General features: G+C 71.2%; 49 protein-coding genes and 2 tRNA genes. 35 read left to right on the top strand and 16 right to left on the bottom strand.

Annotated elements, in window-relative coordinates; all coding sequences use genetic code 11:
- The first annotated feature begins 52 nt into the window (after window positions 1-52).
- The 11 genes from BXA10_RS25885 to BXA10_RS25835 all read left to right on the top strand — a co-directional run bounded on the left by BXA10_RS25885 (window position 53) and on the right by BXA10_RS25835 (window position 15,623).
- Window positions 53-1,219: an inositol-3-phosphate synthase gene (locus tag BXA10_RS25885; RefSeq protein WP_076473454.1), complete on the top strand. Its 1,167-nt coding sequence runs from the start codon at window positions 53-55 to the stop codon at window positions 1,217-1,219.
- The gene (locus BXA10_RS25880; RefSeq protein ID WP_076473453.1) at window positions 1,203-2,282 is read left to right on the top strand and encodes an SCO3242 family prenyltransferase; all 1,080 of its coding nucleotides are present in this window, start codon (window positions 1,203-1,205) and stop codon (window positions 2,280-2,282) included. The genes BXA10_RS25885 and BXA10_RS25880 overlap by 17 nt, the downstream gene beginning before the upstream one ends.
- Window positions 2,279-3,310 carry a sugar phosphate isomerase/epimerase family protein gene (locus BXA10_RS25875; RefSeq protein WP_076473452.1) on the top strand — a complete coding sequence of 344 codons (1,032 nt, stop codon included), beginning with the start codon at window positions 2,279-2,281 and terminating at the stop codon, window positions 3,308-3,310. Before BXA10_RS25880 ends, BXA10_RS25875 begins: the two co-directional genes overlap by 4 nt.
- A 229-nt stretch (window positions 3,311-3,539) precedes the next feature.
- Window positions 3,540-4,160, top strand: a complete 621-nt coding sequence (locus BXA10_RS25870) for an EboA domain-containing protein (protein WP_076473451.1) — start codon at window positions 3,540-3,542, stop codon at window positions 4,158-4,160.
- A complete protein-coding gene (locus BXA10_RS25865; RefSeq protein ID WP_076473450.1) occupies window positions 4,160-5,026 on the top strand; it encodes a TatD family hydrolase in 867 nt (288 codons plus the stop codon). The genes BXA10_RS25870 and BXA10_RS25865 overlap by 1 nt, the downstream gene beginning before the upstream one ends.
- Window positions 5,026-6,264 carry a metabolite traffic protein EboE gene (gene eboE, locus BXA10_RS25860; RefSeq protein WP_084753281.1) on the top strand — a complete coding sequence of 413 codons (1,239 nt, stop codon included), beginning with the start codon at window positions 5,026-5,028 and terminating at the stop codon, window positions 6,262-6,264. Before BXA10_RS25865 ends, eboE begins: the two co-directional genes overlap by 1 nt.
- A complete protein-coding gene (locus BXA10_RS25855; RefSeq protein ID WP_076473449.1) occupies window positions 6,261-7,667 on the top strand; it encodes an alkaline phosphatase family protein in 1,407 nt (468 codons plus the stop codon). Before eboE ends, BXA10_RS25855 begins: the two co-directional genes overlap by 4 nt.
- Window positions 7,664-8,731, top strand: coding sequence for a polyprenyl synthetase family protein (locus BXA10_RS25850; RefSeq protein ID WP_076473448.1), 1,068 nt, complete (start codon window positions 7,664-7,666; stop codon window positions 8,729-8,731). The genes BXA10_RS25855 and BXA10_RS25850 overlap by 4 nt, the downstream gene beginning before the upstream one ends.
- Window positions 8,732-9,036: 305 nt before the next feature.
- Window positions 9,037-11,907 carry a ricin-type beta-trefoil lectin domain protein gene (locus BXA10_RS25845; protein WP_076473447.1) on the top strand — a complete coding sequence of 957 codons (2,871 nt, stop codon included), beginning with the start codon at window positions 9,037-9,039 and terminating at the stop codon, window positions 11,905-11,907.
- 75 nt (window positions 11,908-11,982) lie between these two features.
- The gene (locus tag BXA10_RS25840; RefSeq protein ID WP_076473446.1) at window positions 11,983-14,100 is read left to right on the top strand and encodes a ThuA domain-containing protein; all 2,118 of its coding nucleotides are present in this window, start codon (window positions 11,983-11,985) and stop codon (window positions 14,098-14,100) included.
- Window positions 14,101-14,615: 515 nt separating this feature from the next.
- A complete protein-coding gene (locus tag BXA10_RS25835; protein WP_076473445.1) occupies window positions 14,616-15,623 on the top strand; it encodes a sugar phosphate isomerase/epimerase family protein in 1,008 nt (335 codons plus the stop codon).
- A 143-nt stretch (window positions 15,624-15,766) separates the two neighbouring features.
- Here BXA10_RS25835 and BXA10_RS25830 read toward each other — a convergent pair whose 3' ends face one another.
- From BXA10_RS25830 to BXA10_RS25820, 3 genes are all read right to left on the bottom strand, one after another.
- Window positions 15,767-16,837, bottom strand: a complete 1,071-nt coding sequence (locus BXA10_RS25830; protein WP_076473444.1) for a sugar phosphate isomerase/epimerase family protein — start codon at window positions 16,835-16,837, stop codon at window positions 15,767-15,769.
- A gap of 91 nt (window positions 16,838-16,928) precedes the next feature.
- Window positions 16,929-20,258 carry a ThuA domain-containing protein gene (locus BXA10_RS25825; RefSeq protein ID WP_076473443.1) on the bottom strand — a complete coding sequence of 1,110 codons (3,330 nt, stop codon included), beginning with the start codon at window positions 20,256-20,258 and terminating at the stop codon, window positions 16,929-16,931.
- Between the two features lie 275 nt (window positions 20,259-20,533).
- A complete protein-coding gene (locus BXA10_RS25820) occupies window positions 20,534-20,911 on the bottom strand; it encodes a hypothetical protein (protein WP_076473442.1) in 378 nt (125 codons plus the stop codon).
- A 283-nt stretch (window positions 20,912-21,194) separates the two neighbouring features.
- On the opposite strand from BXA10_RS25820, the gene BXA10_RS25815 reads away from it, so the two are divergent.
- From BXA10_RS25815 to BXA10_RS32285, 8 genes are all read left to right on the top strand, one after another.
- Window positions 21,195-21,270: transfer RNA gene (locus BXA10_RS25815), tRNA-Asn, on the top strand.
- Between the two features lie 251 nt (window positions 21,271-21,521).
- Window positions 21,522-23,642, top strand: coding sequence for an MMPL family transporter (locus BXA10_RS25810; RefSeq protein ID WP_076473441.1), 2,121 nt, complete (start codon window positions 21,522-21,524; stop codon window positions 23,640-23,642).
- Window positions 23,635-24,876, top strand: coding sequence for an NAD(P)/FAD-dependent oxidoreductase (locus BXA10_RS25805; protein WP_076473480.1), 1,242 nt, complete (start codon window positions 23,635-23,637; stop codon window positions 24,874-24,876). The genes BXA10_RS25810 and BXA10_RS25805 overlap by 8 nt, the downstream gene beginning before the upstream one ends.
- A gap of 282 nt (window positions 24,877-25,158) precedes the next feature.
- Window positions 25,159-25,232: transfer RNA gene (locus BXA10_RS25800), tRNA-Ile, on the top strand.
- A gap of 212 nt (window positions 25,233-25,444) precedes the next feature.
- A complete protein-coding gene (locus BXA10_RS25795; RefSeq protein ID WP_076473440.1) occupies window positions 25,445-25,744 on the top strand; it encodes a hypothetical protein in 300 nt (99 codons plus the stop codon).
- On the top strand, window positions 25,741-26,271 hold the full coding sequence (locus tag BXA10_RS25790; RefSeq protein ID WP_076473439.1) for a DUF6036 family nucleotidyltransferase: 531 nt from the start codon (window positions 25,741-25,743) through the stop codon (window positions 26,269-26,271). Before BXA10_RS25795 ends, BXA10_RS25790 begins: the two co-directional genes overlap by 4 nt.
- Window positions 26,272-26,489: 218 nt before the next feature.
- Window positions 26,490-26,774 (top strand): type II toxin-antitoxin system Phd/YefM family antitoxin, encoded by a 285-nt coding sequence (locus tag BXA10_RS25785; RefSeq protein WP_076473479.1) that lies wholly within the window; start codon window positions 26,490-26,492, stop codon window positions 26,772-26,774.
- Window positions 26,771-27,058, top strand: a complete 288-nt coding sequence (locus BXA10_RS32285) for a type II toxin-antitoxin system RelE family toxin (protein ID WP_245828498.1) — start codon at window positions 26,771-26,773, stop codon at window positions 27,056-27,058. Before BXA10_RS25785 ends, BXA10_RS32285 begins: the two co-directional genes overlap by 4 nt.
- Window positions 27,059-27,155: 97 nt before the next feature.
- Here the strand turns inward: BXA10_RS32285 and BXA10_RS25775 are convergent, their stop codons facing one another.
- A complete protein-coding gene (locus BXA10_RS25775; RefSeq protein WP_245828496.1) occupies window positions 27,156-28,055 on the bottom strand; it encodes an ArsR/SmtB family transcription factor in 900 nt (299 codons plus the stop codon).
- On the opposite strand from BXA10_RS25775, the gene BXA10_RS25770 reads away from it, so the two are divergent.
- The gene (locus tag BXA10_RS25770) at window positions 28,008-29,450 is read left to right on the top strand and encodes an MFS transporter (protein WP_245828495.1); all 1,443 of its coding nucleotides are present in this window, start codon (window positions 28,008-28,010) and stop codon (window positions 29,448-29,450) included. The two genes, BXA10_RS25775 and BXA10_RS25770, sit on opposite strands and share 48 nt — an antisense overlap.
- A 6-nt stretch (window positions 29,451-29,456) precedes the next feature.
- Here the strand turns inward: BXA10_RS25770 and BXA10_RS25765 are convergent, their stop codons facing one another.
- The 3 genes from BXA10_RS25765 to BXA10_RS25755 are packed head-to-tail and all read right to left on the bottom strand — an operon-like array spanning window position 29,457 to window position 31,160.
- Complete coding sequence (locus BXA10_RS25765; protein WP_076473437.1) at window positions 29,457-29,999, bottom strand: GrpB family protein; 543 nt, start codon at window positions 29,997-29,999, stop codon at window positions 29,457-29,459.
- Window positions 30,000-30,014: 15 nt separating this feature from the next.
- Complete coding sequence (locus tag BXA10_RS25760; RefSeq protein WP_139338147.1) at window positions 30,015-30,377, bottom strand: hypothetical protein; 363 nt, start codon at window positions 30,375-30,377, stop codon at window positions 30,015-30,017.
- Window positions 30,378-30,437: 60 nt separating this feature from the next.
- Complete coding sequence (locus tag BXA10_RS25755) at window positions 30,438-31,160, bottom strand: class I SAM-dependent methyltransferase (protein WP_076473435.1); 723 nt, start codon at window positions 31,158-31,160, stop codon at window positions 30,438-30,440.
- A gap of 162 nt (window positions 31,161-31,322) precedes the next feature.
- Between BXA10_RS25755 and BXA10_RS25750 the strand changes: the two genes are divergently transcribed.
- The 3 genes from BXA10_RS25750 to BXA10_RS25740 are packed head-to-tail and all read left to right on the top strand — an operon-like array spanning window position 31,323 to window position 33,897.
- Entirely contained in the window at window positions 31,323-32,264 is a 942-nt protein-coding gene (locus BXA10_RS25750) for an ATP-binding cassette domain-containing protein (protein ID WP_076473434.1), read from the top strand.
- Window positions 32,264-33,004 (top strand): ABC transporter permease, encoded by a 741-nt coding sequence (locus tag BXA10_RS25745; protein ID WP_139338146.1) that lies wholly within the window; start codon window positions 32,264-32,266, stop codon window positions 33,002-33,004. Before BXA10_RS25750 ends, BXA10_RS25745 begins: the two co-directional genes overlap by 1 nt.
- Window positions 33,005-33,060: 56 nt before the next feature.
- Window positions 33,061-33,897: a DUF4097 family beta strand repeat-containing protein gene (locus BXA10_RS25740; protein ID WP_076473433.1), complete on the top strand. Its 837-nt coding sequence runs from the start codon at window positions 33,061-33,063 to the stop codon at window positions 33,895-33,897.
- A 3-nt stretch (window positions 33,898-33,900) separates the two neighbouring features.
- Here BXA10_RS25740 and BXA10_RS25735 read toward each other — a convergent pair whose 3' ends face one another.
- The 3 genes from BXA10_RS25735 to BXA10_RS25725 all read right to left on the bottom strand — a co-directional run bounded on the left by BXA10_RS25735 (window position 33,901) and on the right by BXA10_RS25725 (window position 39,489).
- Window positions 33,901-37,035 carry an ATP-binding protein gene (locus tag BXA10_RS25735; RefSeq protein WP_076473432.1) on the bottom strand — a complete coding sequence of 1,045 codons (3,135 nt, stop codon included), beginning with the start codon at window positions 37,033-37,035 and terminating at the stop codon, window positions 33,901-33,903.
- 66 nt (window positions 37,036-37,101) lie between these two features.
- Window positions 37,102-38,496, bottom strand: coding sequence for an MFS transporter (locus BXA10_RS25730; protein ID WP_076473431.1), 1,395 nt, complete (start codon window positions 38,494-38,496; stop codon window positions 37,102-37,104).
- 315 nt (window positions 38,497-38,811) lie between these two features.
- Window positions 38,812-39,489, bottom strand: coding sequence for an alpha/beta hydrolase (locus BXA10_RS25725; RefSeq protein ID WP_076473430.1), 678 nt, complete (start codon window positions 39,487-39,489; stop codon window positions 38,812-38,814).
- 85 nt (window positions 39,490-39,574) lie between these two features.
- On the opposite strand from BXA10_RS25725, the gene BXA10_RS25720 reads away from it, so the two are divergent.
- Complete coding sequence (locus BXA10_RS25720; RefSeq protein WP_076473429.1) at window positions 39,575-40,198, top strand: TetR/AcrR family transcriptional regulator; 624 nt, start codon at window positions 39,575-39,577, stop codon at window positions 40,196-40,198.
- Window positions 40,199-40,279: 81 nt separating this feature from the next.
- Window positions 40,280-41,206: a phosphotransferase family protein gene (locus BXA10_RS25715; RefSeq protein ID WP_076473428.1), complete on the top strand. Its 927-nt coding sequence runs from the start codon at window positions 40,280-40,282 to the stop codon at window positions 41,204-41,206.
- A gap of 45 nt (window positions 41,207-41,251) precedes the next feature.
- On the opposite strand, the gene BXA10_RS31050 is transcribed toward BXA10_RS25715, so the two are convergent.
- Window positions 41,252-41,752 carry an SRPBCC family protein gene (locus BXA10_RS31050; RefSeq protein ID WP_076473427.1) on the bottom strand — a complete coding sequence of 167 codons (501 nt, stop codon included), beginning with the start codon at window positions 41,750-41,752 and terminating at the stop codon, window positions 41,252-41,254.
- Between the two features lie 46 nt (window positions 41,753-41,798).
- Between BXA10_RS31050 and BXA10_RS31045 the strand changes: the two genes are divergently transcribed.
- From BXA10_RS31045 to BXA10_RS25700, 3 genes are all read left to right on the top strand, one after another.
- Window positions 41,799-41,999 carry a hypothetical protein gene (locus tag BXA10_RS31045; RefSeq protein WP_139338145.1) on the top strand — a complete coding sequence of 67 codons (201 nt, stop codon included), beginning with the start codon at window positions 41,799-41,801 and terminating at the stop codon, window positions 41,997-41,999.
- Window positions 42,000-42,559: 560 nt separating this feature from the next.
- Window positions 42,560-42,829: a hypothetical protein gene (locus BXA10_RS25705; protein ID WP_076473426.1), complete on the top strand. Its 270-nt coding sequence runs from the start codon at window positions 42,560-42,562 to the stop codon at window positions 42,827-42,829.
- The gene (locus BXA10_RS25700) at window positions 42,829-43,866 is read left to right on the top strand and encodes a hypothetical protein (RefSeq protein WP_076473425.1); all 1,038 of its coding nucleotides are present in this window, start codon (window positions 42,829-42,831) and stop codon (window positions 43,864-43,866) included. Before BXA10_RS25705 ends, BXA10_RS25700 begins: the two co-directional genes overlap by 1 nt.
- Window positions 43,867-43,964: 98 nt before the next feature.
- Here BXA10_RS25700 and BXA10_RS25695 read toward each other — a convergent pair whose 3' ends face one another.
- The gene (locus tag BXA10_RS25695; protein WP_076473424.1) at window positions 43,965-44,789 is read right to left on the bottom strand and encodes an SDR family oxidoreductase; all 825 of its coding nucleotides are present in this window, start codon (window positions 44,787-44,789) and stop codon (window positions 43,965-43,967) included.
- A gap of 63 nt (window positions 44,790-44,852) precedes the next feature.
- Here BXA10_RS25695 and BXA10_RS25690 point away from each other — a divergent pair, with 63 nt between their 5' ends.
- Complete coding sequence (locus BXA10_RS25690; protein ID WP_076473423.1) at window positions 44,853-45,638, top strand: helix-turn-helix transcriptional regulator; 786 nt, start codon at window positions 44,853-44,855, stop codon at window positions 45,636-45,638.
- A 61-nt stretch (window positions 45,639-45,699) separates the two neighbouring features.
- Here the strand turns inward: BXA10_RS25690 and BXA10_RS25685 are convergent, their stop codons facing one another.
- Together BXA10_RS25685 and BXA10_RS25680 are read right to left on the bottom strand one after the other, a co-directional pair.
- Window positions 45,700-46,230, bottom strand: coding sequence for an SRPBCC family protein (locus BXA10_RS25685; protein WP_076473422.1), 531 nt, complete (start codon window positions 46,228-46,230; stop codon window positions 45,700-45,702).
- Between the two features lies 1 nt (window position 46,231).
- Entirely contained in the window at window positions 46,232-46,543 is a 312-nt protein-coding gene (locus BXA10_RS25680; protein WP_076473421.1) for an ArsR/SmtB family transcription factor, read from the bottom strand.
- A 98-nt stretch (window positions 46,544-46,641) separates the two neighbouring features.
- Here BXA10_RS25680 and BXA10_RS25675 point away from each other — a divergent pair, with 98 nt between their 5' ends.
- The 5 genes from BXA10_RS25675 (at window position 46,642) to BXA10_RS25655 (ending at window position 52,363) form a co-directional block, all read left to right on the top strand.
- Window positions 46,642-47,571: an LLM class F420-dependent oxidoreductase gene (locus BXA10_RS25675; protein ID WP_076473420.1), complete on the top strand. Its 930-nt coding sequence runs from the start codon at window positions 46,642-46,644 to the stop codon at window positions 47,569-47,571.
- Window positions 47,572-47,918: 347 nt separating this feature from the next.
- Entirely contained in the window at window positions 47,919-48,674 is a 756-nt protein-coding gene (locus BXA10_RS25670; RefSeq protein WP_076473419.1) for a hypothetical protein, read from the top strand.
- Window positions 48,675-48,778: 104 nt separating this feature from the next.
- A complete protein-coding gene (locus tag BXA10_RS25665; RefSeq protein ID WP_076473475.1) occupies window positions 48,779-50,017 on the top strand; it encodes an FAD-binding protein in 1,239 nt (412 codons plus the stop codon).
- Window positions 50,018-50,163: 146 nt separating this feature from the next.
- The gene (locus BXA10_RS25660; protein ID WP_076473418.1) at window positions 50,164-51,669 is read left to right on the top strand and encodes a hypothetical protein; all 1,506 of its coding nucleotides are present in this window, start codon (window positions 50,164-50,166) and stop codon (window positions 51,667-51,669) included.
- Window positions 51,662-52,363: an NUDIX hydrolase gene (locus tag BXA10_RS25655; protein WP_076473417.1), complete on the top strand. Its 702-nt coding sequence runs from the start codon at window positions 51,662-51,664 to the stop codon at window positions 52,361-52,363. Before BXA10_RS25660 ends, BXA10_RS25655 begins: the two co-directional genes overlap by 8 nt.
- A 36-nt stretch (window positions 52,364-52,399) precedes the next feature.
- Here BXA10_RS25655 and BXA10_RS25650 read toward each other — a convergent pair whose 3' ends face one another.
- Window positions 52,400-53,545: a site-2 protease family protein gene (locus BXA10_RS25650; protein ID WP_076473416.1), complete on the bottom strand. Its 1,146-nt coding sequence runs from the start codon at window positions 53,543-53,545 to the stop codon at window positions 52,400-52,402.
- 286 nt (window positions 53,546-53,831) lie between these two features.
- Between BXA10_RS25650 and BXA10_RS25645 the strand changes: the two genes are divergently transcribed.
- Complete coding sequence (locus BXA10_RS25645; protein WP_076473415.1) at window positions 53,832-55,931, top strand: prolyl oligopeptidase family serine peptidase; 2,100 nt, start codon at window positions 53,832-53,834, stop codon at window positions 55,929-55,931.
- Between the two features lie 55 nt (window positions 55,932-55,986).
- Here BXA10_RS25645 and BXA10_RS25640 read toward each other — a convergent pair whose 3' ends face one another.
- A complete protein-coding gene (locus tag BXA10_RS25640; RefSeq protein ID WP_076473414.1) occupies window positions 55,987-56,841 on the bottom strand; it encodes an alpha/beta hydrolase in 855 nt (284 codons plus the stop codon).
- Window positions 56,842-57,113: the final 272 nt, after the last annotated feature.

Below are 57,113 nucleotides of genomic sequence, written 5' to 3'. Positions count from 1 at the left end.
ATATCAATGTAATTCGATACACAACGGTCCTCCTGATCGGGGAAGGAGCGCCATGCGTACGGGTGTCTGGCTGGTGGGAGCACGCGGATCGGTCGCGACCACGAGCATCGTCGGAGGGCTCGCTCTGCGGGCCGGCCTCGCCGGGCCGGCCGGCTGCGTCACCGAACTTCCCGAACTGCGCGGGCCCGCCCTTCCCGCCTTCGCCGACCTGGTCTTCGGGGGCCACGACGTGGTCACCACCCCACTGACCAAGCGAGCCGAGGCGCTGGCCGCCGCCGGTGTGCTGCCCGGCCGGCTGGTCGCCGCGCTCCCGGACGAGCTTGCCGCGGTCGAGGACGAGCTGCGTCCCGCACCGACCGGCGCCACCCAGGCGGTACGAGCCGTCGCCGCCGCCCGGGATCTGATCGGCTTCCGCGACCGGCACGAGCTGGACCGGCTGGTCGTGGTCAACGTCTCGGCCACCGAGCCGCCCGCCCACCCCCACCCCGGGCACGCCGACCCGGCCGCCCTGCGCGCCGCGCTGGCCGGCCCGCACGAGGTGCTGCCCACCAGCTCCCTCTACGCGTACGCGGCCCTGGAGGCCGGCTGCCCGTACGTCGACTTCACCCCGTCGACCGGGGCGCGGCTGCCCGCCCTGCACGCGCTGGCCGTCGAGCGCGGACTGCCGTACGCCGGGCACGACGGCAAGACGGGGGAGACCCTGGTGAAGTCGGTGCTCGCCCCGATGTTCGCGATGCGGCACCTGCGGGTGCGCTCCTGGTCGGGGCTGAACCTGCTCGGTGGCGGTGACGGCGCCAACCTGGTCGACCCGGGCGCCAACGCGGCGAAGGTGGAGAGCAAGCAGCGGGTGCTCGGCGAGACACTGGGCTACGTCCCGCAGGGCGAGACCCGGATCGACTTCGTCGAGGAGTTGGGAGACTTCAAGACCGCCTGGGATCTCATCACCTTCTCTGGTTTCCTCGACACCCGGATGCGGATGGAGTTCACCTGGCACGGCTGCGACTCCGCGCTCGCCGCGCCGCTGGTGCTCGATCTGGCCCGGCTCACCGCGGCCGCGCACGCGGCCGGCGAGGTCGGCCCGCTGACCGAGTTGGGCTTCTTCTTCAAGGACCCGCTCGGCTCGCCGTCCCACTCGCTCACGGAACAGTGGGTCCGGCTCGTGAACTTCACGCGGAGCCTGCACGCCGGGCAGGAGAGCGCCGATGGCCACGCTGGCTGACCTGGTCGAGCTGGTCCGCGCGCCGGCCGCCCTGTCGGTTCCCGGGGACGTCGTCGCCGGCGCCGCCGCGGCCGGGGTGCTCGATCGGCGTACGCCCGCACTGGCCGGAGCGTCGGTGCTGCTCTACTGGGCGGGGATGGCCGCCAACGACTGGGCGGACCGGCGGCTGGACGCCGTCGAACGGCCGGAACGGCCCATCCCCAGCGGCCGGGTCCACCCGGGCACGGCGGTCGGCCTCGCGGCGGGCCTCACCACCGCCGGGGTCGCCCTGGCTGCTGCCGCCGGCGGTCGGCGCGCGGCTGCGGTCGCGGTGCCGCTGTCCGTCACCGTCTGGGGCTACGACCTGCGCGCGAAGAACACCCCAGCGGGTCCGGCCGTGATGGCCGCCTGCCGGGGTCTGGACGTGCTGCTGGGCGCGAGCGGCGGTCGGCTGACCCGCGCGCTGCCGGCGGCGCTCACCGTGGCCGCGCACACCTGGACGGTCACGGCGCTCTCCCGCCGGGAGGTCACCGGCGCCGACCCGGCCCTGCCGCTCGGCACGCTGGCCGGCACCGCCGTCGTCGCGGCGGCCGCCGCGCGGGCCGCCCGGCACACTCCCGACGGCGACCTCACTGGCCGCGACCTCTTCGGGCGGGTCGGCGCCGGCCGCGGCGACGACCCGGCCGGGCGTGACCCCGACGCGCAACCCGCCACCTCGTCCCGTGCGGACGCCCGGCCGTGCGGCGCCCACGCTTCGCGCCGGACCGACCGGATCCGGGCGCGCCTGAGCCCACAGCGCGGTTCCGGGGACGGAAGAGCGGCGTCGTTGCGCGGCACGCTCGCCGCCGTGGTGCCGGCGGCGCTCGCCGCCTGGTACGCGGCCGGCTACGGCGCCGCGCAGGCCCGGGTGGTGGCCGAGCCCAGCGCCGGTCGCGTCCGGGCAGCGGTCGGCGCGGGCATCACCGGGCTGCCCGCGCTGCAGGGTGCGCTCACCGCGCGGGGCGGCGCCGGCCTGCTGGGCCTGGCGGTCGCGGCCGCGGCGCCGCTGGGGCGGCGGCTTGCCCGGATGGTCTCCCCGACATGAGCACCGCGACCGATCCGTCAGCCCGCCGGACCGACTCGACCGACCGCCCCCGGGGCACCGGCCCGCGTTTCGGGTACGGCACGAACGGCTTCGCGAACCACCGTCTCGACGATGCGCTCGCCGTGCTGGCCGACCTGGGTTACGCGGGGGTGGCGCTCACCCTCGACCACGACCACCTCGACCCGTTCGCGCCGGGGCTGGCCCGCCGGGTGACCGCGCTCCGGCGGCGGCTGGACGCGCTCGGCCTCGCCGTGATGATCGAGACGGGTGCGCGCTACCTGCTCGACCCGTGGCACAAGCACGCTCCGACGCTGCTGCACGACGACCCGACCCGCCGCGTCGAGTTCCTGCGCCGGGCCGTACGGATCGGTGCCGACCTGGGCGCGGAGGCGGTGTCGTTCTGGGCCGGCGTACGTCCCGAGCACGTCCCGCCCCGGGCGGCCTGGGACCGGCTGGTCGCCGGCTGCGCGACGGTGGTCGACGCCGCCGACCGGGCGGGCGTACGGCTGGGCTTCGAGCCGGAGCCGGGCATGCTGGTCGAGGACATCGCCGGCTGGAGACGGCTGCGCGCCGCGCTCGACGGACCGTCCTGCTTCGGCGTGACCCTCGACATCGGACACTGTCGCTGCCTGGAGCCGCAGCCGGTGGACCGCTGCGTCCATGAGGTCGCCGAACACCTGGTGAACGTCCAGATCGACGACATGCGCCGGGGCGTCCACGAGCACCTCGAGTTCGGCGAGGGTGAGATCGACTTCCCGCCGGTGCTGCGGGCGCTGGACGACGCCGGCTACCACGGTCTCGTCGCCGTGGAACTGCCCCGGCACTCGCACGCCGCTCCCGCCGTCGCCGCCCGCTCACTGGAGTTCCTGCACGCCGCCGCGGCGCGGGCGGGCATCCTGCCGGACGCGCCGGCACCACCTGCGCGGGTGGCCCAGCCCGCCGTGCCGGCCCAGCCGGACGCCACCGCGCCCCTCCGCTCTGCACCCACCGACGCGCCGTCGACCGGAACGGCCCCGGTGCTTATGTAGGTGCAGAGCAGAGGGAGGTCCGAGGCGTACCCACGCCGGTGCCGCGGCCTTCGTCGCGAGCACGCCGCGGTTCCGGCCGCGGCACGGCGCACGGCGATGCGGTCGCGGCGTCGCGACCGGGCCACGGCCACCGGCGCGGCTTCCGGCCGCGGCCGGGGAGGCGACGCTCGGGCACCCACGGCGATACGCGCAGGCTCCGGGATCCGGAGCGGCGCCGAGGGGAGGCACGATGACAGTGGATCATCTCCGGGTGGCCCTGCGGGGCGTACCCGACCCGGACTGGCTGGACGAGGCGCTGCGGCAGGTGGCGGTCGACCCGGCCACGATCACCAGGTTCTTCCCGGCCGCCGGCCGGCGCTGCGGTCGGGCCGCGCTGCCCGGCACACCCGGCTGGACCGCTGACGAGGCCGCCCGCGCACTACTGCTCACCACCCTGCCCGCCGACCACGCCGAATACGCCGACAGCCTCTACCGGCGGGGCGACGCGGCCGAGAAACGGGCCGTGCTCAAGGCCCTGCCGCTGCTGCCGATCGGCGCGGCGGCGGTGCCCCTGCTGCACGACGCGATCCGGACCAACGACACGCGGCTGCTCGCCGCCGCGCTCGGCCCGTACGCCCGGCACCTCGACGCCGCCGCGTGGCGGCAGGCGGTCCTGAAGTGCGTCTTCACCGGGGTGCCGCTGGCCGCCGTGGCCGACCTCGACGTCCGCGCCGACGGCGAGCTGGCCGTGATGCTCGCCGGTCTCGCCGACGAACGGCACGCCGCCGGGCGGAACATGCCCGCGGACGCCACCGACCTGCTCGGCCGGCTCACCGCCGGCTCCGGCCGACCCACCGCCACGGAGGCGTGATGCGCATCTTCGACCCACACATCCACATGACCTCGCGCACCACCGACGACTACGAGCGGATGGCCGCGGCCGGAGTACGAGCGGTGGTCGAGCCGGCGTTCTGGCTCGGGCAGCCGCGTACCAGTCCCGCCTCGTTCACCGACTACTTCGACTCGCTGGTCGGCTGGGAGCCGTTCCGGGCCGGGCAGTTCGGCGTACGGCACTACGCCACCATCGCGTTGAACCCGAAGGAGGCCAACGACCCGCGCTGCCGGCCGGTGCTCGATCTGCTGCCGAACTACCTGGAGAAGGACGGTGTGGTGGCGGTCGGGGAGATCGGGTACGACTCGATGACCCCGGAGGAGGACGACGCGTTCGCCGCGCAGCTCGCGCTCGCCGTGGCGCACGACCTGCCCGCGTTGGTGCACACCCCGCACCGCGACAAGGCCCGGGGCGTGGAGCGCAGTCTCGCGGTGGTCCGCGAGTCCGGCATCGAACCCGGCCGGGTGGTGCTCGACCACCTCAACGAGGTCACCGTGAAGCTCGTTCGGGACACCGGCTGCTGGCTCGCCTTCTCCATCTACCCCGACACGAAGATGTCACCGCCCCGGATGGTGGAGATCCTGCGGGAGCACGGCACCGAGCGGATGCTGGTCAACTCGGCCGCCGACTGGGGGCGTTCGGACCCGCTGCTAACCCGGGCCACCGCTGAGGCGATGCTGGCGGCCGGGTTCACCGCCGACGACGTCGACCAGGTGCTGTGGCGCAACCCGGTGGAGTTCTACGGCCAGTCCAAGCGGCTCGACCTGACCGACGTGGAGGTCACCGACCTCGATCCGCCGCCCGCGACCTTCGCCGGCAACTCGATCCTGCGCGGGGGGAGCTGATGCGACTGCGGCACGCGTCCGGCGAGCTCGTTCACCTCGGCTACTGCACCAACGTGCATCCGGCCGAGGACCTCGCCGGCATCATCGCGCAACTGGACACCTACGCCGTTCCGGTCCGCCAGCAGCTCGGCTCCGACCTGCTGGGGCTCGGGCTCTGGCTGGCGGCCCCGGTCGCCGCGGCGCTCGCCGCCGAGCCGGCGGCCCGCCTCCGGCTGCGAGCCGAGCTGACCGCGCGGGGCCTGGAGGTGGTCACCCTCAACGGCTTCCCGTACGCGGCCTTCCAGGCCCCGGTGGTCAAGGGCGACGTCTACCACCCGGACTGGACCACGCCGGACCGGCTCGCCTACACCCTGGACCTGGCCCGGGTCCTCGCCGATCTGCTTCCCGACGACGCGGCCCGCGGCTCCATCTCCACCCTGCCGCTGGCGTGGCGATCGCCGTGGGACGCCGCCCGCGCCGGGACGGCCCGGGCGCGGCTGGACCAGCTCGCCGCCGGGCTGGCCGAGGTGGAGCGGGACACCGGTCGACGGATCCGGGTCGGGTTCGAGCCGGAACCCGGCTGTCTGGTGGAGAGCACGAAACAATCCGCTGCCATGCTGTCCGCAATGGACACCGAACGACTCGGCGTGTGCGTCGATCTCGCGCACCTCGCCTGCGCTTGGGAGGAGCCGGCCGAGGCGCTGACCCGGCTGCGCGCGGCCGGCCTGCCCGTGGTGAAGGTGCAGGTCTCGGCCGCCCTGGAGGCGGCCGACCCGGTCGGCTCCGCCGAGGCGCTCCGACGTTGGGTCGAGCCGCGCTTCCTGCACCAGACCCGGGCCGCCGGTTGCGCGGTCGGCGACGACCCGGCCGATCCGGCGTACGCGGCGGACGACCTCGACGCCGCGCTCGACGCGCGGCTGCCGGGGCGGTGGCGGGTGCACTACCACGTGCCGTTGCACGCTCCGCCCGAGGCGCCGTTGGAGTCCACCGTCCCGGTGCTGCGCGCCGCGTTGACCGAGCTGTTCAGCGGCCCGGACGCGGGCTGCGACCACCTCGACGTCGAGACCTACACCTGGGGGGTGCTGCCGGAGGCGCGGCGCCCCCGCACCGACGCGGAGCTGGCCTCGGGGATCGCCGCCGAGCTCGCCTTCGCCCGGGCCGAGCTGACCGCGCTCGGCCTCGCGCCCGTCGGCCCGGCGGGCGTGCCAGATCAGGGATCGCCGCGCAGCGGCGTCGAGCGGAGCGAGGTGCCGGCATGAGTCGTCGTCTGGTGGTGCTGGACGTGGTCGGGCTGACCCCCCGGTTGCTGGCGCACATGCCGCGGCTGCGGGCGGTCGCCGAGCGTGGCTTCCAGGCCGAGCTCGGTACCGTGCTGCCGGCGGTGACCTGCTCGGTGCAGTCCACGTTCCTCACCGGGGAGCCGCCCGCCGGGCACGGCATCGTGGGCAACGGGTGGTACTTCCGGGACCTCGGCGACGTGCTGCTCTGGCGGCAGCACAACGCCCTCGTCGGCGGGGAGAAGCTCTGGCAGGCGGCCCGGCGGGTCGAGCCCGGCTACACGGTGGCCAACGTCTGCTGGTGGTACGCGATGGGTGCGGACGTCGACTGGACGGTCACGCCCCGGCCGATCTACCACGCCGACGGGCGTAAGGACCCGGACTGCTACACCGACCCGCCGCAGCTGCACGAGGCGCTCACCGGGCGGCTCGGCACCTTCCCGCTCTTCAGCTACTGGGGTCCGGGCGCCGGGCTGGCCTCCTCCGCCTGGATCTGCCGGGCGGCCGAGCAGATCCTCGCCGACCAGGCACCGGACCTGACCCTGGTCTACGTGCCGCACCTGGACTACGACCTGCAACGGCACGGCGCCTCCTCGCCCCGGGCCGCGGCCGCCGCGGCCGAGTTGGACGTGGTGCTCGGCCCGCTGCTCGACGCCGCCGAGGCCCGGGACGCGACAGTGGTGGTGCTGTCGGAGTACGGCATCACCGACGTGTCCCGCCCGGTCGACGTCAACCGGCTGCTGCGTGCCGAGGGGCTGCTGCGGGTGCACACCCAGGCCGGCATGGAGTACCTGGATCCGTGGACGTCCCGAGCGTTCGCGGTCGCCGACCACCAGGTCGCGCACGTCTACGTGCGGGACGCGGCGGACGTGCCGGCGGTGGCGAAGCTCTGCGCCGGCCTGCCCGGGGTGGCCGAGGTGTTGGACGCCGACGGCAAGGCCGCGTACGGGCTGGACCATGAGCGGGCCGGAGAGCTGGTGCTCGTGGCCGAGCCGGATGCCTGGTTCACCTACTACTACTGGCTGGACGACGACCGGGCGCCGGACTTCGCCCGGCTCGTGGAGATCCATCGCAAGCCCGGGTACGACCCGGCCGAGCTCTTCTTCGACCCGGCCGCTCCCGCGGCGGCCAAGCGTCGGGCAGCGGTGGCGCTGGCCCGGAAGAAGCTCGGCATGCGTTACCTGATGAGTGTGGTCGGGCTGGACGCGGGCGCGCGGGCGGTACGCGGTTCGCACGGACGGCTGCCGGCCGACCCGGCGGACGGGCCGGTGCTGCTCTGCTCGGACCCGGCCGCGGCCCGGGAGCGTCTCGCCGCGACGGACGTGAAGCCGCTGCTGCTGGAGCTCGCCGGGCTCGGCGCGGCCACGAAGGAGGACACCCGGTGACGGTCACGGTTGCGCCGACCGACGCGAGTGGCCTGCGGGGCCGTTTCGACGCCGAGCTGGCCGCGTTCCTCGACCGTCAGGGGCCGGACTGGCCGGACGGCGCGCCGCGTGGCGTGTTCACCGCGTTGCAGCGGTTCGTGCTGGCCGGTGGTAAGCGACTGCGTCCGCTCTTCTGTTACTGGGGCTGGCGCGGTGCCGGTGGGGAGGATGGTGCGCCCATCGTGGTGGCCGCGGCCGCCCTGGAGTTGTTCCACGCGTTCGCCCTGATCCACGACGACATCCTCGACGGCAGTGACCGCCGCCGGGGGGAGCCGTCGGTGCACCGTCTCTTCGCCGACCTGCACGCGCGTTCATCGTGGCGGGGCGACCCGGAGACGTACGGGCGGAATACGGCCCTGCTCTGCGGGGACCTCTGCGCCGCCTGGTCGGACCAGATGTTCCACGAGTGCGGCCTGCCCACCGAGCAGGTGCACCGGGGGTACGCGATGTTCGCCCTGATGCGTACGGAGGTGATCGCAGGGGAGTACCTGGACCTCGTCTCCGGGGTCGGGGACGGCTCGGTGGCGAGCGCCCTGACCGTGATCCGGATGAAGGCCGCCCGCTATACGGTCACCCGGCCGTTGCAGATCGGCGCGGCGCTGGCCGGTGGCCCGCCGGAGCTCATCGAGAGGCTCGCCGATTTCGGCGACCCGTTGGGCGACGCGTTCCAGCTCCGCGACGACGTGCTCGGCGTCTTCGGTGATCCGGCGGTCACCGGCAAGTCGATCCTGGACGACCTGCGCGAGGGCAAACCGACGGTGATGATGGCGCTGGCCCGCAGCGCCGCCGACCGGACGCAGACGGCACGGCTGCGCGAACTCTTCGGCAATCCCGAGCTGGACGCCGACGGCGCGGCCGAGCTGCGCACGATCATCGAGGCGACCGGCGCGCGGACCCGGATCGAGCAGATGATCCGGGTGCGTACCGAGCAGGCGCTGGCGGCGCTCGAGCGTGCGCCGGTGGACACCGCGACCCGCGCGGCGCTGATCGGCCTCGCCGAGCAGGCGATCGACCGCCGCTCCTGACCAGCCCCTACCCGCGACTTTCGACAGGTCGAGCGGAAGTCCGGTTCGGCCCGGCAGAAGGTATAGACACATTCAAGTGTGTAACTTAATGTCGTGGCCAATACCACACTGTTTCGTCGAGGCGAACCGGCGGCGCGGTAACCCATCGACTGGTGACCTCCGCGCGGGTGGCTCCAGCGTCGGAGTGTTCACGGCCGGCCGGATCGGCACCCCGGCGGGCCACACCGCAACCCCCCCGCTACGGCCCCGGCGCGTCGGCGCGCGCCCCGCCTGGCAGTCAGTCGTCAGGAAGGGACAGCCCCACCATGTCCAGATCGGACAGAATCCACCACCGACCCCGACGTCGGCTCACCGCCGGTTCGGCCTTGCTGCTGGTCGTCGCGGCCGGCACGGTCTCCCTCGGCGCGGGCCCGGCCGCCCTCGGCGGCCCGACTCCGGCTCAGGCCCATCCGATCAACGCCACCGACTTCCAGCAGGTCGAGCTCGCCCGCGGCGTCGCCGAGCTGGGCGAGCCGATGTCGTTGGCCGTGCTGCCGGACCGCTCGGTACTGCACACCGCGCGCAACGGCACACTGCGGCGCACCGACGCGAACGGCACCACCACCGTGGCCGGCACCATTCCCGTCTACACCCACGACGAGGAAGGCCTGCAGGGCGTCGGGGTGGACCCGAACTTCGCCAGCAACCGGCACATCTTCCTCTACTACGCGCCGCCGCTCGCCACCCCGGCCGGCGACGCGCCGGCCACCGGCACCGACTTCTCCGCCTGGCAGGGCGTCAACCGGCTGTCCCGCTTCACCCTCAACGCCGACTTCACCATCAACCAGGCCAGCAAGGTCGACGTGCTCGACGTGCCCGCCGACCGGGGCCTCTGCTGCCACGTCGGTGGCGACATCGACTTCGACGCCGCCGGGAACCTCTACCTCTCCACCGGCGACGACACCAACCCGTTCGACTCATCCGGGTACGCCCCGATCGACGAACGCACCAACCGCAACCCCGGGTTCGACGCGCAACGCAGCGCCGGCAACACCAACGACCTGCGCGGCAAGATCCTCCGGATCAAGGTGAACGCGAACGGCACGTACTCGATACCCTCCGGGAACCTCTTTCCGGCCGGCACCTCGGGCGCCCGCCCCGAGGTCTACGCGATGGGTTTCCGTAACCCGTTCCGGATGAGCGTGGACAAGGCCACCGGCATCGTCTACGTGGGTGACTACGGGCCGGACGCCGGCTCGACCAGCGCCACCCGCGGCCCGTCGGGTCAGGTCGAGTTCAACCGGGTCGCCGGGCCGGGCAACTACGGCTGGCCGTACTGCACCGGCACCAACACCAGCACCGAGACGTACAACGAGTGGAACTTCGCCACCAACGCCACCGGCCCGAAGTTCAACTGCACCGGCGGCCCGACGAACAATTCGTTCCGGAACACCGGTCGGCCCACCCTGCCGCCGGCGCAGCCCGCCTGGATCCGCTACGGCGGTGACGCGGGCAGCCCGTCCGAGTTCGGTGGCGGCTCGGAGTCCCCGATGGGCGGCCCGGTCTACCGGTACAACGCCGCCAACCCCTCGACCACGAAGTTCCCGCAGTCCTTCGACGGTCAGTTCTTCGCCACCGAGTTCGGCCGCGGCTGGATCAAGCCGATCCACGTCAACGCCGACGGCTCCCGGGGCACCATCGACGCCTTCCCGTGGACCGGCAAGCAGGTGATGGACTCGGCCTTCGGCCCGGACGGCGCGTACTACGTCCTGGACTACGGCACCGGCTACTTCAACGGGGATGCCAACTCGGCGCTCTACCGCTTCGACTACATCGGCGGCGGCAACCGGGCACCCACGGCCCGGGCGGCAGCCGACAAGACCTCCGGCGCCGCCCCACTGACCGTGGCGTTCTCCTCGGCGGGCTCGTCGGACCCCGACGGCGGGGCGCTGACCTACCAGTGGGCCTTCGGGGACGGCACCACCTCCACGGCGGCCAACCCCACGAAGACCTACACCGCCAACGGCACGTACACGGCAACCCTCACCGTGCGTGACCCGCAGGGTGCCACCGGCAGTGCCAACGTGGTGATCAACGTCGGCAACACCGCGCCCACGGTGACCATCACCAACCCCGGGAACGGCAAGCTCTTCTCCTTCGGCGACTCGGTGCCGTTCAGCATCACCGTCACCGACCCGGAGGACGGCACGATCGACTGCACCAAGGTCAAGATGACCTACGTGCTCGGCCACGACCAGCACGGGCACCAGATCACCTCGCAGAACGGCTGCTCCGGCACCATCACGATCCCCGTCGACGGTGAACACGACTACGCGGCGAACATCTTCGCGATCTTCGACGCCGAGTACACCGACGCGGGAGGCCTCACCACCCACACCCAGCACACTCTCCAGCCCCGGCACCGCCAGGCCGAGCACTTCAAGACCTCGTCGGGGATCAACACCTTCGACAAGGCAGCGGCCGAGGGCGGCAAGACGGTCGGCGACATCCACAACGGCGACTGGATCGCCTTCGAGCCCTACCAGGTCGGCAACGTGACCTCGTTCACCGCCCGGGTCTCGTCGGCCGGTGCCGGCGGCACCCTCCAGCTGCGGACCGGCTCGGCCACCGGCACCGTGATCGGGTCGGCCACCGTGCCCGTGACCGGCGGCTGGGAGACCTTCACCACGGTCACCGGCACGGTCACCAGTCCGCCCGCCGGCACCACGACGCTCTACCTGACGTTCGCCGGGTCGGGCACCGGGGCGCTCTACGACGTGGACACCTTTACCCTGAACACCGGCGGCGGCACGTCCGGCACGGGTCCGATTCGGGGTCTGGCGGGTAAGTGTCTGGACGTGCGGAGTGGCGCCACGGCGGACGGCACCCAGATCCAGCTCTACACCTGCAACGGCAGTGCCGCGCAGACGTGGACGGTGACGCCGAATTCGACCGTCCGGGCGTTGGGTAAGTGCCTGGACGTGTCGGGTGGTGGGTCCGCGGACGGCACGAAGATCCAGTTGTGGACGTGCAACGGTACGGGTGCGCAGAACTGGTCGGCGCAGGCTGACGGGACGTTGCGTAATCCGCAGTCGGGCAAGTGTCTGGATGTGTCGGGCAACAATTCGGCCGACAGCACGCCGGTGCATCTGTGGACCTGCACGGGTGCGGCGAATCAGAAGTGGATCCTGCCCTGAGTTGAGTGGAAGGGCCCCTTGTCGACGCATATCGTTGGGCAGGGGCCCCTCCAGACCAGTCTGAGGAGAGCTGAGATGCGCAGACTTCTGCGATCCGTCCTCGGTGGGGCCACCGCTGCCCTCGCCGTCATCGCCTGCACCAGCCCGGCAACCCCGGCCAGCGCGGCCGACGCTCCGTACGACGTGCTGGTCTTCTCCAAGACCGCCGGTTTCCGGCACGACTCGATCGCGGTCGGCACCCAGGCCATCCGCGACCTCGGCGCGGCGAACAACTTCACGGTCACCGCGACCGAGGACGCCGCCGCCTTCACCACCGGCAACCTCGCCCAGTACGAGGTGGTCGTCTTCCTCAACACCACCGGTGACGTGCTCAACGCCAGCCAGCAGACCGCCTTCGAGTCGTACATCGGCTCGGGTCGCGGCTACGTCGGGGTGCACGCGGCCGCCGACACCGAGTACGGCTGGTCCTTCTACGGCAACCTGGTCGGCGCGTACTTCGCCTCGCATCCGGCCATCCAGCAGGCCAACGTCAAGGTGGAGAACCGAGGCCATGCGGCCACGGCGCACCTGCCGCAGACCTGGACCCGCACCGACGAGTGGTACAACTACCAGACCAACGCCCGCTCCACGGCCCGGGTGCTGACCACCCTCGACGAGTCGTCCTACTCCGGCGGCGGGATGGGTGCCGACCACCCGCACTCCTGGTGCAAGACGTACAACGGCGGCCGCGCCTTCTACACCGGCGGCGGCCACACCCAGGCGTCGTACGCCGAGCCCGCGTTCCGCGCCCACCTGCTCGGCGGCATCCGGTACGCGGCCGGCCGGACGAAGGCCGACTGCCGTCCCGAGACCGGCTACACCGCCCTCTACAACGGCTCGACCACCGGCTGGTCGCAGGCCGGACCGGGCAACTTCACCAACGCCGACGCCACCCTCACCTCGGTCGGTGGGATGGGTCTGCTCTGGTACAGCGCCAAGCAGTTCACCAACTACTCGCTGAAGCTGGACTGGCGGATGGCCGGCGACGACAACTCCGGTGTCTTCATCGGCTTCCCACCGTCGAGCGACCCCTGGTCAGCCGTGGACAACGGGTACGAGGTGCAGATCGACGCCACCGACGCGGCCGACCGCACCACCGGAGCGGTCTACACCTTCAAGTCGGCCGACATCGCTGCCCGGGACGCGGCACTGAACCCGCCGGGGGAGTGGAACACCTACGAACTGCTCGTCGAGGGGGAGCGGCTCCAGGTCTTCCTCAACGGCACGAAGATCAACGATTTCACGAACACCGACCCGGCCCGCTCGCTCGCCGGGCACATCGGCCTGCAGAACCACGGCACCGGCGACGACGTCTCGTTCCGTAACGTCCGGATCAAGGAGCTCGGCGGTACGCCCCCGCCGGGCGGCAACGCCACCGTCCAGGCGGAGGCGTTCAGTTCGGCCGGCGGGGTCAGCGCGTTCGGCAAGCCCGGCGCGAACGGCGGTCAGACGCTCGGCTACATCGACCCGGGCGACTGGGCGGCGTACAACGGGGTCGACCTGACCGGCGTCACCTCGTTCCGGGCGCGGGTCGTCTCCGGCGGCCCGGGCGGCACCATCCAGATCCGTACCGGTTCGACCACCGGCCCGCTGCTCGGCTCGGTGGCGGTGCCGAACACCGGCAGTTGGACCACGTTCGCCGACGTGACGACGACGCTCTCCGGCGTGCCGTCGGGCGCGCAGAACCTCTACCTGACCTTCACCGGCTCCGGTGGCGGCCTGTTCGACGTGGACGAGTTCACCCTGGTGAAGGGGACCGGCGGCGGCACGTCCGGCACGGGTCCGATTCGGGGTCTGGCGGGTAAGTGTCTGGACGTGCGGAGTGGCGCCACGGCGGACGGCACCCAGATCCAGCTCTACACCTGCAACGGCAGCGCCGCGCAGACGTGGACGGTGACGCCGAATTCGACGGTCCGGGCTCTGGGTAAGTGCCTGGACGTGTCGGGTGGTGGGTCCGCGGACGGTACGAAGATCCAGTTGTGGACGTGCAACGGCACGGGTGCGCAGAACTGGTCGGCGCAGGCTGACGGGACGTTGCGTAACCCGCAGTCGGGCAAGTGCCTGGACGTCTCCGGCAACAACTCCGCCGACAGCACGCCGGTGCACCTGTGGACCTGCACGGGTGCCGCGAACCAGAAGTGGATCCTGCCCTGACCCTTACCCTGCCCCGAGGCTGTCGTGCGGGTGGTCGGCGGGCGCGGTGGCCGGCACCGTCGCCGGTGGCGTAGAGCTGGCCGGACGCCGACAGGTCACCGCCGCCCGTCGCACCTTCTCTGGAGCCTGATGACTCAGCGGCATATTTATGCCTCTGAGTCATCAGGCCCAGCCGGGTCTTCCCACCCGGATCACGACACGCCGGCACCGGGTGCGCCCGCACTGAAGGGCCCCGGGAAGCTCGCCGCCGCCCGCCGCCCGCCGCCCGCCGCCTGCCGCCTCCGGCCGCTGCCGGTCGCCGCTCACGGGCGAGGCCTTCCGTGGCGGTGGCGGCGGCCATAGAGTGGGGGCGGCGATCGTGGAGGTGGCCGGCGATCCGGCGGGAGGCGCAACCCGGCGGGTCCAGGTGCGTACGCGTACCCGTCGGCATCGCCGCGCTCGCCGGGCACCACCGGTCACCCTCGCCCCGGTCCGCAGGTACGGAATCCCCCATCACCACAGGGGAGAGAAGGACAATGGCGCGACCAATCACGCTCTTCACCGGCCAGTGGGCCGACCTTCCGTTCGACGAAGTGTGCCGGCTCGCCTCCGAATGGGGGTACGACGGTCTCGAGATCGCCTGCTGGGGCGACCACTTCGAGGTCGACAAGGCGCTGGCCGACGACTCGTACGTCGAGCGCAAGCGGGAGACCCTCGCCAAGCACAACCTGAAGGTCTACACGATCTCCAACCACCTGGTCGGCCAGGCCGTGTGCGACCACCCCATCGACGAGCGGCACCAGGACATCCTGCCCGCGCGGATCTGGGGCGACGGTGAGCCCGAGGGGGTACGCCAGCGCGCCGCCGAGGAGATCAAGGACACCGCGCGGGCGGCGGCGAAGCTCGGCGTCAAGACCGTCGTCGGCTTCACCGGCTCGTCGATCTGGCACGCGGTGGCGATGTTCCCGCCGGTGCCGCCGTCGATGATCGAGCGCGGCTACCAGGACTTCGCCGACCGGTGGAACCCGATCCTCGACGTCTTCGACGAGGTGGGCGTGCGCTTCGCGCACGAGGTGCACCCCAGCGAGATCGCGTACGACTACTGGACGACGAAGCGGACCCTGGAGGCGATCGGCCACCGCGAGGCGTTCGGGCTCAACTGGGATCCGTCGCACTTCGTCTGGCAGGAACTCGACCCGGTCAACTTCATCTTCGACTTCGCCGACCGGATCTACCACGTCGACTGCAAGGACGCGAAGGTGCGTACCGGTGATGGCCGGCGTGGCCGGCTCGCCTCGCACCTGCCGTGGGCGGACATGCGGCGCGGCTGGGACTTCGTCTCCACCGGCCACGGCGACGTGCCCTGGGAGGACTGCTTCCGGGCGTTGAACGCGATCGGCTACGACGGGCCGATCTCGATCGAGTGGGAGGACGCCGGCATGGACCGGCTCGTGGGTGCGCCGGAGGCGCTCCAGTTCGTCCGCCGGCTCGCCTTCGACGCGCCCGAGGCCGCGTTCGACGCGGCGTTCAGCAGCAAGGACTGATCCGCCGACGCGCACGGACGACCACCATCGCTCCCGCCGCCGGAGACGATCGGTCGTACGGGGCGCGTGGGCCCGGGTTCACAGCGGGCAGGGGCCGCATCCGTGCACCGGATGCGGCCCCTGGCGTTCACGTGCCGGGTCGGTCAGCCCCGCAGACCCGACATGTGCTGGTAGCTGATCTCCGCGTACCGCAGCGAGCGGCCCGGGTCGGTAGCGCCACCCGGCGCGTTGTCCTGCTCCCACATCGGGTTGTGGTAACCCTTCGCGCCCATGTTGGCGAAGAAGTTGCCGTAGTCGATGTCGCCCTCGCCGAGCGGCACCATCGCGTAGCCGGCCGCGCTGGCCGGGTCGTAGGTGCCGTCCTTGGCGTGGAACAGCGGGAACCGGATGGGCTGCGCGGCGACCACGGCCAGCGGGTCGAAGACGCTGGTCTGGGTCACCCCGTCAGGGTCGGTGTAGCTGCGGAACCGGTGCTGGGCCACGTGCGCCCAGTAGATGTCCATCTCGAACCAGACCCACTCCGGGTTGGTACGCGCGATGAAGTACTCCAGCTTGCGGACGCCGGACGACCGGGTCGGGCGGCCCTGGGCGTCCAGCGGCCCGCTGTCGCGCAGGAAGTCGTACGCCGCGTCGTGGTTGTGCGTGTACAGCTTGAGCCCACGGGCGGCGGCCATCTCGCCGAAGGTGTTCCACCGGTCGACGGCGGCGTCCCAGTCGGCCTTGTAGTTGCTGCCGGTCGGGTCGCTACCCGTGCCGATGTGAGTCATGCCGAGGATCTCGGCGGTGTCGAGGGTCTGCTCGAACTGGGCGATGGTGGTCGGGTTGACGGTGCTGGGGACGGAGGCGTGCGAGCCGTTGGCGCGCAGCCCGTTGTCGTCGAGGATCTTGCGAATCTCCTCCGGCGTGATCTGCCGGCCGAGGATCGAGGTGTGCTGGGTGTAGCCGGCGAACTCGACCTCCTTGTAGCCGATCTCGGCGATTCGGGCGAGCACCCGCTCGAAGCCGTACGGCACGCCCGTGGCGTCCGGGGCCGCGCTGATCCGGTCCCGGACGCTGTAGAGGATGATGCCGCGCTTGCCGGTGGGGACGAGCAGGCCGTTGCCGGCGATGGCCGGGGTGCCCAGGCCGGTGGCGCCGACGGCGGCCGCGCCGGCGACGCCGGCCAGGGCGCCGAGCATCCGGCGACGACTCATTCCGTGCTGACTTTCGTTCATCTGCTGCTGCCTCTCTCGGTGCTGGTTTCCGGTGTTGCGGACGGTGGGCGGTGGCCGCGGGACCGCCCCTGGCGGCCCCGCGGCCCCGGCGTCACGGGGTGACGCCGATGCCCTGACCGGCGAACTCGATCCAGTTCAGGTTTCCGAAACCGCTGGTCGGGCCGCCGGGGACAGTGGTGAACCGGAGGTAGAGCCGGTGCGCGCCACCCGGGTCGGTGATCGGGACGGTGGTGCTCGTGTAGGCGTTGTTGCCGCTGGTCGCGTTGATCACGGCGGTGTTCAGCAGTGGGCCGGTGGGCGAGTCCAGCCGCAGTTCGACGCCGAACCGGGGCTGCCCGGCGGTGGCCGCGCTGCCGCCCGAGGTACGCAGGGTGACCGACTGCATGTTGAGCAGGTTCACCGTGCCGTTGATCGCGATCCAGTCGCCCGGGTCGAGGCTGCCGCGCTGCTGCCCGCCACCGCTGTCGGCGCTGGTGCCGACCGTGGTGCCGGACTGGTCGGCGGCGAACTCGACCTCCTGCCGCTTGTCCTGGATGACCTGCTGGTCCACGGTCGTCAGGGCGGGCTGCCCGTTGGCCCCTCGGTCGGTGTAGGACGCGCTGACCACGCCGTAGATGTATCCGCCGTGCGAGGCGTCGTCCGGATCTGTGGGCAGCACGCCCGAGCAGCCGAACTGGTTGGCCTCGCCGTGGCCGTGGCTGTCGTGACCGAGCACGAAGGTCACCTCGACCTTGGCGCAGTCCACTGCCCCGTCCTCGGGGTCGGTGACGGTCACCGACCACGGGATGGAGTCACCCCAGCTGAAGAAGCCACCCTCCAGCGGGGTCTCGACGGTGACCGTGGGCGCGGTGTTGCCGACCGTGATCGTGGTGTTGGCCGACGCCGTCTTGCCGCTGGAGTCGGTCACCGTGAGCCGGGCGGTGTAGACGCCGTTGGCGGTGTAGGTGTACGTCGGGTTCGGGTCGACGGAGTCGGTGGTGCCGTCGCCGTCGAAGTCCCAGGCGAACGAGATGGAGTCCGCCGGGTCCGGGTCCTTCGACCCCTCACTGCTGAAGTTGACGCTCAGCGGCGCGACGCCGTTGGTGCGGTCGGCCGCGACCACCGCGGTAGGCGCCCGCAGGCCCTTGACGTAGCTGAACTTCAGCATCGCCGCGTCCGGGTTGACGTTGAAGAATCCGTCCCCGTACGTCAGCAGGTAGAAGTTGCCGTCCGGACCCCACTTCATGTCCATCGGGTTGTCGCAGAGGAACGGCTTCGCCGGGGTGCTCGGCCCCTGGCCGCAGTTCAGCACGTCGTTGATCTTCAGGATGTCGCCCTGGCCGTCCAGCCGGATCTCCTTGAGCGTGTCCCGGGTGAACTCGCCGAAGAAGATCGAGCCGTCGAAGTATGCGGGGAACTTCGTCTCCGACCTCAGCTCCGGGTCGAAGTCGTAGCGTGCCGCGCCGTGCGGCCCGACCCCGCCGGTGCCCAACTCGGGAAAGAGCACGGGGCAGGTCTGCGTCGGGGTGGACAGGTAGGACTCCGGGCACGGGGTCGGTGCCTGGAACGAGTACCAGAGCTCAGACTTCTCCACCGCCGGCAGGTCGGTCAGGCCGGTGTTGTGCCGCGAGGTGTTCCGCGGTGCCGCGCAGTCGAACGGCGCGACCGGGGAGATCGGGTTGGTGGTCCAATTCATCTCGATGTACGGCAGGTTCGGCTGCACGCACATCGGCCAGCCGTAGTTGGCCGGCTTGTCGACCACCATCATCCGGCCGGTGCCTGCCGGCCCCCGCCCGACCGCCGGGGTCGACGAGTCCGGTGAGTAGTCGGTGACGTAGGCGCGGTCGTCCTTGTCGAGGGTGAGCCGGAATGGGTTCCGGAAGCCCATCGCGTAGATCTCCGGCCGGGTCTTGTCGCCCGGGTCCTGCGCCTCAGGGAAGAGGTTTCCCGCCGGCACCGTGTAGCTGCCGTCCGGCTGCACTGTGATGCGGAGCAGCTTGCCGCGCAGGTCGTTGGTGTTGGCCGAGCTGCGCCGGGCGTCCACGAACGGCGCCTGGTAGACGCCGGTGGCGCTCACCGAGTCGTTGTGCGGGGAGAAGCCACCGGACCCGCCGCCGCCGGCCGGGGTGTCGTCACCGGTGACCAGCCACAGGTTGTTGTGCGAGTCGAAGGCGATGTCACCGGCCACGTGGCAGCATGCGCCTCGGTCCACCGGCACCTGCATGATCTTCTGTTCCGACGCCACGTCCAGGCTCGGGGTCTCGCCGTCGACGAACTTGAACCGGGAGAGCTGGAAGTAGCCCTTCCACGGGTCCCAGGCCGCCGGGTCGGTGCTCGTGGTCGGCGCGCCGCCGGCCGGAGTGTTCAGCGGCGGCGCGTAGTAGAGGTAGACCCACTTGTTGGTGGCGAAGTCCCGGTCGATCGCCGGGCCGTACATCCCGTCCTCGCTGTGGGTGTAGACCGGGATCTGGGCCAGCACGCTGGTCGTGTTGGTCTCCGGGTCGTGCAGCCGTACGCCGCCACGGCGGTCGGTCTGGATCACCCGGCCGTCGGGAAGCACGTCGAAGCCGATCGGCTCGTTCACGTTCGGCTGCGCGCCGATGACCGTCATCTGGTAGTTGGCCAACACCGTCGCGCCGCAGTCGCCGTTCGTGGCCCCGGACGCCCACTGGATAGCTCCGGCGAGGTGCGCCCGCAGGTCGGCGCCACCGTAGCTTTCCGGAGTGGCGCCGAGCCCGGTGTAGAACGAACGGCCGCCCTGGTAGTCCTTGCACCAGGTGATCGGGTGGTCGAAGCCCATGCTGCCGCCGCTGTACGTCTTCTCGTCCACCGTGGCCAGGACGTGCGAGACACCCCGGACGTTGGCCGCGAAGTTGTACCACCGGTCGGTGGTGTTCCACCGCTCCGGCAGCGGTGCGGACGCCGGGTGCACCCGGTCGGCGACGGTCACCCTGGCGGCGCTGGCCGGCGTGGGCGCACCGACGGCCCGCGTGCCGAGCACGTTGTCGAGGAAGGCCCAGCCGGGCTCCGCCTCGATCGCGGAGTGCACGCCGACGAAGCCGCCGCCGTCGCGGTAGTACTGCTCGAATGCGGCCTGCTGGTCGTCGTCGAGTACGTCGCCGGAGGTGTTCAGGAACACCACCGTGCGGAACTGCTTGAGATGCGGCTCGTCGAACTTCCGGGCGTCGTCGGTCACCTCCACGGTGAACCGGCGGTCGTTGCCGAGTTCCCGGATCGCCTCCACGCCGGCGGCGGTTGCGGCGTGGCCGCCGTTCGCGGATCGGGTGAAGACGAGCACCTTGTACTGGATGCCGTTGTTGTCCGGGGCCGGGGCGGCCTGTGCCGGTGCGGCCCCGTGCGGCTCGGTCGCGACGAGCGTCGCGCCGACGAGGGTGAGAAGACTCAGGTAGGTGGCGGCTCTTCGGCCGATGGGTCTGCGCATCGAACCTCGCTCTGGTCGGGCGGGTCCGCCTCAGCGTCGTGACGTCGCCGAGGAGGTCGCGGGGGAGTACCGAGAGCCTGGCCAGGTTCTACGCAGGACGATATTGGCGCCCGCCACTGAATAAAAGAGGCGAGCGCCAAAAGTTTTCGTCTATGCGGCTGAACTTTTGCTTCAATCGGAGAAAGTCGTCAGGGTTCCGGCCGAACCATCTGACATGCGTGGACACGCCACAGACCCGACCGCCAGCATGGCGGCCGGGTCCGTACGCGCTGTTGTCAGAGGGTGCTGCCCGAGCCGGATGGCTTGGGCCTGGTCGACCCGGCGGCGGCACCGCCGCTGGCCGAGTTCGGGCCGGACTTCGCGCCCACGGTGGCCGGCGAGCCCGCAAAAGCGTCGTCGGCGGCGGTCAGGCCGTGCTTGCTGCCGTTGCCGGTCAGCTTCTCGCCCAGCTTGGTCTGACCGAGTTTGTCCTTGCCCTCGCTGTAGAGCCGGGTCGCCTGGGCCTGCGCGACACCCGCCGCTTCCTGCACGGTGGGGTGGTCGAGCACCTTACGGCCCCGGATCATCAGCTCCTCGTACTTCTCCCGGCCGGCACGGGCGCCCAGGACGAATCCCGCAGCCAGCCCGCCAAGAAACATCAGTTTTCCGCGCATGGCGGCTCCTTCCGTACCTGACGCGCCGTCGCCCGCCGGGCTCACTCCCGGCGGTACGACCAACTCGCGCCTGCGTTCCGTCGTCCGCAGCTAACTACCCATCCTGCTCCGCGCTCATACCTGCTTGTGCCCTGATGGCGATTTGTCCGACTTGCCGATTCTGCCACCCGCCCGGCCACCCGCGTGCTCGGGGCGGTAACCCCCTGGACCAACACCCCTGGGAGTCCTGTACTCTTGTCACCGTCGCACGGGGCCGGAGAGATCCGGAACTGGGCAACGGCGGTCCCCTGTAGCTCAATTGGCAGAGCAGCCGGCTGTTAACCGGCAGGTTATTGGTTCGAGTCCAATCGGGGGAGCCACTCGAAACGCCCGTCGGTACTGCCGGCGGGCGTTCGTCGTTCCCCGTCGTGGCCGTTGGCGGCCGACCGCACGGACGGCCCCGCTACGACGACCTTTCTGTGCCCGGGCGTCCGGCTTGTACGGGGACCCCTGGGGCCCATGATATTTAGCCCGTTTGGCCCGAAAACGCCCGCTTGGCCGGGCAGGATGAGCGGTGCCGGCGTCAGGGTCGCCTACGTCCGCCGGCACGTCGAATCACGGGTGGGGGCGGATGTCCGGAGCGCTGGGTCGCGGCCGGGCCACACTTGTCGCGCTCGTCGTCGTGCTCGCGTGGCTGGTCGTCGGCGGGCTCGCCGGCCCGTACTCGGGACGGCTCTCCGACGTGGCGACGAACGACAACGCCGCATTCCTTCCCGCCGACGCGGAAGCCACCCGGGCACAGGAGCTCTCCCGCGGCTTCATCCAGCGGCAGACGACGCCCGCCCTCGTCGTCTACGAACGCACCACCGGCCTCACCGACGCCGACAAACGCAAGGTGAGCGCCGACGCCGCCCGCTTCGCCCAGGTCCCCGGCGTGGTCGGGCCGCTGCCGCCGCCCATCCCCAGCGCGGACGGGCAGGCGTTGCAGGTGGTCGTACCGATCGACGACGCCGAGGGGGAACGGATCGGCACGGTAGTCGAACAGCTGCGCGCCATCACCGGCGACGGTGGTGGCGGGCTCACCGTGGACGTCGCCGGCCCGGCCGGCCTGCTCGCCGACCTGATCGAGGTCTTCTCCGGCATCGACGGGGCGCTCCTGCTGGTCACCCTCTGCGTGGTGCTGGTGATTCTGCTCGTGGTCTACCGCAGCCCGGTGCTCTGGGTCTTCCCGCTGCTCGCCGCCGGGATGTCGTACGCCCTGGCGTCGCTCTTCGTCTATCTGCTCGCCGACGCCGACCTGGTCACCCTCAACGGGCAGGCACAGGGGATCCTCACCGTGCTGGTCTTCGGCGCCGGCACCGACTACGCGCTGCTGCTGGTGGCCCGCTACCGCGAGGAACTGCACCGGCACGACCGCCCGTGGGACGCGATGCGCGCCGCCTGGCGGGGCGCCGCCCCGGCCGTCATCGCCTCCGGCGGCACCGTCATCCTGAGCCTGCTCTGCCTCCTGCTCTCCAGCCTGAACTCCAACCGAGCACTCGGCCCGGTCGCCGCCGTCGGCATCGCCGCGACCCTGCTGGTGATGCTCACGTTCCTGCCCGCGCTGCTGGTGCTCGGCGGCCGGTGGGCGTTCTGGCCGCGACGGCCCCGGTACGACCCGGGCGGGACGCAGATCGAGCACGGGCTCTGGAGCCGGATCGCCGGCTTCGTGGCCCGCCGCGCCCGCCCCGTCTGGTTGATCACCGCCGTCGGGCTGGGCGTGCTCGCGATCGGTCTCATCCAACTCGGCACCACGACGCTGGGCCAGTCCGACCTGTTCACCAAACGCACCGACTCGGTGGCCGGCCAGGACGTGATCGCCCGGCACTACCCGGCGGGCACCGGCAGCCCGGCCACGATCATCGCAAACGAGGCCGCCGCGAGACAGGTCACCGAGGCGGCCCAGGGCACCCGCGGGGTGGCCGACGTCCGACCGGTCACCCGCGAGCGGACGGCGGGTACCGGGCCACCCGGCCCGCCGCTGGTCGTCGACGGCAGGATCCAGCTCGAGGCGACGCTCACCGACCCGCCGGACAGCACGGGCGCGGAGCGGACCATCCGCGACCTGCGCGCGACGGTGCACCGGGTACCCGACGCGGACGCCCTGGTGGGGGGTTTCACCGCCACCAACGTGGACATCACCGCCGCCGCGGAACGGGATCAGAACGTCATCATCCCGGTCGTGCTGGCGGTCATCGCCGTCATCCTGTCCCTGCTGCTGCGCGCCCTGCTCGCCCCGCTCCTGCTGATCGCGACGGTGCTGCTCTCGTTCACCGCCACCCTCGGGCTCTGCGGCGTGTTGTTCCGCCACGTCTTCGACTTCCCCGGCGTGGACGCCGCATTCCCGCTCTTCGCCTTCGTCTTCCTGGTCGCCCTCGGCATCGACTACAACATCTTCCTGATGAGCCGGGTCCGCGAGGAGTCGGTGCGCCGCGGCACCCGAGCCGGCGTCCTGGCCGGCCTCGCGGTCACCGGCGGCGTGATCACCTCCGCCGGCATCGTGCTCGCCGCGACGTTCTCCGCGCTCACCGTGCTGCCCCTCGTGGTCCTGGTCGAGTTGGGCACCGCGGTCGCGGTCGGCGTACTCATCGACACCATCGTCGTGCGCTCGCTGCTGGTGCCCGCGCTCGCGTACGACATCGGTCCGACCATCTGGTGGCCGGGCCGGCTGGCCCGGACGAGCCGTGCGGAGGGACGCCGTGACACTGGCTGAGACGGACGTGGTCATCGTCGGCGGCGGGCTGGCCGGCCTCGCGGCCGCCCGCCGGCTGCACCGTGCGGGCGTGCCCTGGCGGCTGCTGGAGGCCGGCGGCCGGCTCGGCGGCCGGGTCGCCACCGACGAGGTCGACGGCTACCTGATGGACCGCGGCTTCCAGGTGCTCAACACCGCCTACCCACGGCTCGGCGCCCTGCTCGACGTGAACAGCCTGCGACTCGGGTACTTCACCGCCGGTGTGCTGGTCCGCAAGGGTGACCGGCTGGTCCGGCTCGTCAACCCGCTACGCGAACCGGTCGCCGCCCCGGGCACCGCGTTCGCCGGGGTCGGCACGCTGCTCGACCGGCTCCGGTTCGCGGGGCTGGCCGCCGGCTGCGCCACCCTGCCCGCCGGGAGGCTGCTCGACGCGCCGGAGATCACCACCGAGGTCGCGCTGCGCCGCGCCGGGCTCTCCGACGCGCTCATCGAGGAGCTGATCCGCCCGTTCCTCTCCGGGGTTCTCATCGACCGGGAACTGGAGACCTCCAGTCGGGTCTTCGCGATGGTGCTCCGCTCGTTCGCGCGCGGCCGCAACGGCCTGCCCGCCGAGGGGATGGCAGCGCTGCCGCGGGCGGTAGCCGCACCGCTGCCGGCCGACCTCATCGACCTGGACACCCCGGTCGCCGAGGTCGCTCCCCGGCGGGTCCGCACCCAGGCCGGCGACATCCGCTGCCGTGCCGTCGTGGTCGCCGTCGACCCGCCGGCGGCGACCACACTGCTACCGGCCCTGAGAGCGGTACGCATGCACAGCTACACGACCTACTACCACAGCACCGACCAGCCCCCGGTCGACGAGCCGATCCTGCTCCTCGACGGCGATCGTCGCGAGTTGATCACCAACACGGTGGTCGCGAGCCGGGCCGCGCCCACGTACGCGCCGGCCGGGCGGCACCTGGTGGCCACCTCGGTGGTCGGTCCGACGCCCCCACCCGAGCCGGCCGTACGGCTGGAACTGGAGCGGCTCTACGGACGGTCCACAGCCGACTGGACGCACCTGACCACCGTCTCCGTTCCCGAGGCGCTGCCCGCCGCACCGCCGCCGCAAGGGCGGCTGCGCAAGCCCGTGGCGCTCGGCGACGGGCTCTTCGTGGCCGGTGACCACCGGGACAGCCCGTCCATCCAGGGGGCGCTGACGAGCGGCTGGCGGGCCGCAGGCGCGGTGCTGAGGCAACTCCGGGACGGCGGGAGGTGAGCGACGACTATCCGACCCCGGCCCGATCCGGATGAGCGCGCGGCTCCGGCCGCTCCGGCTCGTTCCGGCTCCCGCTCCTTCCGGCTCCGGCCGCTCCGGCTCGTTCCGGCGGCGGCCGGAGCGACGAGGACCGGTTATGGGGCGTCGCCCCGGCGGGCAGGCTGCGCGCTGTTATCCTCGCGTTGCCCATCGTGCTGCTACACCGGCGACGCCGATGAGCGACAGCGCTGGTTCCGCCCCTGGCCGATGATCGACCGGCCAGGATAAGATCCGCGCGGTGCCGGGGCGGTAGCTCAGCCGGTTAGAGCAGGGGACTCATAATCCCTCGGTCGCGGGTTCGAGTCCCGCCCGCCCCACCTTGTTGATCTCTCGTGTGAATCAGTCGACCTCGGCGTGTTATGACGCGCTGCTCGGCTCCTCGGCGAGGACTGTGGCTGGCCGCGAGTTCGCCGTCGAATGTACTAGCGTCAAGGGAGTGAGGAACCGCGCCGCGAGATACGAGCCACTGACGGTGGCACGCCTAGCTGCTCTGCTCGTCGGATCCGACGAGACGCGACGGTGGCGGTTGGTGGCCGAGTTCCTTGAGGAGTACCGCTGGGAACCAGCCGAGATGCGCGCCGGTCTATTGGACCAGGAACCGACGACCACCGGCGACGAGCGCTGGGACGTGTTCCTGGCGGCATTGACGGAACACCTGGCAGCCAAGGATGGGCGGGGTGCTCCGCCGTGGGTCGAGGCGCGGTCGCTCCGGCAGTTCTGGTTCCCCTTCAACACCCCGGCCGCCCGGGTCGACGCGGTGGTACACGCGCCAGCAGCATTCCGTCGTCGAGGCGTGTACGTCTCGGCGCAGGAGTTGAACGTCGCGTGAGCGTCAGTGATCCACTGCTGGACCGCGCCGCGATCGAGGATGCCTTCCGCCGGCTCGGGGACCGGCTGTCGAGGCGAGGTGTGGTCGCGGACCTCTATATTTTCGGCGGGGCGGCGATGGCCTTGGCCTACGACGCCCGGCGGGCTACTCGGGACATCGACGCGGTGTTCCAACCTCATGGCATCGTGCTCGATGAGGCTCGTGCGGTGGCGGATGAACTGGGCCTGCCGCATTGGTGGCTCAACGAGCAGGCGAGTGCCTATGTCGCTCCAGGGGGCGATGCGACGGCTCCCCGCGTCTTCGACCACCCCGGTCTGCGGGTGGCGGCGGCGTCTCCGGAACATCTGCTGGCCATGAAGGTGCTTGCCGCACGGCGGCGGGACGCCGAGGACATCCGCTTCCTGGTCGACCACCTCGGGTTGACCAGCGCGGAGCAGGTCCTCGCCCTGTGCACGGAAATCTTTCCGGAGGAGGAGGTCCCCGGCCGGGCACGACTCGTGCTCGAAGACATCTTCGACGACTCGTAGCTCCGCCATCAGGCTTCCAGCACCCTTCAGGAACTATGCGAATGCAGCGGCAGCGGCTCACCGGCGATCGTGGCGGTGTGGTTCGCCTGGTGGTACCTCCGGCCCACGCACCTTCCTGACCTGCTGGTTCGTGGCGGAATGTGGTCACCATGCGAACCGTCGGCGTGGCATCTAGAGGAACGGTGGATGTTCCGACAGGTTTGGTCATACTTGTGACCATGACGATGCTGCCGTTGGGGGAAGTGAAGGCCCGGCTCTCTGAGCTGGTGGGGCGGGTGCACGACCACCACGAGCGGGTGACTGTGACCGTGCATGGTCGGCCGTCCGCCGTGCTGGTTTCGGTGGAGGACTTGGAGCGTCTGGAGGAAACCGTCGCGGTTCTCGGGGATGCGGGCACCCTGCGACGGCTGGCCGAATCCGACGCGGAACTGGCCCGAGGTGAAGAGGTGTCCGCCGACCAGCTTGCGGAGACCATTCGCGCCCGTCGCGCCTCGGCCGCGTGAGTCCCCGGCTGCCGGAGGATCCGTACACGCTGCGCACCACGCCGACCGTCCGTCGAGCGCTCGCCGAACGGTTGCCGGAGGCCGTCGCGGTCGCCGCGTACGAGTTCATGACCGGGCCGTTGGTTCGAGAGCCCTATCGAATCAGGAAGCGCTTGCTGCCGCCGTTGTCTGATCGGTTCAGTGCCCGGCGAGGCACCTACCGGATCATCTACCGCATCGACGACGACAACCACACCGTGACCGTTGTGGACATTGATCATCGAAGGGATGTGTACCGTTCGTGACGTCCCTGGGTCTCCGTTCCTGATTCTTCTGTCGCTCAAGGGCTGGGCTCGTCTCGCGGCTCGGTAGTAGTTCGCGGCCACCCAGCCTACGAGGGCCTCACGAATGCGGAGCGGCCGAGGCAACCAACATGTCGCCGAGGTCGGAGCGGCGGTAGAGCACCGATCGGCCGTGTCGGGTGCCGACCAGCAGTCCGCCGGCACGCAATGCTCGAAGGTGCTGATTGACCGCTGTCGGGGTGACGCCGAGGCGGGCAGCCAACTCGGTGGAGGAGGCGGGCGTGTCGAGATGGCTGAGCAGACCGGCCCGAGTGGTGCCCAGAAGTCCTGCGAGACCGTCCGGCGCGGGCAAAGCCTGCGGCTCCCACAAGGTCGCCGCGCCACGCGCTGGATAGAGGATCATTGGTGACTCGTCGGCCGAGATGGGTGTCGAGGCGTTGACGGCCCACAGGCTCGGCACCAGGGTCAGCTCGCCATTTGCCGGTCGCGCGTAGTCGAGCTTCGAGCGCAGCCGTACCTCGACCACGTTTCCGACGAGCCGCACCGTGTCCGACAATCCGCTGAGCATCGTGGCGAGACCCCGCTGGGCGATTTGTCGTCCGCGGAACGTGACGTCGCCTTCGAGGATCGCCCGCATCCGTGGCCAGTGAGGCTCGAAGCACAACCGCCAGTACGCGGTGAGCGCATCGATGATCCGGTTGAGTACCTCTGTGGCGGAACCCTGTAGTGGTTCGGGAAGTGGCATCGCGCCGTGCACCGCTCGCAGGTCTCGTTCGATGACCGTCAGGTCGGTACCGGCCAGTTTCGCGAGTTCGTCGTCGAAGCGGGTCAGCGGTGAGTGCGGACGCGGGTTGAGAAAATCGGGTGTCCACAGCCGTACGTCCGTCAATGCGAGCAGCATGGCCTCGTCAAGTCTGCCGCGCACGGCTTCGAGCGTGCGTAGCCAGCGCAAATGCAGCGGAAATCGCCCTGGATCGCGCCAAGCCCGCAGGGACAGCACCGCCTCGTTGAGCGGGGACACCGCGAATCGGAGATCGGCCACATCCATGCCGAGCAGCTCGTACCGGACCATGAAGCAAAAGGCTACATCGTTGGCGTGGTCGGCCGGTACGCTGCGACAACTGACGGCATGCTTCTTGTGACAGACCGCCACAGGTCGGCGGCGGCCGGCTGGGTTCGGCGGTACCTACGTCCGGACGATCCCATCGCCCGCGCGCTGACCTGGGCCACCATGACCAGCTCGCTTTCCAAGGGAGTCTTCTTCAGCGTCAGCGTGCTGTTCTTCACCCACGTCGCCGGCTTCGCCACGACCACGGTCGGGTTCGGGTTGGCGATCGCCGGGGCGGTCGCCGTCCCCGCTGCGTTCGCTGCGGGCCACCTGGCCCGTGTCGTCGGCGCGCGCCGGGTGCTGCTCGTCACGACCGCCGGCCAGGGCCTGGCGCTGGTGGCCTACCTCCTGGTGCACACCCCGGCCGCGTTCGTTGTCGTCGCCTGCGCCGCCGTCGGGCAACAGGCCATGCAGCGCACCGCCCTGACGACGATGATTGCCGAGTCGTTCACCGGCCCGGACCGCGTGGAGATACGCGCCCGTCTGCGAGTGGTCACCAACGCCTTCATCGGCGCGGGAACCGGGCTGGCAGCCGTCGCCCTCGTGCTCGACACGAAACCGGCATATCTGCTGGCGATGCTCACCACCGGAGCACTGCTGTTCGTCTCCGCACTCTTGCTGCGCCGGATGGACCGCGGTGCCGAGCCCCGCGCGGCCAACGGGTCTCGGCCGGCCGGCGTACGCCAATCACCACTGCGCGACCGGACCTACTTGGCCATCACCGGCCTCTACGCCGTGATGAGCATGCAAGTCGGCATGCTCACGGTGGGGGTACCACTCTGGGTCGCCGGTTCGACGAAGGCACCTGCGGCGACCATCGCGGCGCTGCTGGCATTGAACACCGTCATCGTGTCGCTACTTCAGGTCTGGGCGGCACGCGGAGCGAAAGCCATCCGCTCGGCGGGCCGCGCGGTCGCCGGGGCCGGTACCTTGCTCGCGCTGGCCTGCGGCCTGTACGCCATGTCCGCCCACGGCGCGATCGCTGTCGTCGTGGTGATGCTGACGCTCGCGACCGTGGCACACAGCCTCGCCGAGATCCTGTCCGAGGCAGGCAGTTGGACGCTCGCCTTCGAGCTTGCCGACCCGGCCAACGTCGGCGCGTACCAGGGTGTCAGCCAGACCGGAGCGGCACTGGGCTCGATGCTCGCGCCGCTGGTCGTGACGGCGACCGCGATCGAGCACGGTTTGCCCGGTTGGATCCTTCTCGGCGTGCTGTTCCTCCTCGCGGGGTCATTGACGATGGCGCTGGTCCGACGACAGCTGGACGGGTCGCTGTTGGCTGACTGAAAAGTTCTAACCCTGTGCCGACTGGTGCCCTGCCGAAAGGCTCCACAGGCGGGCCTCGGCCGACAACTGCGTCATCATTTCTTCCTTCGCGGCGCCGTACTGCGCCCGGCTGTGGGAATGCAACTCGGCCGCACGCCTCTTTGCCGCCTCGTAGCGGCGGGCAGCGTCGGGATTGGCCGCGACGTAGGCGCGAAAGACTCGGTTCGCCTCGGGCACCAGCGACGTGGCGCCGAAGACGTGTAGGTGGTGGCTTCGCTTCCCGTCGGTGTCTTTCGCGAAGAACAAGTGATCATCGTCCTCGGGGAAGGCCATCGGACGGTAGACGTACCCAAGCTGCTCAAGAGGTCGGAGGTCGGCGACTACCCCGTCAACCTCAGCTACTACCGCCAGGATGTCGATGATGGGCTTGGCCGCTACTCCGGGAATGCTGGTAGACCCGAAGTGCTCGATGCTCAGCGCCGAAGGCAGCACCTCCGACAACAGCCGCTGCTGACCAGCTCTACCGTTCGCCTGCCATTCCGGCCGCGCAACTCGTGGCGCGTCCCGCACGGGGTCCGGTCGCGGTCAGTCGTGGATCGCCGGATTGCTGCCGCGGTCCCGTCGAAACTGCGCCTTGAGCTGCTCCCGCCGAAGGTGGTCGGCCATCCGCCAGGCAGCCATGTCGGTCTCGGACCGCCTGTTCAGCTCCACCGACGCGTCGAAACCCGGCTCCAACTCCTCGACACAATGCGCCGCGTCCTCCATCGGCACGCCGTTGGCGAGCAGGTGCACCAGCACGTCACCCGGGTAGCGAAGGCCGCCGGTGACCTGCGCCCCGTGCGTCACCGACAGCTTGCCGTCAGACCGGCGCAGGTGAACGCTGTACTGGTCGCCCACGCGCTCGACGCGTACGGCGACGACGGGGTTGTCAGCTGATGGATGAACCACGCGACGAGCGTAGTGACTTCCCAGCCTCCGGCGAGCGGGCGGCGGGTCGGCGAGCGGGCATCAGTGTGGGTTCGCCGGCTTGCGTGCGAGGACGAGCTGACATCGAGGGCTGCCGTCCCGGCGTCGCCCCAGGGCCGTCAACGGGACGGCTCGCACGGTGAAGCCGGCCGCGGTGAGGTCGTCGCGTACCGCGACCAGCGGGCTGGTGCGGTAGTACATGACGAACGGCGGGCGCCAGACGGCATTGCGGACGCGCATGGCCAGGTCGAACCCGAGCACGGCCCAGTGCGAGAACGAGAACGGGGACGGCGGTGCGCCGATCGGGAAGGCGAGTAGCCCGCCGGGCCGTAGCGCGCGGTACATCCCGTCGAAGAGCGCGGGGCGTTCGGCGGGCAGGAAGTGCCCGAGCGCGCCGAAGGTGACCACGAGGTCGAAGTCCCCGGCGAACGGGAGGGCCCGGGCGTCGGCGCGTACCCAGGTGGCGTCCGGGTGTGCGTGCCGTGCCTGCGCGAGCATGCCGGTGCTGAAGTCGACCCCCGTGACCTGGCCACGGCACAGGGGCTTGAGGACGAGCATTCCCGCGCCGGTACCGCAGCAGACGTCCAGGCCCCTGTCGAACGGCCCGAGGTCGGACAGCTCTTCCACGGTGGCGCCGAGGATGCTCTCCGGCGTGCGGAAGGGCGTGTGGTCGAACTTCGGTGCCAGCAGGTCGTAGCCGCACTCGACCGAGGAGAGCGCCTGAACGCACAGTTCACGCAGTGACGGGCCGTGGGGCGAGAACATCGACCGAGGCTACCTGCCGGACCTCGGACCTGTCGGCCAGCCGCGGATTCCGCGCGGGACGAACGCGCCCAGCAGGCCGACGACGCGCAGCCGGCCACCGTGTCAGCGGTCGTGTCAGGAGCGTGTCAGGGGCATGTCCGGGCGGACGCCGATGGTGGTCACATGACGAGTTCAGCGATCACCGCCTCCGGGCTGCGGAAGGCGTACAAGGACAAGGTCGTTCTCGACGGCATCGATCTCGATATCGCGGCGGGCACGATCTTCTCCCTGCTCGGCCCGAACGGGGCGGGCAAGACGACGACGGTCAACGTGCTGACCACGTTGACGAAGGCCGACGGCGGCACGGTACGCGTCGCCGGCCATGACGTGGCGACCGAGACCCGGGCCGTACGCGCGGCCATCGGGGTCACCGGCCAGTTCGCGGCAGTGGACGAGCTGCTGACGGGCCAGGAGAACCTGCAGTTGATGGCGGATCTCAAGCGGTTGGGATCGGGTGAGGGTAAGCGGGTCGTCACGGACCTGCTGGAGCGGTTCGACCTGACGGAGTCGGCGCGGAAGATGGCGTCGACCTACTCCGGGGGGATGCGCCGGAAGCTCGATCTGGCGATGACCCTGGTCGGCCGGCCCCGGATCATCTTCCTCGACGAGCCGACGACGGGCCTCGATCCGCGCAGCCGCCGGACGATGTGGGACATCATCCGTCAGCTGGTGGCCGAGGGCGTCACCATCTTCCTCACCACCCAGTACCTGGAGGAAGCCGACCGGCTCGCGGACCGGATCGCGGTGCTCGATCAGGGCAGGCTGGTCGCCCAAGGCACTCCCGCCGAGCTCAAGCGCCAGATCCCCGGCGGCCACGTCCGGCTCCGGTTCGCGGGCGAGCTCGAACTCGACGCCGCGGCGCGGATCCTGCCCGACTCCACCCGCGACGACGAGGACCTGATCCTGCGGGTGCCCAGCGACGGCGGAGCCAATTCGCTGCGCGCCCTGCTCGCCCGACTCGACGAACTCTCCATCGAGGTCGAGGAGTTCTCGGTGCACACGCCGGACCTCGACGACGTCTTCCTCGCCCTGACCGGCCGTACCAACACGAAGGTGAACGCATAATGAGCTACGCGACGACCATGCTGGGTCGCAACTTCAAGCACACGCTCCGCAATCCGGTCGCGGTCTTCAACGCGGTCCTGTTCCCGATCGTCCTCCTGCTGATGTTCGTCTACGTCATCGGCGGCGCCTTCGACATCCCCGGCAAGTACATCGACTACGCGACCCCGGGAATGATCGTGTTGACGATCTGCTACGGGTTGAGCGCCACCGCGCTGGCCGTGAACTCCAACATGACGAAGGGGATCATCAACCGGTTCAAGGTGATGGACATCTCGCGCAGCGCCGTACTGAGCGCGCATGTCGCCGAGAGCATGCTCCGCACCGTGATCGCCATCGCGGGCCTCGTCGGCGTGGCCCTGGCGCTGGGATTCCGCCCGGCGGCCGGTCCCCTCGAGTGGCTCGGTGCGATCGGTTTCCTCGTGCTGGTCTCCTTCGCGACCACCTGGCTCACCGTCGCCCTGGGGTTGTTCGCCAAGACCCCCGAATCGGCGGGGATGGTCTCCGTGCCGCTGGTCATGCTGCCCTTCCTGAGCAGCGCGATCGTGCCGGCCGAGACGATGGGGCCCGGTGTGCGGCAGTTCGCCGAGTACCAGCCCTTCACGCCGATCATCGAAACGGTGCGCGGGCTGCTGGCCGGCGAACCCTCCGCCGACAGCGTGATCGTCGCCGTCATCTGGTGCGTCGGGATCGCCCTGGCCGGATACGTGTGGTCGCTCTCGATCTTCAAGAAGCGCGCCTGACGAACCGGCGCTGACACCCCACGAACAGTCCACGTAAGAGCAAGAGGAGAACACCCATGCCCACCTTCGCCACGCCAGGGCCCATCGCCGCCATCGTGGAAGTCGCCGGCGCCCAGGTACGGGTCGTCGCGAGCGACCGGACCGACACCGTGGTGCTGGTCGAACCGATCGACCAGACCAGCAAGAAGGACATCAAGGTCGCCGAGCGGACCACTGTCGACCTCTCGGATGGGAAGCTGTCGGTCAAGACGACAGTCTCCGGGGACCGGGCCGGTTCCGTCGCCATCACGATCGACCTGCCCACCGGTTCGGGCCTGGCCGCCTACCTGGCGCACTCGGACGTCCACGGCGACGGCGCGCTGGGCCGATGCGAGCTGCACATGGCATCGGGCCGGGCCCGCCTGGACCGCGTCGACGCGCTGCGGGCGAACATCTCCTCCGGTGAGGTCGAGATCGGCCATGTCGCCGGGCGGACCGACGTCGACGGCGGGGCGTTCACGCTGCGGATCGGCGAGGTCGAGGGCACGATGCGGCTCGCCAACTCGGGCGGGCGGGCCCGGATCGGCCACGCCCACGCCGACCTTGATCTCAGCAGTGCCAGCTGCGACTTCGACATCGACCGCGCCGACGGCAGCGTCACCGCCGGAACGGCCAGCGGCGCCATCCGGATCGGCCGGATGACGAACGGTACGGCGAAGCTGACGAACGGCTCGGGAGACATCGAGGTCGGCATCGCCGAGGGCGCCGCCGCCCACATCGACGTCAACAGCGAGCGAGGGGCGGTGCGCGACTCGGTCTCGGCCGAGGGGAACGCCGACCCCGCGGACACCCAGGTCTCGGTCCACGCCCGCACGAGGCACGGCGACGTCGTCATCCGGCGCGCGGCACGTTGACCGTCACAGGGCGAGCGCGACCTCGACCAGCGGGGCCGCGCTCGCCTGCGTACCATCCCGCGTCACCTCGGCGAACCGCGCTTCGCCGAGGTGACGCCGCGCATCCCGTTCGATCCGGTCCGCATCCGGGTGAGCACGATCCGGCAGACCGCGCACAGCGACGCTGGCCGCCAGCAGCCGCGCCGCCTGCTCGTGCTGGTCGTGCCGGAGCGCCAGGTCCGCGACGCCGACGAGTATCTGGGCGGTCAGGAACGGGTGGCCCGCCTCGGACGCCGCCTGCCAGGCCGCCACTCGGTGCGAACGAGCCTCACGGAGGTCGTCGGCCAGGTAGCCGAGCAGGTCGTGGATGCTCGCGCGGATGTGCGCCTGCTCCGCCTCGTCACCCAGGACCGCGGTCGCGATGCCGAGTTGACGGCGTGCCTCCGCGGCGTCACCGCCCCACCGTGCGAGTTCCGCCTTGGCGAGCGCCAACTCGACCAGCGCGTGCGGCCAGGTGACCCCTTCGGCGTGCCGCTCGGCCTCGGCGATGGAGGCCGCGCTGGAGTCCCGATCGCCGTCCCGCCAGTGCAGGAGGGCCTGCTGCGTCCGTAGCCGGATGACATCTTCGACGGCGCCGACCTCGGTGACGACCGTGATCGCCTGCTCGCAGTACTCACACGCACCGGCGAACTCACCGCGCAGCGCGAGTTGGCCCGCCAGCTCGGACAGCGCCAAGGAGATGCCGAACCGTTCACCGAGCGCCCGGAACTCGGCGAGCGCCAGCTCCAGATTGGCCTCCGCCTCCCGGCCGCCCCGGCCGAGCATGATCCGCATCTTGCCTGCCTGCCAGCGGGCCAGGGCGCGTACCCAGGGATCCTCGCTGTCCAGCAACGACTCGAACGCGGACACTGCGGTCTCCGGCGCCTGCAGCATGCGTTCCAGCGGAGTGACCAAACCCAGCAGCGGGTTGCGGTGCCGGCTCTGCTGGCTGAACCGGTACGCCTTGTGGATCCATTCGGCGCCCTGGTGTTCGTCGCCCCGCCCGGAGGTCACGAAGAGCACCACCAGCCCGTAGGTCATGGCCCGGACGTCGTCGGTCACCTCACCGGGGATGTCGCTGGCCGCGATCATCAGCTCGAGGCCTTCGGCCCGGCGTCCGCCGAGCCACCAGTACCAACCGGTGGCCGCTGCGAGCCGCATCGCCGGCTGTGCGTGGCCGGCCGCGATCGCCCCCCGCAGTGCGGCACTGATGTTGTCGTGTTCGGCTGCGAGCGTGGCGAGCCAGACCAGTTGCTCGGCGCGGCGCAGATGCGGCTCCGCGGTCTCGGCGAGTTCGGTGAAGTAGGCGAGATGCGCCTGACGAGCCACGTCCGATTCGCCTGCTTCGGCGAGCCGCTCCGTGGCGTACTCCTTGATCGTGCCGAGCATCCGGTAGCGCGGGGCGCCGTCGTCCTCGGTCACCAGCAGCGACTTCTCGGCCAGCGAGGTGACCAACTCCAGCACCTGATCCTGCTCGACGATGTCGCCGGCGCAGACCCGCTCGGCCGCCTCCAGGCTCGCCCCGCCGGAGAACACGGACAGCCGGCGAAGGACCGCCCGCTCCGCGTCGGTGAGCAACTCCCAACTCCAGTCGACCACCGCGCGCAGCGTCTTGTGTCTAGGTAGAGCGGTACGGCTGCCGCTGGTCAGCAGCCGGAACCGGTCGTCGAGCCGGTTGGCGAGTTGCTCGATGGTCATGGTGCGCAACCGGGCGGCGGCCAGTTCGATGGCCAGCGGCATCCCGTCCAGCGCCCGGCAGACACGCACCATCGTCGACAACGTCTGCGCGTCGTCGCCGAGGTCCCGGCGTACGGCGCCCGCCCGGTCGCGCAGCAGGCGGACGGCGGGCGAGGATGCGATCTCGGCGAGGCCGGCGTCGGTTGGCACGGCCAGCGGCTCGACCAGCCACAGCGCCTCACCGGTGATGCCGAGCGGTTCCCTGCTCGTCGCCAGGATTCGTAGCCGGCGGCATTCCCCGAGCACCCGGTCGGCGAACCTCGCCGCCGCTTCGATCACATGCTCACAGTTGTCCAGGATCAGCAGCGCCTCCCGCTCGCGGATCGCGGCGATGAGCCCGTCCGCCAGATCGGCGCCCGGCCCTGCGCCGAGCAGAGCGTCCCGGAGCCCGAGCCCGGTGAGCGTCGCCTGCGCGATGTCGCCGTCGGCGCCGATGGCGGCGAGTTCCACCAACCAGACCCCGTCCGGCAGGTCACCGATCAGCGCGCGTGCGGTCTCCGTGGCCAGCCTGGTCTTGCCCGAACCGCCGGGCCCGATCAGGGTGGTCAGCCGGTGCTCCGCGACGAGTTGGCGGACGGCTGCGACATCGGCGTCCCGGCCGACGAAGCTCGTCAGCTCGGCGCGCACGTTGGTCTTCCGGTGTTCTTCCCGCCGTCCCAGTTCGCCCCGCAGGATCGCGACGTGCAAGGCCGACAACTCGGGTGAGGGGTCGACGCCCAGCGCGTCGGAGAGCCCCTCTCTCGTGCGTTCGTAGGCGAGCAGGGCCTCGGAGTCCCGGCCGGCTGCCACCAGGGCCCGCATCAGCGCGGCGACCAGCGGCTCCCGCAGCGGATGCGCGGCCACCGCGTCGGCCAGTTCCGCTACCACCTCCGCGCCGAGGCCGAGACTGACCTCCGCTGCGAAGCGATCTTCCATTGCGGTCAGGCGCAGCCCCTCAAGCCGCGTCACCGCCGCGTCGAACGCCTCGCTGTCCGCCAACCCGACATCCTGCAGGGCCGCACCGCGCCACAGGCCGAGAGCTTCGCGCAACAGCCGAACTCGCTCCTGCCCCTCCTTCTGACGGGCCCGGCCCAGGAGGCGCTCGAACCGAAGGGCGTCGACGGCGTCGGGTTCCACCGTCAACCGGTAGCCGCCCGCGTGCCCCTCGATCACACCGCCCGGTAGGGCCTTCCGCAACCGGGAGGCCAGGCGTTGCAAGGCGTTCGCCGCGTCGGCCGGTGGGTTCTTACCCCAGATCCAGTCGACGAGCACCGTCCTGGGGACCGTGCGGCCCGGTTCGAGGGCGAGGGCGATCAGCAGTGCGCGCAGCCGGGCGCCCGGCACGTCGGCCAGGGTGCCGTCGTTCGTGCGAACCTCGAATGATCCAAGCATCCCGACCTGCACCGGCTGATCCTCCCATGGTGGTGTGCGGTTGCCTGCTCCTGCTCCTGCTCGGTGGGGTGGGAGCCGCTACGGCGCGCGTCCGCCGTCGACGGTGGCCGGGTCGGAGGTCTCGTGCTCGGGCGTTCGGGAATGGCCGCGCATCTGGCGATAGGCGATCGCGCCCATTCCGACAGCCAGTAGACCGCCGCCGAGGATCACCGGACGCGTGCCGTCGATGAGGAAGTCATCGCCCCGCAAGTGCACGGAACGGCGTCCGACCAGTGTCACCAGTAATGGCGAGAGGGCCACGGAACAGCCCAGGACGACCTTCAACATCGACTGGTAGAGAGCGTTGATACGGCCGCGCATCGAGTCTTCGACGCGGGAACCGATGATGGTCGTACCCGTCAGGAACGCGGTGCCGGCGCAGGCTCCGACAATCGACACCGCCACCAACGAGACGGCCAGGTGCGGGGAGAGCGCCACCAGGACGAGTACGAAACCCGCGGCGATGACGGCTATGCCGAACAACCGCTCCTGCGTCATCCGGTACGCCACTCTCGGGGTGCCCACGATGCCGACGACCAGGCCCAGGAACGCGGCCAACAGGAGCAGCCCGAAGGCGGCCTGGCCGCCGAGCAGGCTCAGCGCGTAGGGCTGGGCCGAGCCCACGACCGCGCCGCCGGCGGCGAGGGCACCCATCATGCCGATCAGCAGACCGCGCACGAGCGGGACTTCCCGTAGGTAGCTGACGCTCTCGCGGAGCATTCCCGCGATACCGGGGCGCTGGTTGACCGTGGGTGACGAGGCCGGCCCGGCGCGACCCGCCGGTGCGCTCCCGTCGAGCGGTCTGGAGAGTTCGGGCAGGAGAGCGGTGAGCGAACTCGCGCTGGCCAGATAGAGCAGCGCAGCGACCACGATCGTGATCCGGGACAGACCGTTCATGCCGATCACCTCGGCTGACACGCCGAAGAGGGTCCCGGCCCCGGTGATCAGGGTGAACAGGCAACCGGCCGTCAACACGGTGATCCCGTACGTCATGACCAGACCCAGCTGTACCGCCGAGGCGACCTCATCCGGTCGACGGAGCAGGCGGGGTAACGCGGCGTCCTTCGCCGGAATCCACATCGTCGTGGCCAGCTGCACGAAGAAGTTGCCGGCCAGGATCCACCAGTAGCTGTTGGCCACCGCGATCGACAGCAGCAACGCACAGCGAGCCAGGTCGGCGACGACCATCACGGTACGTCGATCAAAACGGTCCGACATCAGGCCGGCGATCGGCGCGAACAGCAGGCCCGGCAGCAGGTTGACGAACAGGATCCCGCTGAACGTGAAGTTGACCCCCGTCGGGCTGGAAGCGAGGGTGCTGCCCAGCGCGGCGAGTCCGAACAGAGCCAGCCAGTCTGCGGTACTGCAGTAGCCGGTGACAACCCACAGCCTGCGAAACGGCCGCTGCGTAAGTAGCGCTCGGGCCCGGGCCAAGGAGGAGGTCCCAGCTCCACGCGAGACAGCTGCCCTGGCTCTCGGTCCGTCGTCCACCCCGATCCGCATCCAGCGAACGCTAGACCCACCTCCGAGGTGGGGCCGGGCACCCCCGGCTCCGGAGCTCGGGCCGTGGCGTGGCGACGTTCACCCGCGCCGAGTCTGGTGCCGGAACGCCGCCGGCCGTCTCCTCGCCTGACGAGGAGACGGCCTTCACCACGGACGGTGTGGCGGGGGCCGGCCCGCTGAGCGGGTGGCCCCGGGTGTCGGGCCTGCCCTCCTTCAGGGCGAACCCGACGATCGGTGACCTTTCGGTCAGTTCTTGGCGATCTCGTCGAGGAGCGCGGCCAGTTCGGCGGGGCGGGACAGGTGGGGGGAGTGGCTGGTGGGGATCCGGTGGACGGAGTTCGCGCGGGGGGCCATCCGCTCCTGCAGCTCGACGGGGAGCGAGGCGTCGTTCTCGCTGAGCACGTAGGTCGACGGGACGGTGTGCCACGCGGCCCGGGTCGCACGGTCGGCCCACGGCTGGAGGCGCTGGTCGACGAGCTGGCTGATGGCCATGTCCGCCACCGCCTTGGGTACGTCGGCGTAGAGCTGGGCCCTCGGGTCCGAGCCGATCGGGAACAGGCCCTCCGACGAGTCGGGGTCGGGCATGCCGTGCAGGGTGAACATCGACTCGTTGACGTCGGGAACGTAGGCGGCCAGGTAGACGAGGTGCCGGACGTTGGGCAGGCCGCCGACGCCCTCGGTGGCCGGGATGCCGCCGTAGGAGTGGGCGACGACGACGACCGGGCCGTCGATGGCCTCGACCGCCGCACGGATCGCGGCGGCGTCGTCCTGCAGGCCGCCGCGTGGGTTGGGGCCGGTGGTGGGCAGCTTGACCGCGCGGCTGGCGTAACCGAGGGCGTCCAGCTCCCCGCGCAGCAGATCAAAGGTGGACGGGAGGTGCCAGGCACCCGGAACGAGGACGAATGTGGGCCGCTGCGCGGTCATGTTGCTTCTCTCCCGGAAGGGTCGGACAGGTCGTCGAGGCATGGTGTCTTGTAATCAGCGTAGGGCCCGCATCTAAAATTGCGATATGGCCTCTGTCACCCGCCGAACCTCGCCCGGGCCAAACCGCCGCGCCGCCGCCGACGCCAAGATCCTGGAGGCGACCGAGCGGCTGCTGGCCGGCGGCGCGAGCTTCACCGAGCTGGGTGTGCAGCGCATCGCGGCCGAGGCCGGCGTCGTCCGCTCGACCTTCTACCTGCACTTCCGGGACAAGACCGAGCTGCTGCTGAGGCTCATCGACACGCTCGCGGACGGCGCCTTCAACCTGATCGGATCGGCGCCGCCCGCTGCCGGTCGGGATGGGCTGGTCGCGGCCATGGTGCGGGACATGCGTTACTACCGGGAACGGCGGCACCTGCTGGCCGCGGTGCTGGAGGTGTCCGGGTACGACACGGTGGTGCGCGAGTTCTGGAACAACCAGTTGCAGCGCTTCACCGACCTGGCCGAGGTGTGGCTGCGCAGCGAGCAGGAGGCCGGCCACACCGCGCTCGACCTGGAGCCGGCCACCGCGGCCCGGGTGTTCACCTGGGGCGGATTCCAGGTGCTGGCCAACCACGTCCTGACCGGCCCCGAGGAGCAGGACGAGATCGTGGCACGGGAGATCGCCCTGCTCGAGTGGTACGGCGCGTTCCGGCGGCCGGCCCAGGATTGAGCCGTGCCCCCGCGCCCCGGCCCCCTCAATCGTGACCGGCGGCGGCCTCCGACCCGTTGACCACCACAGGAGCCGGGAACAATGACGGAACAGACGATCGGGGTCGACGACGTGCGCGCGGCGTTGGTCGAGGCATGCCCCGGCGTCCGGATCGCGGACATCCGCCGGCTCGACGCCGGCTACACGAGCCGGCAGTGGGTCGCCGACACGGACGAGGGCCCGTTGCTGGTCAAGACACCGGCGCGGAACTCTGACCCGGAGCACCTACGGCGGTTGATCGCCACCACCCGGCGGGCCGCGGAGGGCGGCGTCCCCGTGGTGCGGTTCCGCGCCTTCATGCCCACGAGCAGCAGCCTCGCGGCGCCGCTGCTCGTGCAGGAGTACCAGGACGGCACGCCCGCCAACGAGGCGTGGGAGACGATGGACCCGGCCGAGCGCCTGACGTTCGTCAAGGAACTGGGTGGACTCGTGGGCCGCCTCCACTCCTGCTCCGGCCCCTGGTTCGGGGACGTGCTCGGCGCGGAGAAGCACCCCGACGTCCGGTCGTTTCTGCACACCCTTGTCGACAGTCGGCTCGCGGAGGCGCCCGAGGACATCACCTCGGCCGGACGCGACGGCCTCTCCGCGGCGCTGCACCACGCCATCGACACCGTGCCCTCGGACGGCGTACCGGCGCTGACGCACGGCGACCTGTGGCGCCAGAACATCGTCCTGCGCGGCGGGCGGATCGCCTGCCTGCTCGACTTCGAGCACGGGCTGTACGCGGACCGTTTCCTCGACTTCGGCAAGCTCGACGAGCACATCTTCGACGCCTTCCCGCAAGGGCGCACGGCGTTCCTCGACGCGTACCACCAGGTGTGCCCCCTGCCCGACGACTGGGCGGCGAGGGTGCGGCTCGGTCACGCCGTGCACGCGCTGTCGATGAGCGTCTACTTCCTGCGCTGGACGCCCGGGTACGCGCCGCAGTACGTCAGCGAACTGGAGGAGTGGCTGGCCACCCGGGGGTGACCGGTGGCATCGGGGCCGGTCGTGGAGCCCCGCCGCAGGCGGACGCTACGCAGCCGTGCCGAACTTGCCCCTGACCGCGTGGGCGGTGTCGGTCACCTCGCCCGTCTCAAGGAGTTGTTTCAGCCGGCGCAGGTTGGCTGCCACCTCGGCGGCAGGAGGCTTGCCGACCAGGACAAGGGCGGCATGGCCGAGCCTGCCCAACGGCATCTCCAGCACCTCGCGGACCTCCGTGCTGCCCGGACCGACCTCGGTGAACCACACCGTCCAGCGAGCTCGCAGGCCGGGCGGTCCCGTCGTCTCGTAGCGGATCAGCTCGCTCGTACGCTCCTCGGTCAGCCGGATCACGGATTTCAGCTGGATACCGAGCGGGCCCACTATCGTCCACCGGAATGTCGCGGGGTCGACCCGTTCGATCGCCGTGACGTCGCCCAGGAATCGGGGGAGGTTCTCCAGGTCGCGGTAGAAGTCGTAGACGTCCGCGACTGAGCGCTCGATGGTCACGCTCGCCTCGACCGCGTGCTCCCCGGGACGAGACGGGTTGCTCATGGCTGCCTCCGACAGATTCGTTCGGCTCCGCCTCCCAGGGTGCGGCGTGCATCGGCCCGCTACCTGGTCGCCGGCGTTGCCGGTCAGGTACGGCGGGCCGCCCGGCCTGCGGCGCTTCCCCGCGTGCCAGCCCGCTAAACCATGGTGCGGAGTGCACCGGCTCGGCCCGCAGGCCGCGTACGAGGAGCACGCTCGGATGCCCCTCGCGTGGCTGCTGCAGACCACGCCGGCCGAACAACTCGACTGACGCGCCCGCAACCACGACTTTCGGCGTTCGAGAGGTGCTGTCCGATAGCTGACAGGACGCCGGGGGTGTTCGCGTCGCACTGTTGTAGCAGGTGAGAGGCGTATGGATGGCGGGCCACATCCGATTCCTCCGGCCCGGCGGCGACAGCAGCGTCCCGCCGGCGCCGTGATCACCGGGTCCGGCCCCGCCGCCGCGGCGGTTCCGGCGTAGCGCAGCGCCGGCCCGTACGCATCGGCGAGATCGCGTCCGGTGGACACCCGTCCCGGGCGCCCGGGACCGCCGTCCGACATCGACGTCCCCACCCTCGCCGCCGTACTTCCGGCGCGTCGGCGTCCGCTCGACGCGAACCGGCCCACCGCGACCCCGAGACCGGCGCAGCGCCGCGGCACGGCTCGACGCGCGATCACGCCGACCCCGGACGACGGGGTGTGCGTACCCAGGGGATCCCACGCCGGAGCACCGACGCGCCCGGCGGCCCCGGTCGTTGCCGCAACCGACGACAGTCCGCCCGCACCGGTCAGGAACCGGTCCGGCGCTGAACAAGGAAGGAGGGGCCCGACATGGCCGCTCCCACCGCGTCCGCATCCCTCAACGCGTCGACCTACTCACCGGGTGACCAGATGAACCTCACCGTCACCTACGGCGACGCCGACACCAGACCGCTGACCGTCACGATCGTGGTCACCGACGCGCAGGGCAACAGCAGCGCGCCGGTACGCGTCGCCGCGGTCATCGACCCGCTCACCGTCACCGTCACCGACGACTCCGGCCGCAGCTGGACCCGGCTGTCGGACAACGGTGCGGTGGCTGTCTACCGGGCGGTGGCGTGATGCCCCAGGTCACCGTCACGGTGCGCGACTCCGGCGGGCGTACCGCCACCGCCACCGCCAGCTACGCCATCGCCCCGCCGGTGCTCGGCGGCTACTACCTCTCCGGCGGCGCCGACCCGACGGCCGACATCGCGGGCGGCAACTTCCGTTCACTCACGCAGTACCGCAGCTTCGCCGACGGCTACATCTTCCCCGGGTACCAGCGGCAGTGGCTGACCACACTCGGCAAATCGGGCATCAAAATCAACATGGTGCTGGAGCTGAAGCACTACGGAGCGCCGAACGCCGGACCGCAGACCTTCACCGTGGACGGTACGTCCTACACCGTTCCGGCGCCTGCGATGACCATCCAGCAGCGTCCGGGGACGACCTGGCCCAAGGCGTACGGGTACGGCCAGGTGCTCGCCGGGCAGTGCGACGGGCTCTTCGCCCGAGCCCTGTCCCAGTACCGCACGCTGGGATTTCCGGTGAACATCCAGCTCGCCTCGGAGCTGGACACCGATCACGAGTTCGGCACCAGTGAGGCGGGCAAGGCCTACAACTGGGCCGAGTCGGACGCCCGCGCGGTCCAGGCGGTGACGTACATCGTGAACTGGTTCAAGGCACGGCCACTGCCCGCGGGCAGCACGTTCTCCGTCGGGCTGGGCGGCTTCGACCGGGCCTGCTTCCAGCGCACCCACCCCGAGTCGCTGATGGCGCGCCTCGATCACCTGCAGTGGAACGTGTACGCGACCAGCCCCACCCACACCGCCCTCGACCGCTTCCGGCGTACGAAGGACTGGGCGGTCGCCGACCTCGGCCCGGTCGCGCTCTCCCGGCCGGTGATCATCGCCGAGTGGGGTGTACGGGTGGCCGAGATTCCGAACCAGGCCGCCTGGATCGCCACCGTGCCGGCCGCGATCGCCAAGCTCAACGCCGAGCGGGGACCGCGGATCGTGCAGACGAACTACTTCAACTCCGGCTGGGGCACGCTCTCCCCGAAGGCGACCGGCCTGTCGGCGTTGAAGGCCGCCTACGCCACCCGCCCGTACGTCTGACGGGTTCGGCGTCATCGGTCGGTCCGCCTCGCCCGAACCGCCCGGGGCACCCGCGAAAGGCATACGCGGGAGGATGCCCCGGGCGGCTGGACAAGCGTTCACGCCTCCCGGGGCGGGCCGGCCTGCTCCGCCAGCCAGCGCCAGTCGTGCCAGGTGGCGAGCCGCATCTCGTACAACGTCTCGGCGATCCGGTACGGGTACGGCCCGAGGAACAGGCGCAGCGGCGGCTCGGCGGAGTCGACGAGTTGCAGGATGACGCCGGCGGTCAGCGCCGGATCGTCGGGTGTACGGGTGGACGCCCCGGCGCGGCGCGCCTGTCGTACCTGCTCGTACGCCTCGATCGGCGCGGTGTGTTCGGCCGAGGCCCCGGACCAGTCGGTGCCGTACGGTCCCGGCTCCACGATCGTCACCTTCACCCCGAGCGGGGCGACCTCGGCGGACAGCGCCTCGCTGAGCCCCTCCAGTGCCCACTTGGAGGCGTTGTAGAGCCCCAGGGTCGGGAAGGCGCCGATGCCCCCGATGCTGGAAACCTGGAGGAGGTGGCCGGTGCCCTGCGCCCGCAGCACCGGCAGGGCGGCCTGGGTCACCCAGAGCGCGCCGAAGAAGTTCGTCTCCAACTGGGACCGGGCCTGCTCCTCGGTCGTCTCCTCGACCATGCCGAACAGGCCGTAACCCGCGTTGTTGACGACGACGTCGAGCCGGCCGAATGCCGTCGCGGCCCGGGACACCGCGTCGAACACGGCCGGGCGGTCGGTCACGTCGAGGGTCAGCGGCAGGATCCGGTCCCCGTACGCCTCGGTCAGATCCTCAAGCGTCCGGCGGTCCCGGGCGGTGGCGGCGACCTGATCGCCGCGTTCGAGTGCGGCCTCGGCCCAGATGCGGCCGAAACCCCGGGACGCGCCGGTGATGAACCATGTCTTCATGACTCGACCCTGCGCGGGCGGACGACGGGCTGCCAGCACCCTGACAGGGCTAGCCTGGCGGGAATGAACGGCGACAACGCGCTGGGCGACTTCCTGAAGGCGCGTCGCGGGCGGGTCCGGCCGGACGAGGCGGGGCTGACCTCGTTCGGGCGGCGACGCGTACCAGGACTACGCCGTGACGAACTTGCCCGTCTCGCCGGCGTCAGCCAGCACTATCTGACCCGCCTGGAGCAGGGCACGGATCGCAACCCGTCGCCGCAGGTGCTGAACGCCCTGGCGAGCGCGTTGCAGTTGAACCAGGACGAGCGGGCACATCTCACCGCGCTGGCCACCCCCGCGCCGCCACCGCGTGAGCACGCCGTGGCCTCCGCGGCGGTGCGGCAGCTCATCGACTCGTTCGGCCAGACACCCGCGTACGTCCGCGACCGCCGCTTCGACGTGCTGGCGGCCAACAAGCTCGCCATGGCGCTGTCCCCGCTCTACACCCCCGGTCAGAACCTGGTCCGCGACATGTTCCGCGACCCCACGGTGCGCACGCTGTTCCCCGACTGGGCGCAGATCGCCGCGCAGAGCGTCGCCGCGCTCCGCGCCGAAGCCGACGCGCGCGACCCCGCGACGGCCGACCTCATCGCCGAGCTGCTGGCCGACAGCCAGTTCCGCGACCTCTGGACCGCGCACGACGTCCGGCCGACACGCGACGAGGTCAAGCGATTCCACCACCCCGTCGTCGGGCCACTCACCCTCCGGCGGGAGACGCTGACCGTCGCCGGAGCCGACGGCCAGGTGATCATCGCCTACCAGGCGGCACCGGAGACCCCCTCCGCGTACGCCCTGGCCAGGCTGCTCTGAGGTACGGCGTACGGCCGCGCCCGTCGGATCGCTCCGGGCGGACGAGGCGCCGGCCGCCGCGTCAGCCCTGGCCGAACCGTTCGGCGTACGCGTCGCGCAACTCGGCCCAGCCGAAGTCCTTGGCCTCCGCGCCACGGATGGGGCCGACCGGGTCGCCGTCGAGCAGCCGGTCGGCTACGTCGAGGCAGAGGTGCCACCCGGCGGCGACCATCGGCAGCACGCCCCGGTCCGCCACGGTGTGTCGCAGGGTGAGCCGGGTGCCGTCGCCCGCGGGGGTCAGCTCCCAGCGCAGCAGGTCGTCGCCCCAGGTGTACTCCAGCAGGTGGGGTGGCTCGGCCCGGCGTACCACAGCGGTCTGTTCGGCGGAGGTGTCGCCGTCGACAAGGGTGAGCACGGCAGCGCCGGGGCTGCCGAGGTCACGGTCGGCGAGGAACGGCGCCCACTGCGCGAGCTGGCCCGGGTCGGTCAGCGCGGCCCACACGGCGGCGGGCGGGTGTCGCAGGTCGCGGACCAGCACCAGGGTCGCGCCGCCGTCGGCGTGCTCGGCGTACGCCTCGGCGGGCGGGCTGGGGCGCAACGAGTCGCGGTCCATGTCACTGCTCCTGACTGTCGAGGTGCCGTTGCAGGGCGTCCAGGTGCCGGTTCCACAGCCGGCGGTACGGGTCGAGCCAGCCGTCGACCGCCCGCAGCGGGCCCGGGTCGAGGCGGTAGATCCGCCGCCGGGCAGCTACCCGGCACGAGACGAAGCCGGCCTCGCGGAGCACCCGCAGGTGTTTGGAGACGGCCGGTTGGCTGACGCCGAGCCCGTGGACCAGCTCATTCACGCTGTGGTCGCCCTCGCGCAGCGCGTCGAGGATGCGGCGTCGGGTGGGTTCGGCGAGCACGGTGAACGCGTCGGTGGACACCCGCCTAATATGCCTCCTCACTCATATGTCGGTCAAGTCATATGACGGCGGGTTGCCGTCCCGGAACGGCACCGAAGGCCACTATCTATGCTCGGAGCATGGAACTGCGGATCTTCACCGAACCCCAGCAGGGCGCCACCTACGACCAACTGCTCGCGGTGGCCCGCTGCACCGAGGACGCTGGCTACGGCGCGTTCTTCCGCTCCGACCACTACCTCAAGATGGGCTCGGTGAGCGGCGACCCCGGCCCCACCGACGCGTGGACCACGCTGGCCGGCCTCGCCCGCGACACCAGCCGCATCCGGCTCGGCACGCTGATGACCGCCGCCACCTTCCGACTGCCCGGGCCGCTGGCGATCACCGTGGCGCAGGTCGACCAGATGAGCGGCGGCCGGGTCGAGCTGGGCATCGGCACCGGCTGGTACGCCGAGGAGCATGCCGCGTACGGCATCCCGTTCCCGCCCCTGGCCGAGCGGTTCGACCGGCTGGAGGAGCAGCTCGCGGTTATCACCGGCCTCTGGACGACGCCGCGGGGCGAGAAGTTCAGCTACGACGGGCGCTACTACCCGGTGACCGACTCACCCGCCCTGCCGAAGCCGGTGCAGGCGCCGCGTCCGCCGATCCTGATCGGCGGGATGGGCAGGAAGCGGACCCCTCAGCTCACCGCCCGGTACGCCGACGAGTTCAACCTGCCGTTCGCCTCGGTGGCGGACTCGGCGGCCCAGTTCGAGCGGGTACGGGCGGCGTGCGCCGAGATCGGGCGTGACCCGGCGAAGCTGTGCTGGTCGAACGCACTGGTGCTCTGCTGCGGGCGCGACGACGCCGAGGTGGCCCGCCGGGCCGAGGCGATCGGCCGGGACCCCGAGGAGCTGCGCGCCAACGGAATGGCCGGTACGCCCGCCGAGATCGTCGACAAGATCGGCCGGTACGCCGAGATCGGCGCCCAGCGGATCTACCTCCAGGTGCTCGACCTCGCCGACCTCGACCACATCGAGCTGGTCGCGGCCGAGGTGATGCCGAAGATCTGACGCCCGTCCCGTGGGTCGTCCCGCTGGTCGTCCCGGCGGGGCGGCGGGGCGGGTGTCGGCACCGGGGTAGGCGCGGGCGGGGGAGCCGGCGTCGGGCGCGGCCCGGGCGACGAGGCGTCCGGGCCGCAGCTGCGGACGTCGGGCGTCTTCGGCTGGGCCGACGGGTCGAGGTGGCCGGCGCGGGCGGGCGGCGCGCCGCCGCTCGGGGCGGGGTCGAGGTGACTGTTCATGGGCGTAGGGTTCCCGTCGGTGCCGGTGCCAATCGTGGCCGAATGACCGGTGCCCACCGGTTCCGGGCTGTCGGAGGATGCGCACGTCGACTAGCGCGGTCAGAACGGGGGCAGGACGTGGAACTACGGCGGATCCGTGGATCACTCGTGCTACCCGTGGTCTGCGTGCTGGGCGGCGTGGCCCTGCTGGTGGTGCCACGAGAGGGCGCCCTGCTGCGCAACCTCGTCGCCGTCGGCGCCGTCGCTCTTGGCGGTCTGGCGCTGCTCGGCGCGTTCCGGCCGTTCCGGTTCGGCATCGGCCCCGAGGGGCTGACCGTACGGCGACCCGGGCTGCGTCGGATGATCAGATGGGCGGAGATCGACGCGCTCGTGCTCGACGAACCACCGCCCGTCGAGGGCACCCCCGCCTCGCCCCGCCTGCTGGCGGTGCCCGCCCCCGGCCACCCGCTCGGCCTGCCCGGCACCGCCCGGCACCCGTTGGACGGCCGGGCCGCGGTGGAGCTGCTCGACCTGGGCCAGGTGCGGGAGAAGCCCGAGGAGGTGTCCGCCGCGCTCACCCGGTACGCCGGTGGTCGCTTCACCGACGCGCTGGCCTGCCGCCGTGCCGCCTTCGCCGTCGAAGAGTTCACGATCGGGTTGCGTGGCTACCGGACCGACCAGGTCGACGAACTCGTCCGGCGGGGCCAGGAGGCGCTGGCCTGGGGTGGGGAGCCGGAGCGGGAGTCCGCCCGCGCGAAGATCGAACGCGTCCGGGCGGGCGGGCTGACGATCGCCATGCGCGGGTACAGCACATTTCAGGTCGACGAGGCGCTGCTCGCGCTCAGCACAGCCCTCGCCGGGAACCGCTCGACCGATCGGGAGACCACCTCGTGACCACCGCCGACGAACTGACCAATGCCGCCATGCCCGGCGGGCCGACCGGCTCGGCCGGCAGGTCGGTTTCGGACGCCTCCGTGCCGACCGGCGCCGGTGCCGACGTGCCCCGCCGCAACTGGGCCGGGAACGTGCGTTACTCGGCGCGCCGGTTCCACCGGCCGACCAGCGTGGACCAGTTGCGTCGGCTGGTGGCCGCCGCCGAGCGGGTCCGCGTGGTCGGCACCGGGCACTCCTTCAACCGGCTCGGCGACACCGACGGCGACCTGGTGAGCCTGGCCGGGCTGCCGTCGGAGATCACCATCGACCGGGATCGTCGGCAGGTCACGGTCGCCGCCGCACTGCGGTACGGGGACGTGGCCACCCGCCTGCACGCCGAGGGGTACGCGCTGGCCAATCTCGCCTCCCTGCCGCACATCTCGGTCGCCGGGGCGATCGCCACCGGCACCCACGGCTCCGGCGAGGCCAACGGCAACCTGGGTACCTCCGTCGCCGCGCTGGAACTCGTCACCGCCGACGGCGATCTGCTCCGGGTCGACCGGGACATCGACGGAGACACCTTCGCCGGGATGGTCGTCGGTCTCGGCGCGCTGGGCGTGGTCACCCGGGTCACCCTCGATCTGCTGCCCACCTTCGAGGTGCGCCAGTACGTCCAGCTGGACCTGCCGCGCGAGCACGTCGACGCGGCGCTCGGCTCGGCGTACAGCGTCAGCCTCTTCACCGACTGGCGAACGCCTCGGTTCAACCAGGTGTGGCGCAAACAGCGGGCCGACGAGGCGGCGCCGTCACCCGACTGGCTCGGTACGACGGCGGCCGACGCGCCGCAGCACCCGGTGCCCGGAATGCCGGCGCAGAACTGCACGCCGCAGCTGGGCGTGCCCGGGCCGTGGCACGAGCGGCTGCCGCACTTCCAGCTCGGCTTCACCCCGAGCAGCGGCGACGAGTTGCAGTCGGAATATCACCTGCCCCGCGCCGCGGCGGCGCAGGCGCTCGCGGCGCTCGACCCGATCGCGCACCTGATCGCGCCGGTGCTGCAGATCTGCGAGCTGCGTACGGTGGCGGCCGACCGGCTCTGGCTCAGCCCGAACCACGACCGGGACAGCCTCGCCGTGCACTTCACCTGGGTCGACGACCCCGCCGTGGTGCTACCCGTGGTGGCCGCCGTCGAGGAGCGGCTCGCGCCGTTTCAGCCGCGACCGCACTGGGGCAAGGTTTTCGCGATCGACCCGGCCGAGGTGGCCGCCGCCTACCCGCGGTACGCGGACTTCGCCGCCCTGCTGGCCCATCTGGACCCGCGCGGGGTGTTCCGCACCGAGCTGCTCGACAGGTACTTCCCGCGCTGACCGGTCACCCCGGCACTCGCCGTCCGGTTGGTCCCGCTCCCGGGCTTCCTGCGGGCGGATTCCGGACTATAAGTCGGGTCGCTTTTCGCGCGCTCGTCGGGATGATTGCCTGAGACATCCCCTCTCTGCGTCCATTGAGGAGCAGCATGGCTCAGGAGATCGGCGAACTCGATGGCCGCCTCGTACCGATCGTCAACCGTGACCTCGCGCCGATCACGGTTGTCGCCCAGTGTCTCGACAACCAGTGGGTGACCCAGGATCTGCTCGGGCAGATGCTCCGGCGCAGGCAGTCCTATCGGGACATCGAACGCCGCCGCCGGCAGGACGCCCGAGCCGAGTACCTGCGCTCCATTCTGAACGCCGAGCAGGTCGTGGTGAACCGGGCCTACTTCTTCAACAATCCTGTCGTCTACCAGGACTTCATCGACTCCGGCCCGCAGCGGGACGCGTTCCGCACGATGCTGGCCGAGAGCGTCCTCGTCCCGTTCCTGCTGCGCGAACGCGATCCGGCGGCGGCGCCCCGGTTCGGCGTCGACGCAGCCGGCTGGCGGGCGTGGCTGAGTGTCCTCGACGAGGTGGACGAGCTGCGCTGCATCCGGCTCTCCTGGGACGACGCGGAGAACGAACGGCTCACCCAGCGGCTGATGTTCGCGGAGTTCCGCCGGTTCCTGCTTCAACTGCCCGCGCTCGACCTCGGTGAGCTCCAGCGTGACCTGAGCCTGGACGACGAGGCCGTGCCAGTACTCAAACGCCGGTTTCGGGACGTCAACCAGTGGGCGCTCGACGCCGACCAGGCCGACCGCGACGGCTTCTACCGCGAGTTCCTCGTCGAACCCGAAACCAATCCGGCCGACGGCAAGTTCAGAGCCGAGGCGCCGCTGGTCGCCGAGCTCAAACAACTGGTCGACCTGCGGTACAACACCACGCTGCCGGACGCCGTCGACGGGTACGCGTTGATTCCCACGGACTCGCTGCGGCGCACCGCGATGCAGGAGTACCGCCGGGAGCGGCCGCCCGAGCGGGGGATGGACGACCTCCTCACGCTGCTGCGTACGCTGCGGCCGTACGCCTTCGACCTGGCGCAGCTGCCGCTGCGAATCGACCTCACCGGGATCGACCTGCACCACGTCCAGCAGGCGCGGGCGACCGACGAGTGGCGAGCCTACGTCGACGGCCTTCAGGAACTGCTCGACGACCCGTTCGACTTCGTGGCCCGGGGCCAACTGGTCTACGACCGGTACGTCGCCCTGGCCCGGCGCCTCGCCGGCATCGTCGGGGAACGGCGGTTGGAACGCATGCAGGCGTGGGAGCCGGCCATCCGGGTCACCGTCGAGGTGCTCGGTTCGAGCGTCTCGGTCGTCTTCGACGGCGACCCGCGGATCGAGCTGATCGGCGAGGTGGCCACCGAGGTGGTGGCCCGGGGCGCGACGGCCGTGGTGCGCTTCGCGGTGGTGGGCCGGGACCAGCGGCGGGCCGAGGCGGAGCTGGGGACCGGGATCGACGTGATGCGGGTGCATCTGCTGCGCGCGGGGGAGGATTGGCGGGAACTCGTCCGCCGGTTGCGGGAGGCGGGCTTCCCGCTGGTGGACGGGGCCGCCGGACGGGACTCCAACGCCAACATCGACCGACCGCAGGGAGACGACGGTGAGTAGTGGCTGGGATGACTACCTGGACCTGCGGAAACGGCTACCCGAATACTTCGCCGACCCGGCCGACGCCGCCATCCGGATCCTGGACGACGTGGAGCAGGTGACCGCCGCGGAGCAGGCGAAGGCCGCCGCGTTGCGGGCCCGCGGGCTGCCGCCGGAGTGGAGCCGCGTGGGCGTGGTCTACCAGGACGAGTACCTGACGCTGGTCCGCGACCCGGTCCGGTTTCCCGGCGGCGGACTCGGCACGTACATCCGCAAGATGCCCAGCGGCGGAGCGGACGGGGTCGTGCTGCTGCCGGTGCTCGACCGGACGATCGTCCTGATCGAACACTTCCGGCACGCCACCCGCCGCTGGCACCTGGAGGCGCCCCGCGGCTTCGGCGAGGCGGGTGTGCCGCCGGCCGAGCAGGCCGCCCGGGAACTCCAGGAGGAGATCGGCGTGGTTCCGGCCCGGCTGGTCGAGCTCGGGTCGATGCACCCGGACACCGGGACGTCGACGGACGAGGTGCGGCTGTACCTGGCGGAGATCACCGAGCTCGGGCCGCCGGACGCGGACGAGGGCATCCGTGCGGTGCGCACCTACCCGGTGCAGCGGGTGGGCGACCTGATCCGGGACGGGGTCATCACGGATTCGTTCACCATCGCGGCGTGGAGCCGGGCCACGCTGCGCGGGCTGCTCACCGTTGCGGCACCGTGACGGTCGGGCGCCCTGTCCGCGCGGTGGCCGCCCGGGTCACCTTCGGTCGCCGGCCATCTGGTCGCGCAGGCTGCCCCGCTGCACCGCCCGGCTGATGTCGCTGGGCGAGACGATGCCGACCAGTTGCCCCTCGGTCACCACCAGCGCGCGTCCGTCGGCGCACTGATTGAGGCGGGGCAGCAGCTCGTTCAACTGTTCGTCCGGTTTGGCGAGCACCAGCTGCTCCTCCCGGCAGGCCACCTCGGCCAGCGTGGTCGCCGACCGGCGCTCCGGCGGTATCCCGCGTACGCGGTCCAGGGTCACCAGCCCGATCGGCCGCCCCCCGTCCTCGGTGAGCGGCAGCGCCGAGTGCCGGTACGCGAAGAGGTACCGGTCGACGAAGTCGGCGACCGTCATGTCCGCCGACACGGTCTGCGGCTGCGCCGTCATCACGTCGCCCACCCGGACACCTTGCAGCGCGCTGCCCATCCGGGCCTGCCGCTCCTCCATCGCGGCGGCGCCGATCAGGAACCAGCCGATCAGCGCCAGCCAGAGCCCGCCGAACCCGACGCCGGCCAGGAACTGCCAGAGGCCCAGGCCGATGAGCAGCGCTCCGAACACCCAGCCGGCGCGGGCCGCCACCACCGTCGCCTTGGTCCGGTCACCGGTCCACCGCCACACCCCCGCGCGTAGCAACCGTCCGCCGTCGAGCGGGGCCGCGGGCAGCACATTGAAGACCGCCAGCAGGATGTTGATGCCGGCCAGCCAGGCCAGCACGCCGAGGGCGAGCCCGCGGTACCCGACCTGGGCGAGGATGATGGCGAACGCGCCGAAGACGAGCCCGATGCAGAAGCTCACCAGCGGGCCGATCCCGGCGATGCGGAGTTCCGCGCCCGGGTCCTTCGCCTCGCCGCGCAGCTCGGCCACCCCGCCGAAGAGCCACAGCGTGATGCCGCCGACCTCCAGCCCGTTGCGTTTGGCGACGATCGCGTGGGAGACCTCGTGGGCCAGCAGCCCGACGAAGAAGACCACCGCCGCGACCAGCCCGGCCAGCACGTACAGGATCACCGGCCGGTCGGGGTACGAGCGGGGGAACTGGCTCGCCGCGAGGCCCCACCAGATCAACGCGAAGATGACCAGGACGCTCCAGTTGACCCCGACGGGCACGCCCGCGACCCGCCCGAGCCGAAAACTCGCCCTCATGAGCGAGTGATACCCGTGCAGCGTCCGGACATGCCAGGGGCAACCGTCACCCGGTGGGCGGTGTGACTGCTAGAACCCATCGGCATCGAGAACATCGTCCGGCCGCCCCGTGCGGCTGGTAGCACGAAACGACCCGCGCGTCCGCTTCCTGGCCCGGCGCTCTGGCTCGCCCGCGAGGGGTCGACGGCGCCGGTGAGTCGCCCAGCGGATGGTGAGCCGACGTGCGTCGTCATGCCGACAGGTACCGGCCACGAAGCCGGCTCGCCTATCCGGGATAGTTGCGTAGGTGACGGAACGGATCGATGAGGATGATGACCCGTACCTCTGGTTGGAGGACCTCGACGGGGCGGAAGCTGCCCAGTGGGTTCGGGATCGCAGCGCGGAGACCCTCGCCGCGCTGACCGGTGGCGAGCGGTTCGCCGCGCTGCGGGCCGAAATCCGCCAGGTCCTCGACGCCGACGAGCGCATTCCCTACCCGGGCTGGCGCGGGGATCGCTTCTACTACACCTTCTGGCGGGACGCCGCGCATCCGCGCGGGCTCTGGCGTCGAACCACTCTCGACCAGTATCGCCGGCGGGAGCCGGAGTGGGACGTGCTGCTCGACGTCGACGCGTTGGCCGCCGAGGAGGGGGAGAGCTGGGTCTGGGGCGGGGCCACGGTGCTCCGGCCCGGATACCAGCGCTGCCTGATCAGGCTGTCCCGGGGTGGCGCCGACGCGACGGTGATCCGTGAATTCGATCTGAACCGCCGGGAGTTCGTGCCCGTTGGCTTCACCCTTCCGGAGGCGAAGAGTGCCGCCGGCTGGATCGACCAGGATCACATCTACGTGGCCACCGACTTCGGGCCCGGCTCGCTGACCACCTCCGGCTACCCGCGTGTCGCCAAGCGATGGCGGCGGGGCACGCCGCTGGCCGAGGCCGAGGTCGTCTACGAGGCCCAGACCGATGATGTCGCCGTTTACGCCTCGCACGATCCGACGCCGGGGTTCGTGCGTGACTTCGTGGGCCGCAGCCTGGACTTCTACCGGACGGAGAACTTCCTACTGACGGAGGCGGGGGAGCGGGTGCGAATTCCTGTGCCGGAGGACGCCTCGTGGGACGTACACCGGGAGTGGTTGGTGGTCCGGCTCCGCTCGCCGTGGCGGGTCGGTGGGGTGACCCATCCCGCGGGTGCCCTGCTGGCGACCCGGTTCGACGCGTTCCTCGCCGGCGAGCGGGAGCTGACACCGCTGTTCCGTCCCGACGAGCGCACCGCCCTGAGCTACCACGTCTGGACCCGCAACCATCTGATCGTGGCGACCCTCGTCGACGTGCGGAGCCGGTTGACGGTGCTGACGCCCGGCGAGACCGGGTGGCGGCGGGAGCCGCTCGCGGGGGTGCCCGTGGACGAGCACAGCCGGCTCGTGGAGACCGACCCCGACCTGGGCGACGAGTACCTGCTCGCCTCGGAGGGCTTCCTCCAGCCCGCGACGCTGCGACTCGGCCGGATCGGTGGCCCGGTCGAGGTCCTCAAGCGGGAGCCGCCGTCCTTCGACGCCGCAAATTTGGCGGTACGTCAGTGCTTCGCCACGTCGGCCGACGGCACTCGGGTGCCGTACTTCGTGGTGGGGCGCGAGTCCACCACCACCGGCCCGACGCTTCTTACCGGGTACGGCGGATACGAGATTCCACTGACGCCGGACTACGACGGAGCCGTCGGCCGGGGCTGGCTGGCACGCGGCGGCAGTTTCGTGGTGGCGAACATCCGCGGCGGCGGCGAGTACGGCCCACGATGGCATCACGCCGCGATGCGGGAGAACCGGCCGAGGGCGTACGAGGACTTCGCGGCGGTGGCGTCCGACCTGGTCGCGCAGGGGATCACCACGCCGGCGCAGCTCGGCATCGAGGGCGTCAGCAACGGCGGTCTGCTGATGGGCGTGATGCTCACCCGCTATCCGGCGCTCTTCGGCGCGGTCGTCGCTCAGGTGCCCGTGCTGGACATGCGCCGCTATCACCGGCTGCTCGCCGGCGCCTCGTGGATGGCCGAGTACGGCGACCCGGACCGGGAGGAGGACTGGGCCTACCTGCGGGAGTACTCGCCGTTCCACAACATCCGCAGCGGGTCGGCGTATCCGCCGGTCCTGTTGGTCACCTCGACCCGGGATGACCGGGTGCATCCGGGTCACGCCCGGAAGATGGCGGCCCGGCTGCGCGAGCACGGCCACGACGTCTCCTACTACGAGAACATCGAGGGCGGGCACGGCGGGGCGGCCGACAACGAGCAGCACGCGTTCGTCTGGGCGCTGACGCTGGAGTTCCTCTGGCGCAAGCTGACGCCGCTGGGCCAGGGTGTACCGCGCCAACCTGCTGCCGACGCGAGCGAGCGCGCTCAGGTCTTCCAGCGGTAGCTGCGGGTGTGCGCGGCGGCTGAGGTCGCGGTGAGCGGCCGGCGCCGGGCCGGAGTCAGCGTCGCGGGCTCTCGCTCGAAATGGTCTCTGCGCGCGGCATCGCGGCCGCCTCCAGCGCCCAGTTCAGCGCGTAGTCGGCGACCTCCTCCCAGCCCTCCTGGCCGACGGTGAAGTGCGACCGGCCGGGGAACGGGTGGTACGCGGTCAGCGCCCGGGACTTCGTGTAGAGCGCGGCGTTGCTGCGTACGACCCCGGGCGGGACGACGTGGTCGGCGCCCCCGGCGATCAGGAGCAGGGGAGCCCGGTCGTCGCGGCGGGTGTACACGTCGGCGGCCGAGTTCGGGTCGAGGTTGGCGAAGGCGCCTTCGAAGAGTACGTGCCCGGCGCCGGGGACCGCGTAGCGCTGCCAGGCGCGGTCGGAGTCGGCGCGGTTCATGGTGTTGCCGAACGCGTAGTGGAAGTCGTCCTGGGTGAACGGGACGGCCCGGTGCCGGTTCGCCGGGTTGCGCAGGATCGAGAACCCGGAGCGCAGGGTGCTGAGCGGCAACTTGGCCACGCCCTTGATGGGAGCGGGGTGGACGCCGACAGCGGCTGCGCCGAGCCCCCTGTCGACGAGGATCTGGGTGATCAGACCGCCGAAGGAGTGCCCGATGATGATCGGTGGCCGGGGGAGGCCCTGGATGATCTGCTTGTAGTGGTCGACGATGTCGGCGATCCGCTGCTTCGCGATCGGCGTGGGGTCGTCGCGTAGCTGTTCGACCTCGCCCTCCATGCCGGGCCAGGAGGGGGCGAGTACCCGCAGGCCGCGCGCCTGGTAACGCTCGACCCAGTGTTCCCAGCTCCGCGAGGTCATCCACAGCCCGTGGATCAGTACGACGGTGTCCACGTTTCCCTGTGGTGCGCTGCCCATCGACGTCCCTCCCCGGTCGCGACATGCGGACCCCGGCGGTTACCCGGTTGGCGCGCCGAGATTCCTCCAGCCGCCGGCCACCCGGCCGGCACGTGCCGCCGAGTCGGGCTCGGGATGTGCGCTAGCGGCCAGGTTGCTCGGGGGCCTGATACCTCAGAGGCATATTTATGCCTCTGAGGTATCAGCCCCACGCCGCAGCCCCACGCCGCAGCCCCACGCCGCAGCCCCACGCCGCAGCCCCACGCCGCAGCCCCACGCCGCAGCCCCACGCC

Source organism: Micromonospora avicenniae (assembly GCF_900156065.1).
GTDB lineage: Bacteria > Actinomycetota > Actinomycetes > Mycobacteriales > Micromonosporaceae > Micromonospora > Micromonospora avicenniae.
The sequence above is the reverse complement of the archived record's forward strand: the minus strand, read 5'-3'. Positions and strand labels throughout refer to the sequence as shown.

What these genes read in the sequence shown, in the direction of transcription:
- BXA10_RS25840 (WP_076473446.1), top strand. Translation starts at nt 11,983, where the DNA reads ATGCGCAGACTTCTGCGATCCGTCCTCGGTGGGGCCACCGCTGCCCTC.
- BXA10_RS25745 (WP_139338146.1), top strand. Translation starts at nt 32,264, where the DNA reads ATGAGCTACGCGACGACCATGCTGGGTCGCAACTTCAAGCACACGCTC.
- BXA10_RS25870 (WP_076473451.1), top strand. Translation starts at nt 3,540, where the DNA reads ATGACAGTGGATCATCTCCGGGTGGCCCTGCGGGGCGTACCCGACCCG.
- BXA10_RS25835 (WP_076473445.1), top strand. Translation starts at nt 14,616, where the DNA reads ATGGCGCGACCAATCACGCTCTTCACCGGCCAGTGGGCCGACCTTCCG.
- BXA10_RS31050 (WP_076473427.1), bottom strand. Translation starts at nt 41,752, where the DNA reads ATGAGCAACCCGTCTCGTCCCGGGGAGCACGCGGTCGAGGCGAGCGTG.
- BXA10_RS25720 (WP_076473429.1), top strand. Translation starts at nt 39,575, where the DNA reads ATGGCCTCTGTCACCCGCCGAACCTCGCCCGGGCCAAACCGCCGCGCC.
- BXA10_RS25845 (WP_076473447.1), top strand. Translation starts at nt 9,037, where the DNA reads ATGTCCAGATCGGACAGAATCCACCACCGACCCCGACGTCGGCTCACC.
- BXA10_RS25685 (WP_076473422.1), bottom strand. Translation starts at nt 46,230, where the DNA reads ATGGACCGCGACTCGTTGCGCCCCAGCCCGCCCGCCGAGGCGTACGCC.
- BXA10_RS25785 (WP_076473479.1), top strand. Translation starts at nt 26,490, where the DNA reads ATGACGATGCTGCCGTTGGGGGAAGTGAAGGCCCGGCTCTCTGAGCTG.
- BXA10_RS25660 (WP_076473418.1), top strand. Translation starts at nt 50,164, where the DNA reads ATGGCTCAGGAGATCGGCGAACTCGATGGCCGCCTCGTACCGATCGTC.
- eboE (WP_084753281.1), top strand. Translation starts at nt 5,026, where the DNA reads ATGCGACTGCGGCACGCGTCCGGCGAGCTCGTTCACCTCGGCTACTGC.
- BXA10_RS25690 (WP_076473423.1), top strand. Translation starts at nt 44,853, where the DNA reads ATGAACGGCGACAACGCGCTGGGCGACTTCCTGAAGGCGCGTCGCGGG.
- BXA10_RS25675 (WP_076473420.1), top strand. Translation starts at nt 46,642, where the DNA reads ATGGAACTGCGGATCTTCACCGAACCCCAGCAGGGCGCCACCTACGAC.
- BXA10_RS25830 (WP_076473444.1), bottom strand. Translation starts at nt 16,837, where the DNA reads ATGAACGAAAGTCAGCACGGAATGAGTCGTCGCCGGATGCTCGGCGCC.
- BXA10_RS25885 (WP_076473454.1), top strand. Translation starts at nt 53, where the DNA reads ATGCGTACGGGTGTCTGGCTGGTGGGAGCACGCGGATCGGTCGCGACC.
- BXA10_RS25880 (WP_076473453.1), top strand. Translation starts at nt 1,203, where the DNA reads ATGGCCACGCTGGCTGACCTGGTCGAGCTGGTCCGCGCGCCGGCCGCC.
- BXA10_RS25700 (WP_076473425.1), top strand. Translation starts at nt 42,829, where the DNA reads ATGCCCCAGGTCACCGTCACGGTGCGCGACTCCGGCGGGCGTACCGCC.
- BXA10_RS25695 (WP_076473424.1), bottom strand. Translation starts at nt 44,789, where the DNA reads ATGAAGACATGGTTCATCACCGGCGCGTCCCGGGGTTTCGGCCGCATC.
- BXA10_RS25865 (WP_076473450.1), top strand. Translation starts at nt 4,160, where the DNA reads ATGCGCATCTTCGACCCACACATCCACATGACCTCGCGCACCACCGAC.
- BXA10_RS25740 (WP_076473433.1), top strand. Translation starts at nt 33,061, where the DNA reads ATGCCCACCTTCGCCACGCCAGGGCCCATCGCCGCCATCGTGGAAGTC.
- BXA10_RS25855 (WP_076473449.1), top strand. Translation starts at nt 6,261, where the DNA reads ATGAGTCGTCGTCTGGTGGTGCTGGACGTGGTCGGGCTGACCCCCCGG.
- BXA10_RS25640 (WP_076473414.1), bottom strand. Translation starts at nt 56,841, where the DNA reads ATGGGCAGCGCACCACAGGGAAACGTGGACACCGTCGTACTGATCCAC.
- BXA10_RS25705 (WP_076473426.1), top strand. Translation starts at nt 42,560, where the DNA reads ATGGCCGCTCCCACCGCGTCCGCATCCCTCAACGCGTCGACCTACTCA.
- BXA10_RS25820 (WP_076473442.1), bottom strand. Translation starts at nt 20,911, where the DNA reads ATGCGCGGAAAACTGATGTTTCTTGGCGGGCTGGCTGCGGGATTCGTC.
- BXA10_RS25825 (WP_076473443.1), bottom strand. Translation starts at nt 20,258, where the DNA reads ATGCGCAGACCCATCGGCCGAAGAGCCGCCACCTACCTGAGTCTTCTC.
- BXA10_RS25750 (WP_076473434.1), top strand. Translation starts at nt 31,323, where the DNA reads ATGACGAGTTCAGCGATCACCGCCTCCGGGCTGCGGAAGGCGTACAAG.
- BXA10_RS25770 (WP_245828495.1), top strand. Translation starts at nt 28,008, where the DNA reads ATGCAGCGGAAATCGCCCTGGATCGCGCCAAGCCCGCAGGGACAGCAC.
- BXA10_RS25875 (WP_076473452.1), top strand. Translation starts at nt 2,279, where the DNA reads ATGAGCACCGCGACCGATCCGTCAGCCCGCCGGACCGACTCGACCGAC.
- BXA10_RS25650 (WP_076473416.1), bottom strand. Translation starts at nt 53,545, where the DNA reads ATGAGGGCGAGTTTTCGGCTCGGGCGGGTCGCGGGCGTGCCCGTCGGG.
- BXA10_RS25810 (WP_076473441.1), top strand. Translation starts at nt 21,522, where the DNA reads ATGTCCGGAGCGCTGGGTCGCGGCCGGGCCACACTTGTCGCGCTCGTC.
- BXA10_RS25715 (WP_076473428.1), top strand. Translation starts at nt 40,280, where the DNA reads ATGACGGAACAGACGATCGGGGTCGACGACGTGCGCGCGGCGTTGGTC.
- BXA10_RS25725 (WP_076473430.1), bottom strand. Translation starts at nt 39,489, where the DNA reads ATGACCGCGCAGCGGCCCACATTCGTCCTCGTTCCGGGTGCCTGGCAC.
- BXA10_RS25755 (WP_076473435.1), bottom strand. Translation starts at nt 31,160, where the DNA reads ATGTTCTCGCCCCACGGCCCGTCACTGCGTGAACTGTGCGTTCAGGCG.